This window comes from Herbaspirillum sp. Sphag64, assembly GCF_014192645.1.
In the GTDB taxonomy this organism is placed as follows: domain Bacteria; phylum Pseudomonadota; class Gammaproteobacteria; order Burkholderiales; family Burkholderiaceae_D; genus Herbaspirillum.
Genome location: NZ_JACHYE010000019.1, coordinates 1 through 44,363 on the forward strand (window position 1 = coordinate 1; position 44,363 = coordinate 44,363).

Genomic DNA, 44,363 nt, shown 5'->3' on the forward strand with positions numbered 1-44,363 from the left:
CTGTTCTTCTGAAAAACGCTTCTTCATGTCTAATCTCCTTACAGGATGGGATTAGACTCTAATTTCGAATGCTACTCAAATGTGGGGAGACGTCGGCTAAGCCGGGTGTGCGAATGGTGGTAGTGAGGCGTTTGCGGCACGCCAAGGGCAATGTAGGTTGTGCTGGTATCTACTGAAGACCGGAGGCTTAAATCTTAGGCGGTGTTCTTCTTAAACATGTCGCGGTCGGGCGGTTTGTTGCCCGATGTTTGCCGTAGGGGCCGGGTCGGTAGACTAACGCGTAGCGTTCCCCGTAGCCGGCAAGCAAGCATGTTTAAAGCGATGCATAGTAAAATTTGAATACTGTGAATTTATACAGTATTATTGTGATGTTCCCATTTTGGGAACATGTTGACATTTCTTTGCGTTCTGATATTCTGTTCCCAAATCGTGAACAGATATGGTTATGAAACTACTGGGACGTAATAAATTGCAACTTTTGCGCGGTCTTGACGCCACAACAGATGTTTGGTTGGTTAACTGGATTTCTGAAGTGGTGAATGCTTCTTGGAAACATCCTGGTGATGTCATTAAGCAGTTTCCAACAGTCACAGCGGCAAATGTTGATGTGTTTCTATTCCGTGTGGCCTCGCAACCGCATTCAATTCAGCTGTCGATTATGTTTCCGTTGAATATTGCGGTCGTTACCGATTTGAAAAATATGTCTTAATTGCAATGAAAACTAAGGTTGAACCTAAAGTAATACGCTCTGATGAGCAATATCATGAGTATCTTGGGGAAATCCAGCGTTTGATGGCTGGAATGCCTATCATCGGATCGCCAGCTGCGGACAGGTTAGAACTCTTGTCGGTGTTGGTCGATTCTTATGAGAATCAAAAGTACCCTGTTGAAACTCCTGATCCAATTGATGCAATTCTTTTCCGAATGGAAGAGCAGGGGCTAAAGCAAACCGATCTTGTCCCGTATTTTGGGACGAGAAGTCGAGTATCTGAAGTCTTGGCTAGGAAGAGGCCGCTCACTGTTCAGATGATTCGAGCCCTGTCTATTGGTTTGGGTATCTCTACAGAGACGCTAGTGGGACTGTCTGTGCCATCTCAAGCGCAGAAAGGCGATAACCTTGATTGGGGGAAGTTTCCCATTAAGGAAATGGTCGCCAGGGGATGGGTTCGAAAACTAACGGATAAGGCGTCGGATTCGATTGAAGAGCTTGTTCAGCGTTTCATTGCTGATATTGGAATTCAATTCGGCGATGCAGCTTTTAAGCGTACGTTGAGCGGTGATGCGTATTCGCCGAGTACCAAATATGCCTTGTTTGCATGGCTGGCGAAAGTGATACAGCTGAGTCGAGAGAAAAAATCGAACTTAGGAAGGTTTGATGCAGAGATTTTTTCTGTTTCCTTCTTGAAAGAGCTTGCTCAATTAAGTTGGTTTGAACAAGGACCTCTTTTGGCTGTGGAATTTTTAGAGAAGCATGGAATTGCAGTTGTCATTGAGCCTCATCTAAAAGGAACAATGCTGGATGGGGCAGCACTTAAAGATGCAGATGGAACTCCGATCGTAGCGTTAACTTTGCGTTTTGATCGACTAGATAATTTTTGGTTTACCTTGATGCATGAAGTGGCTCATCTATGGAAGCATATTGGCGCTGACGAAACGTTTTTAGATAATCTAGATGCCGCATCTGAAGACCGTCGCGAGGTCGAGGCAAATCGCATAGCCAGGGAATCCTTTATTCCACGAGTAGTTTGGAAACGAAGCGATGCATATTTGTCGCCTAGTCGGGAGTCGATAGATCGGCTTTCACGTGAGCTGAAAATTCATCCGTCAATTATTGCCGGTCGAGTTCATCGAGAAAAAAATAACTATCAACTGTTTCCTGAGTTGATAGGGCAGGGTGAAGTGCGAAAGCTCTTCAATTTAGAGGTTGTTTAAGTAATTTAGGAGCAACGCATGAATCCCCAATATGTCCCGATTTTAAAAGCTAAACCAGGTGAATTGAAGGCACTTGAGAAGCTGTCGACGCGGTCTGTTAGCAAGGTTTTGCCACTTTTTGATTTGCATCGTCAGAAAGACGGCGTCGCCGCGATGGATCACCTAGATAAGCTAGCCTTTCTGATCTCTTCGGCTTGGACTGGTGGGCAGGTGTTTGTTGATATCCCCAAATGGAAGCCTAACGCTCAAGCGGAAAACGGAGAGCATGTTCTTGCGTATGCATGCTCGCAACTCTCTATGCTTGGTGTTCCAGCTAGTGCTGTGGCGTCTTATGATCGTTGGGACGACCCCGAATATCAACGTGCGTTAGCCGGGCTAAGCGAAGAAGGGCAAAAGAGATTTTGTATTCGCTTGGAAAAGGATGCACTGGAGGATGTCGGTGATCCTGATTATTTCATGGATAAGCTTGACGAACTTATGGATCGTTTGGCCATAGTCCCGTCGGATTGCTTTGTTGTGGTAGATCTCGGTGATATTTTCCATTCTGCTGTAGTGGATTTAATGCCGCTTGTGACGGATGCACTTACGTTGCTTGAACCCATCGGATTCGGTGGAATTGTGGTTGCCGGTTGCTCTCTGCCTACAACGGTAAATCAAGCAGTGAAAAAAATTAATTCCGCGGGATTTGTTGAGCGCCGAGAAGCCGTGCTTTGGAAGTCAATCTGCGCGGAGCGCCGCAATACAGATATCATTTTCGGGGACTACGGTATACGTAATCCCAGTGGTGAAGAAGATGTGATTGCGCCAAACATGAACGGTAAGATTCGCTATACCCTGGCGAATCGTTATTTGGTTGTACGCGGCCACTCAATCCAGGTTCCCCCGAAAGGTGCGCAGACGCACGCCTTGGCTCAATATGTAATTGCTTCTGGTCACTACATGGGGCCGGCGTTTAGCTGGGGCGATCAGCGTATTCAAGATTGTGCAAATTTAGTGTTTAAGGGTAATGCTGGTGATTGGATTGCAATCGATACAAATCATCATTTGGAGGCGGTGCTTGCAGAAATATTTGAATTTCAGCGGCATGTCGCAACGCTTGCTCCGTAATGAGCCGTTCAGCTTTCGCTCCATTGACAGGTAGGTTGAATTGGGAACGTAGTGGGCAAAAATGATTCGCTACCATTAAGTGCGAACCATGAGCCATTGGATTTGTATCCTCTTAAGCACAACGCCAAAAAGTAGCGAAAGCCACAACGGGGTCTGAGATGGCTGCTAATACCGTGGCTAACTTGCGTCTTGATTCCCCGCCTGTCTGTTTGTAACTACCTGCACAATAGCATTTTCGATGGTGGGCGCCGTTGTGTGATCCGCCTGCTTGGCTTGGGCTGACGCAAACGCCGCACTCAATGATGTCGACGGCGCTTTTGCCGCTACTTGCGCCGGAGCTAATGCCTGAGCCGTAACTGCTTCATCCTTCGGAAGGAGGCTGCCAGCGTTAATCGCTTTGATTACTGCTTTTTGGATCTGGGTAACCAATTCAGAAGGCAATGTCAGCGACATTTTGGGATCCGGATGAAATGGATTGAGCCTATCTTTACTGACCTGTTGTATCTGTTCGCCTAGCGCCCAGCGGTCCGTATTTTCCTCAAAATAATCATGGCCCACAATCAATGACCCAGCGATAGGGACATGGTATTTGGTTGTGGTTGTGCTCTTGCCTTCTGTTTTAGACAGTGGAACTACTAAGCATCCTCCTGTCATTTTACCGTTCAGTACAACAACAAGACGTTTCTTAACCATCTCTGGAGGCATGCGCCCATTTGTTGTGAGGCCGGCTCGAACAGGTTCGCCTGTGGGGGCACGCTTATAATCATCACCGAAGTCACACTGAAGCACTTCTCCGACAGCAGGGTTGCGAGTAATAGACATCTTCTTCTTTCTTATTCATTGTTTATTTGTTCGGCCAATATTTCGCCTTCTGCCTTGCTTAGCTTGAGGGCAGCTAAGCCTCCCCGTTTGGCGACAGCTTTTCGCAACTCCTCTACAGATGAAAACTCTGGTTCCAGTTTCTTTAGTTGTGCTACCAATCCGGACAGATCGTAATAGTTGCTTTGCTGCCCTTTATGGTCGACAAAACGATCCACCCTTTTAATGTAGCCACGGTCTTCTAATTCAGTTAAGTACCGCTGAACTTGGCGCGGACTTAGATTGCATCTGCCGGCAATACTCGCTTTGCTCGGAAATGGCAGTTGCTCGGCGTACCACCAATGATCGATAATGTGAAGAAGAATCACCAACTGGACAGGACTGATGCCCAGTCGGGCTTGCCCGCGCAATAGCAGCGAAGGAATTACGCAAAACCCTAGGCCCAGCACCGCTTTGCCCCACTTTTTGGATGACGTTTGCTGTCCTTCTTTTTTCGGGCGATCTGCGATCTCGTCTTCACCATTCACATTTTCTACCATCGCCACCTCGAGTCATTAGAATGGAGTGAAGATACGCCCATGCGAAAGCAAAATCAATTCAAAACTATGTATTATGTGTCTCCGGGGTGAGGGACATGAGTGTCTAAGGGGCGGGAGTCAAAAATGACTCCCTAAGTATATGAAATTGGGAGCGTATGAAACAAAGCATATGTATAGTCTAAAATACCGGGAGATCTACATGTCTCCCGGTTGTGACTGTCGAATATTTTTGGCATACTCTCGTCATCGCCCATCGAGGTCAGTAGTAAATTTTTTTCCCCTAGAGGGATACGCAAACGCCCAGCTCGAAAGACTGGGCGTTTGTCATTTGTACTTACGTATACGCCGAGAGACATCTATGTCTATCGGTTGTCTCTAGCGGCTGTATATGGGATACTCCTTCTATCGCCCATCGAGGTCAGTAGTAAATTTTTCCCCTAGAGGGATACGCAAACGCCCAGTTCGAAAGACTGGGCGTTTGTCATTCTGGGACCATTTTATAGATGATCCCATGTTGGCCAGTTTTTAGAGTGAAAAATGGGAGGGGGTTTTGGGATGTGATTCTTCCCGATAATTAGCGATTATGCAAAACCGGAAAAAGACATTGAATCCCGCCTTTTTGATTGAAGCAGTTCAATGTGTTAGCTGTCTCTTCTGCAAAAAAGACGTAGATTATTACGGCGAGGATCGCTGCAATAATTAGGCCGCCAATGACGGGGTGTTGCTTAAACATCAAATCAAGCTTCTCGCGGAGTTGTCGTAAAAAAACCGCTGCAACTAATATCAAAAAAGCCAGTATTGCGATGTTCCCTGCGCTGAAATTCATATATCCCCTTTCGTTAAGATTTGCCATTGAGCAATTTTATCTTGTAATTATTGAACTTAGGGTTACTGGGCGCAAGTCGTAGCGTCAACATGGTAAAAAATATCTCGCTGAGTAGGCAATTTTTCGAGTCTTCCAAAAAATAGCACCATGTATATGGCTGGTTCAACAAAGGTTCAACGCGGTCGAATATTGGAAGTCACGTAAAGGTGGCTAATGGGGCTGGATGTCTTATTTAGTTGGATGTAGATCACTAATGTCACATGATGAATGGGACTCATAATCCGTTGGTGCCGTGTTCGACTCACGGGGGGGCCACCAGTACAGAAGCGGCTTAGCGCCTTATCGCGCTAGGCCGCTTTTTCTTTTGCTGGGGGATTTTTTGCCTGTTCAGATCATTTTTATGATCTGCCACCACCAGTATTGCGCAAGATCGGTCAAGATTGGCATACCCATCAGGTCCTATGATTGGTTCTGCAGCAGGTAAACCGAGCCAATGATGAAACAACAACATTACCAGAGCAGATTTGACCGCTTGTTTGACTATATTGACCAGAATCTGGAAGGGGATCTTTCGGTCGACAGGTTGAGCGAAGTCGCCTGCTTTTCAAAGTTTCATTTTCATCGTTTGTTCTCTGCCTATTGCGGTATCAGCGTTGGTAAGTACCTGCAACTCATTCGCTTGAAACGTGCTTCATTCAGGCTGGCGTTTTATCCGGACCATAAGATTATCGACATCGCGCTGGAGAGTGGTTTTGAAACACCTGAGTCGTTCTCTCGGGCCTTCAGAAAGATGTTCGGTCAATCACCATCAGCCTTCCGGAAACATCCGCAATGGCAGGAATGGCTCCAGCGCTATCGCTATCCAACATTACCAAGGACCAAAAAAATGAACGTCTCCATTGTCGATTTTCCAGCAGTGAGCATTGCCGTACGCGAGCATCGCGGCCCCATTGAGGGCGTCAATGACTCCGTCAAGATTTTTATAGATTGGCGTAAAACCAGCGGCTTTTCACCGCGAGATACGTCGCGCACCTTTGGCATCATGTACGACAATCCGGAAATCACCGAACCTTCGGCATTCCGTTTTGATATCTGTGGTGAGGTCGATGCACCAGTGCCAGAAAACCTGCAAGGCATCATCAACAAATGTATTCCTAGCGGGCGGTGTGCCGTGGTGCGCCATCACGGTTCCCATGACCAGATCGGGCAAACCGTGAGAGCCCTGTATCGGCAATGGGTCCCGCAAAGTAGTGAAGAATTGCGTGATTTCCCGCTGGTGTTCCATTATCTGAATTTTGTCGGCGAAACACCGGAGCACGAACTGCTGACAGATATTTATCTGCCATTGAAATAGATCCCATTCTGATCCATGCAAAACAGCTGGCTTTTAAATCTGGAAGATCAGCTGTTTTATGTTTCATCTGACCGCTATTCTCATACTGGTAATGCGGTTTCACTTTTCCTTGTCCACTGAACTAGTCACGAGCTCCAGCGCATGGTCAGGCGCTGACTTCACTCTGATGTCATGGCTGAGCTGCGTACACGAATTTGAGAAATTCAGCTACATCAAGCGGAGATTGTTCGCGCGCCTGTGTATCCCCGCCAAGCGTTACTCCATAGCTGAGACATCGTCTGGATTCCGTAGTAGCCTGCGCACCCGATACTAACTGTCCATCAGTCAGCATCGTGAAATTGTTGCTATCGAGATCATAGCTGCCGTGGCATTCACGCGCACTGGTTGCTGATTTGATGAAATGAAGTCGTGTCGGTCTATCAAATCCATGGTAGGCATTGGGGTAGGTCTTTAGCGTGATCTGTGCACCTTGCTTACGCAAATCGTTGGCGTAAGTGATACACGGTGCCGCCGGCGTGTAATCATCTTTGCCGCCGAGTAGCATCAGTATCGGCGCGTTGTCCAAATACGCTGAGGTGTAATGCATGCCGCATCCTGGATAGAAAGCGATATGGGCAGAAAAGCGCAGATCGTCGTCGATCACGGCACGCCGGAACGGCTCTAATGCCGAATAAAGAGCTGCAATCCCGCCTCGTGAAAAGCCCATCACGCTGATCTTTCTGTTGTCGATACGAGGGTCTGCTGCCAGCAGGCGCAGGGCAAAGTAGGCGTCTGCAATACCTGCGGTCATCGATAATTGGGTTTGATCTGCTTCGGTATTGCTGATGCCGCGGCCCGTAAAACTGTCGACGATAAAGCTGGCAAATCCCATCGCATTCAACCGCTGCGCCCACACTTTTTCGCCAGGGTTAACACCACTACTTCCATGCAGGATAATCACAGCCGGTACGGCAGAATGCAGTGTGTCAGGAAAAGCGAGGCGCCCTGTGATCGTGACTTTATTGTCGACGCTCCGTGCTACAAAATCCTTGACGTGTTTAGGGGTGACTGAGGTAAAGGAGATCGTACTACTAAGGGCGTCATCAGTGTGAGAGACTGGCGTAATGGACGCTGCGAATACCGTGCCAATGCTGGCAAAGCAGAAGGCGATGGCTGCAAATATCCTGTGCGCGTTTCTGGATTTCTCCCTGTGTGTCAGCAGCATTTTTTGCTCCTACTCTATTCGTTGCACTACTTTACAACTTGGGCTGATCTACGCGCTATTTAATGAGCAATGGCGTAACTTGCAACGGGTGTTTTACTATCACTATTTTAGCGTTGTTGGCGAAACATCCGAGTATGAATTGTTGACGGATATCTATCTTCCGCGTGAACGGGGCTGTGCTGGTCCAACAAAAACGGAGGACTCCCGATGACAGGAGATCAGTGTTTTTTATTGAACGCTTTTGGTCTTTAGTGCTTCAGGCTTGAATATCAAGATCCGGTGAAATCGCTGGAGCATCTGCGCTTATCGTTGAAGTAGAAATCGCTGCTATAGCGTTGATAAACTGCTCTGGCGACATCGGTCGACCCATTAGATAGCCTTGTAGCGTATTGCATCCCAAGGTCGTCAGGAAGTTGTGCTGACTTTCAGTTTCAACACCTTCGGCAACGATACGCAAGTTGAGTGATTGTCCTAAGCCGACGATCGCAGAAACAATGGCGGCGTCATCAGTGCCCTGTGCAAGTTGATGGATAAACCCGCGATCTATTTTTAACTCACTGGCCGGCATGCGCTTCAGATAGAGGAGACTGGAGTAACCGGTGCCGAAATCATCGATGGAAATATCCACGCCCAGGGCCACCAAACTGTCTAGTATCAGCAAACTGGCTTCCACGTCATGCATTGCGGTCGATTCAGTGACTTCGAGAATCAGGCAATGAGGAGGAAGGTGATGATGCAATAGTGTTGACTTGACCAAATCGAGCAAGCCCTCCTGGCGGAACTGGACGGCAGATAAATTGACTGCCATTTTCCAGTCTTGGTGGCCGGCCTCGTACCATTCGCGCATTTGCCGACACGCTTCATTGAGTACCCATTCTCCAATGGCAATGATAAGCCCGGTTTTCTCGGCAATTGGTATGAAATCATTCGGGGCAATGACTCCCCGCGTTGGATGCTGCCAGCGTATCAGCGCCTCGGCACCAGTTATTTTGCCGGTTGGTACCGAAAACTTGGGTTGGTAATTTAAATAAAATTCTCGATGTTCCAGCGCACTATGTATATCTTGAATCAATTGAAGCTGATGATGCACATTGACATTCATCGATGTCGCGAAGAAGTGATAGCCATTGCGACCTGTACCTTTTGTAAAATACATCGCTGCATCGGCATTCACCATCAGGTCGTGCGAGGTACTGCCGTCTTCAGGGAAAATGGCAACGCCAATGCTGGCGGAAATACGAAGATCATGCTTCCCAATTTGAAACGGCTGGTGGATGACGGTGACGAGTTGGCCTGCTATCGGTGCGACATCTTCAGGGTCGACGATTTCCGTCAAGATAACGAATTCATCCCCGCCGAGACGGGCTACGGTATCTTGCGCCCGCAGGCTGTTACAGATACGTGCAGCAACTGCTATCAGTAGCTGGTCGCCAACGTGGTGACCAAGGGAGTCGTTGATTGCCTTGAAACCATCCAGGTCAATAAACATGAACGCGAACCGACTTTTTTCCCGAGTCGCCTTGTTGAGCATCTGCTCCAGACGATCTTCAAGCAGGCTACGGTTGGCCAGATTGGTGAGACCGTCATGCAGCGCCTGCTTTTGCAATTCGGAATTGGCTTCGGCCAGCGAACGGGCCAGTTGAGCAGTTTGAGACTCCAATCTTGCGTCCAGCACAGAAGTCAACAATGCAATTGTCAGCACTGCCAAGGTGACAACAATGACCACAACCGCCAACCAGCCCGGACCAATGCCATCGTTGGCAGCAGTGCAGACACTATCGAGAGGAAAATTTGCCGCCGCCATGCCGGTGTAATGCATACCGACAATCGCAGCGCCCATCACTAGCGATGCAGCGCCTCTGAGTAGCCGGACACGACGGGTATTTTTTCGTAAATTGAAGGCGATCCAGAGCGCCGCTCCGGCAGCCACAATGGCAATGACGACGGAAACGATGAATAGCGGAATATCGTACTGAATCGCGGGATTCATGCGCATTGCCGCCATACCGGTATAGTGCATCGTCGCGATAGAAATGCCCATGATGATGGCACTAGTGGCGAGATGGGTACGAGAGAGCTGAGGTTGATTGATACGCCACAGCGCGAATCCAGACGCCAGAACAGCAATACTCAAAGAGAGTGCTGTAATTTTCCAATCATAGCCAAGCGGAATCGGAAGCCTGAATGCCAGCATCCCTATGAAATGCATTGACCATATGCCCATTCCCATGGCAATGGCACCACCGGCCTGCCACCATAAAATGCTATTTTTTTGTGCGGAATGAATACGACCGGACACATCCAGCGCTGTATAGGAAGCCAGCACCGCGACCGTGTACGAGAGAATGACTAATATCGAATCGTAATTTGCGGTGAACATTGCGTGTTATTCGACTGGACCTGCGAGAGATCGCTACGAAATGAGTAGTTGAGTATTTGCATACGAAGAGATATTCATATGAGAAAACTATACAGCAAACATTTCATTTCTTGTCGATACCTCAATTTTTGTTGAGTATCGCCGCATTGGTGCTATATCGCCTTTCCGCCAGCGTTATCACTGGATCGGGATGACATCTTGTGTTTCGTTCTAATCGGTAAAGTGGCTAACACTTTTACCGGTATCGTTGGCGTTATTCGGAGAGCAGGTTTGTCATATTGGCTGATACTTTTAACCTGAATACGCTGACCGTTTGCGATAAAGTGTTTGCTTGCTCCTGCAACGACTGCGTAGCGGTAGCGGATTCTTCGACCAGCGCGGTATTTTCCTTGGTAACTTTATCCATTCTTAAAATAGCGCGGTTGATTTCGTCGATCCCGATGCATTGCTCCTGATTGGCAACACTGATTTGGCCGACGATATCGGTCACGTGCTTGACACTGTTAACGACCTCTTCCATGGTTGCGCCAGCTTGTTCAACCAGCCTGCTTCCGATTTCGACCTTGACAACGGAGTCATCGATGAGAGCTTTGATTTCTTTTGCTGCGGCTGATGAGCGCTGCGCTAGGCTGCGTACTTCAGAGGCAACCACGGCGAAGCCGCGTCCCTGTTCGCCGGCTCTGGCTGCCTCAACTGCTGCGTTCAAAGCGAGGATGTTGGTTTGAAAAGCGATGCCGTCGATGACGCTGATGATGTCGACAATCCTTTTGGACGAATCGTTGATGGAGCTCATCGTATCAACTACCTGGCCTACTACATCGCCGCCTTTGATTGCTACGACGGAGGCGGATACCGCCAGTTCGTTGGCTTGTTGCGCATTGTCGGCGTTCTGCTTGACGGTCGAGGTGAGTTCTTCCATCGCCGACGCTGTATCTTGAAGAGAGCCGGCCTGATGTTCGGTGCGCGAGGAGAGATCTTTGTTGCCGCTGGCTATTTGAATGGATGCCGTCGCAATGGTATCGGTGCCTTCGCGCACGCGACTGACGATTTTCAGTAAATTGTCGTTCATCAGTTTGAGTGCGCCGAGCAATTGCCCTGTTTCGTCTGCGCTGGCTTGCTGGATATTCGCAGTCAGGTCTCCTTCGGCGACGCGACGAGCGACCTTGACGGCGTCGGTCAATGGTCGCGAGATAAGCCGCGACATTCCGATTGCGAGCACCAGGGCAGCCACGATACTGAGCCCTAGTATGCCGATGATCAGCATACGGGAGCTCGCGTAAATATCCCCTGCATGGTTGCTGGAATAATCTGCTCCGGCATTGGTGACGTCGATCAGCTTGTCGACGTTGGTAATCATTTGCCGATAAAACTCTGTCGATGCCCCCTGCAAAAGTGCTGTTGCCTCGACTTTTTTGTTTTCATGAGATAGTTCGATAATGTCAGCGTGTACCGCCATGAAGTTATTGATGGCCTTCGTGATATCCGCATAAATCGCTTGTCTTTGCGGATCGGTGGCAATCGCTTCGTATTCCTTGCGTTGTTTGGCAAGAATATCGAGGTCTCTGTTGAGCTTGCCGATGACGTCGTCAACTTCCTTGGGATCAGTCGCTAGAATATGTTGCAGCTCAAAACTGCGAATGCGCCCCATGAAAAATTTGACCTTGCCGAGAACGCGAATACCGGGAAGCCAGTTTGTGACGATGTCAGTGGATGCCGTGTTGACTTTGTCCAATTGGACGATGGAAAAAATTCCCAATGCTGCAATCAGTATCATGATTGAGAGAAAAGCTACGATCAGTTTCGTCCCAATTTTCAAGTTATAAAACCATTTCATTTTTTTCTCCTGCTTTACTGGATCCGTTCTGACCTGATCTGATGGAGATTTCACTACCGAAGTAAGGTACTGAAATGATGCCTAGCGCAACTTCAGTTTGATTGCGGCTACCAACAGGGCACAGATGCTGAGACTCGAGGCCGCAACCAGGTAGTAACTTGTCGCAACTGGCGTTCCCGTGATTCTGATTAGAAAAATCGAAATGGCAGGCGCAAATCCACCAAATACGCTGACACCGATGCTGTAACTGAGGGACATTCCAGTGACGCGGGTCTCCAGCGGGAAGATATCCGACATGATCGACGCCAGTGGAGCAAAATAAATGGCCTTGATCAATCCGATCATGCCGACCGCCAGCAACAACGAGGCCGTGGTTGGATACGCGTTCAGCCAGAGAAATAAAGGATAGGCTGACACGATATAAACAATGGCGGTGCCCAACATGATGTTGATGCGTCCCACTTTATCGGCCAACAGGCCAACAACGGGTGTTACCAAAGTCAGGATGACGCCGGCCAGCAAGGTTGCGAGAAAGCCGGTGGATTGGGGGAGTTTCAGATTCTCTGCCGCATAGGTTGGCATGTACTTGATCAGGAACGTTGATGCGGTGGAAACGATCAATACGCCTATTGACACCACTATCAATAATTTCTGTTTAGCCAATATTTCTGTAATCGGCTGATTGAGATCTTGTGGATGCTGGTGCGCTACCTTTTTTGCGAAATCTGGTGTTTCATCGACCTTGCTACGCAGGTATAAGCCGACCGGGGCAATCGACAAGCCGAAGAAAAATGGAACCCGCCATCCCCAATCCTGCATCGCCTCGGGTGTCAGATTTTTTGTGAGGAAGTAGCCGAAAAGCGATGCAATCACGGTACCAAAGCCCTGGCTTGCAAATTGCAGACTCGCGACGAAAACGCGTTTTCGCTTCGGTGCATGTTCCATCATGAACGCGGTGGAGCTGCCAAATTCGCCCCCGGCGGAAAAGCCTTGAAACAGACGCGCCACCATGATCCCGGCGGGAGCCAGCGCACCAATGGTGGCGTAGGAGGGCATCACCGCAATCATGATCATGCCTACCAACATGAGAGTGAGTGAGACGGTCAGAGATTTTTTTCTGCCAGCGCGATCCGCATAGGCTCCTAGGACTATTGCGCCGATCGGACGGATAAGAAATGAAACTCCGAACGTTGCGAAAGCCATCAGCAAGGACAAGGAAGAGTCGCTCGAAGGGAAAAATACCTTGCCGATGGTGACTGCAAAATATGCATAGACAGATAAGTCGAACCATTCTAATGTGTTGCCGATCAGAGCGGCTCCGACCGCTTTCGTCAATGAAACTTCTTTTCCTCCGGTCGCCGGTTCAGAGGAAAAATTACTCGCTGATGCAGCCATAGTGATGACTCCGCTTCTTTATAAGAATGATTGCGATAGTGAAACTGCGGGGTGTCTCAATCCCGCAACGAATGCATGAATGAACTCAGGATTGATGCATCTGCTCAGGGGTAAGCTCACCCAGATCCCAGAACAAGCTGGTCATGATCTGCATCCCTTCATCGGCGATCGATGCCAACATGTGTTCGTTAGCCGCATGTTGGGCGCAACCTGGGTAAGAATGAGGTATCCATAAGGTAGGCAAACCCAATACATTGGCAAATACGTCGTTCGGCAAGGTTCCGCCAAGATTGGGCAAGATTGCAATTTCTCGGTCCAATACTGACTTCATCGATTGCTCCGCCCATCGTACCCAGACATTGTCAGGATTGAGCCGGGTCGCGGCGGTACCTCGTTGTACCTTCACATCGACAGACTCGAAGCCATGTGCATCCAGATGTTTTCTCAGGATGGCTTTCAGTTCTTCCCAGCGGGTGTCGACGACAAAGCGAAGTTGGCAAAAGGCTTTGGCATTAGGGGGAATCGCATTGACCGGGTTGGCGGGGTTGCCGGAGGTGAACGCCAACACTTCGAGCGAATTCCAGCCTAATAGCTTTTCAGCCGATGACATGCCTGGTTCACCCCAGTGCTTGTCGATTTCGCGGCCCATCAAGGCGTCCGAAATAGACAATTTGCCAAGCGTTGTTTTGATCAGTGGTGATATCGGCGGAGGGAGGAGGTCTGGTATCAAAATCCGGCCTTTACCATCGACCATGCTCGCCAGAGCATTGGCCAGTATGGTCGCCGGGTTGCGCATCAGGCCACCCCAGTTTCCCGAGTGCAGACCACCACTTCTGAGATTGATGGACAGTTCAAACAAAACCGATCCGCGTGAGCCCAGAAAAATAGTCGGCTGGCTAGCGCTCAGTCGCGGACCATCCGAGGCAATGAAGACGTCAGATTTGAGTTGTCGCGTATTTAATTCGCAATATCTTTTCAAGCCCGGCGATCCAATTTCTTCTCCCGTTTCGAAAAGGCATTTCACGTTGTACCCAAGACGACCGTTACGGACCTTGATGACGGTTTCGAGTGCAGCCAGATTGATCGAATGCTGGCCCTTGTTGTCTGCAGTGCCACGGCCATACCATTTGTCGCCCTGGACGTTGAGTTTCCATGGATTGAGACCGTCGCTCCATTGATCGTCATAGCCACGCACGACATCGCCGTGGCCGTAGGTAAGTACGGTGAGCAAATCGTCACCTTCGTGACGTTCGGCGAAAAGGAGGGGTGGTTTTCCGGAGAGCGGATTGTCTACGATGAGGCAAGTGAAGCCCATGCGGCTGAGCACTGCTTCCAATTCTAGCTTCAGATAGACGTGCAACTGTGCTGCCTGTTCCGATGCCTGGCTTTCTGTTCTGTACGAAACCCGTCGTGCAATCTCGGCTTGCAACTGCCCATTGGCGTAGTGCTTTTTTGCACTCTCCATTGCTATTGCTTTATTCACAATTTCTCCATAATTACTGAGGTGACGTTGGTGCAAGCAAGTCTAGTACTAGTGGGTGTTCTTTAAAATTGCTATATTAAGAAGAACTTATTCTAAATATTAGAATGCTTTTCGGAGTCGGACATGCATAACACAGCACTACGTTATTTCCTTGAAGTCGCTCGCGCCGGTTCCTTGGGGCGAGCGTCCGAAAGACTGCACATTGCCCCCTCTGCGATCAGTCGGCAAATTGCCAATCTGGAACAAGAAGTGGGTGCGCAATTGTTCGAACGTTTGCCCACTGGCATGGTGCTGAGTCCGGCAGGAGAGGTGCTTGCGTCTCATGCCAGACGTGAACATCTCGAGCGGGAGCGCGTCCTGTCCGAGATTCAGGAGTCGTCAACTGATGGAGGACGTCCGATCTCGGTTGCCTCTACGGAAGGCGTGGCGCGTAATTTCTTGCCGCATGTCATGAGCGAATTCCGAGAGGCGTATCCCAAGGCTTGTTTTGTATTAAATGTCGCCGTTCCCAAGATCGTCATTGGCATGGTCAAGGATGGTGATGTGGATTTGGGGATCACGTTCAGTACGAAACCGAGTGAAGGTGTGCAAGTTGAATATTCCGCCAGGTCGCAAATTCATGCGCTTATGCATCGTCAACATCCACTGAGCAAACGTAAGTCTCTGATGCTGGCGGATTTGCAGCCCTATCCAATGGCGCTCAGGGAAGAAGGTAGTACGCAAAGACAACTGGTGGATCTTTGTTGCCAAATGGAGGGGCTGAGGTTGAATGCTGTGTTGACCAGCAATGACTCAGGATCATTGCAGCAATTTGTCATGCGTTCGAACGCTATCGCGCTGACAAGTAAAGTGTCGGAGCAGTATGAGCTACAGAAAAATGACTTGATCAGTATTGCGCTGTTGAATGCGGAATTACGGCAACGCGATGTACAGTTATTGACCATGGCTGGGCGAACGTTGCCCTTCAACATCCGGCGATTTGTCGATTTGCTTGCAATCAAGATGGCGGCAATGGATAAGTTGAGTGCTCCACCGGAACGATAAAGGTTCTGTTGATTCATCAAGAAATCAAAGGCAAGGTCGTTTTTCTGCTCTTTTCGGATAACGAAGAAGGAAGCTTCATCGCCGTCTGCGCAGGCCCTGATGCGCTCGGTGAACAATAAGGTATCGCCGGTGCTTTTCTTGCGCAGGGTTGGGCACCGGGTAAAGTCAATGCCGAAGATATCGGGTTCCGGAAGCCATAAGCCGAGTTCTTGATCACTGGAAGGCGTTACGCCATGAGCCCATTACCGTGGCCACCTTTCCGTTTTACGCAATGGCGTTTTCCATTTTTTCCATCTTATCGGCGCTGGGCCTACAAGCTACAGTTAGCTCGTCACACTAATGATCGATTGATAAATATGAATCCCAGGCCAGATTACGCCTGGGCTTGGGATGCTTTTAACTTTTTTTATCCATCCACGTTGTTCTATCTGCTTACTGTATAGGAGTAATTCCATGAAACAGTCTGTCCTGGCTCTCCTTGATGAGGCCGCAGCCTCAGTACAATCACGGTCAGATCAGGCCGCTCCCAGCACCTCCACGCAGCGATCAAACACCAGTCGTATGCGCGGTGGTACAGGACCGCGTTGTGGTCGATACACATATACATCCCACGGATCGGGCTGGAAACTCTGTAATACCGGTATCAGCCTCCCCGACGCAATATGTGCATCGGCCAGGAACGAAGGAATCTGACCAAAACCGAGGCCGGCCAGAATTGCTTCACATTCGGCATCGCTGTCGTTAGTAGAAAAGTGCGGCGCGTTGGGGGCGATTTGCACACCACCGGCGAAATACCAAGGCCATGCTTTGCCCGCTGTGGAATCGAGCAGCGCTGTCGTTGGTAATTCCTGTAATTGCTCGACTTGCGTCGGAATACCGCAGCGTGCAATGAGCGCAGGCGATCCAACGACGTGAAAGCCAATGGGAGTCACTCTGCGTGCTACAAAACGGCTATCGCGAAGTGAGCCTAAGCGCACGCCAATGTCGATGCGCTCGTCAACCACGTCAGCATGGGCATCGCTCAGATGCAATTCAACCCTCACCTGTGGCAACCGGGCAGAAAGTTCTTTAATCACCGGCATGAGCATTTGGCGGCCCAACATCACCGGTGCTGTCACCCGGACCACGCCCGTCGGCTCATGCGCATCGAGCCCACTTCCTGAATGAAACAGGGTATCCATTTGTTGCACGCTGAGCTTGGCACGCTCGGCCAGTGAGGCGCCGTAACTTGTGATGCGGATCCCGCGCGTATTGCGATGAAACATCATTTCGCCATGCAACTGTTCCAGTTCCTGGACTGCACGTGTCACCGCCTGCGGCGAAATTCCCAGGCGCGTAGCGGCTTCCTTGAAGCTGCGTGTTTCTGCTGCAGTAATAAATATGCGCAGCATTTCCAGTCGATTCAACATGACAATTCCAAAAATGGGAATTCTAAAATCATAACATTTCCATTTATTGGCGTAATTGATCTCCTTATACTCGCTGCTAACCCAGTTACCTGGCTTGGCACAAGCACCAGGGAATTTTGTTTGATGAACAGAACTTGCGAACACCGTGTCGTGTTCGCGGATGAGAGGAAAGAAAATGCAGGATTTTGAGTTACATAATCCAACCCGTATCGTGTTCGGCGCGAACAAGATCGCCGAGTTGGATAAACTTGTGCCACAAGACGCACGTGTGCTGGTGCTCTTTGGCGGTCAAAGCGCACATCGTTCGGGGACCTTGGCCGAAGTGCGCGAAGCCTTGGGTCAAAGGCTGGTCGTTGAGTTTGGCGGGATTGAAGCAAATCCGACCTTTGAAACCCTGATGAAAGCGGTCGCGCTGATCAAACAGGAGAAGCTGGATTTTCTGCTCGCCGTCGGTGGCGGTTCGGTCATCGATGGTACGAAGTTGGTCGCCGCTGCCGTGCCTTACCAAGGTGATCCTTGGGAGATACTGGAAACATTTGGCGCCAAGATAACCGAGGCAATTCCTTTCGGCAGTGTCTTGACGCTACCGGCGACAGGTTCCGAGATGAATGATGGCTCGGTCATCACAAGGGCTGCGACGCAGGACAAGCTTTTCTTTGTCAGCCCTCACGTATTTCCCCGCTTCTCGATACTTGACCCGACCAAAACCTACACCTTGCCTGAGCGGCAGTTGGCCAATGGTGTAGTGGACGCTTTCACACATGTCATGGAGCAGTATTTGACCTATCCGGTCAACGCGCATGTGCAGGATCGCTTCGCTGAAGGCTTGTTGCAGACCCTGATTGATATCGGCCCACAGGTTGTCAGTGGCACGCGGGACTACGATCTTCGTGCCAATTTGATGTGGACTGCAACACTGGCATTGAATGGTCTGATTGGCGCGGGCGTTCCTCAGGACTGGTCAACCCATATGATTGGTCACGAGCTGACTGCGCTTCACGGGATTGATCATGCGCGCACATTGGCAATAGTCTTGCCTGCGAATATGGAAGTCCGCACCGAGGAGAAGCGTGGGAAGTTGCTGCAATACGCAGACCGTGTCTGGGGCCTGAAGGATGGTGACGACAATCAGCGTATCAATGCTGCCATTGGACGCACGCGCAGCTTCTTTGAAAGTCTGGGTGTGCCGACTCGTCTGCGCGAATACGACATTGGTGCAGCGGACCTCGATAAAGTGATTCAGCAACTCGAGAAGCACAATATGGTTGCGCTTGGCGAACAGAAAAATGTCACGCCAGCAGTGAGCCGTCGCATCCTCGAAGCAGCGCTGTAAATCCAGCAGGACAGTGGCGATCCGATCCGACTTCAGCTTGGTGCAGAAGTCGATGGATCGCCCAATGTCCTGTGAAAATGTTGCGTTGGCAGATCCAAAAAGGCTTTGACTTTGGCAGAGCCTCGGCGACTCGCGGGATACATTGCATAGACTCCCACATCCATTGGTCCAGGATTGGCGCGATAGGTATCAAGTACCCTGACCAGGATGCCGGCCTCGATTGCATCCCGTATCAACCAGTCGGCAAGCAATGCAACGCCTAAGCCATCCTCTACAGCGCGGCGTAGCATTTCGGAGTTATTCATCGACAGATTGTCGCTGACGGCGATTTCCTCGATGGGGCCATTGCTACCGTCATCCAGGTGTCGGGCTGCGGATGAAAAACCACCGGTACTGGCAACGAGTGAAAACGCTTTCACTTCTGAAAATCGGTCCATGGCTAGCTCTTCGTTTTACGCAATGGCGTTTTTTACGGGATTTTGATCAATTTACTTTGATTATCTACAGCAAAGGCCTGTAAGGCCAGCGCGATGAAGCGCTGGCGGTTCGCCATCGTGATCACGTTGAATTTGACCTGTTCAACCAACCTGCTTTCTGATTCCAGCGTTCTGCCTGACCGTTGCATTATTGCTGCCGTGGCACCTGCATGCCAGGCCAATCAGAATAACCTCGGGCATCGCCGCCGTACCAATATTGCTTGGGGGCGTCGGCTAGCGGCGCGTTGTTGCGCAGCCGCTCGATCAGATCCGGATTGGCGATAAATGGCCGCCCGATGCTGAACAGGTCGGCATCGCCAGCAGCCAGAGTTTTCTCGGCCAGCGCCAACGTGTATTGATTGTTGGCGACGTAGGCACCCTTGAAGCGTTGGCGTAGGGCAGCGAAGCTGATGCCGTCGTCAGCGTCACGACTGAGCTGCGTTACGCCTTCAATTTCATGGAGATAAAGTAGTCCCAAGGTCGACAGTGCATCGATATACACGCTGAAGGTCTGCATGGTATTGCTATCAAGCGGGGTGTTGCCGGGAGTGGTAGTGGTTGGCGAAATACGGATACCGACACGTTGCGGTCCCCATACGTCAACGACGGCCTTGACTACTTCCAGTGGAAAGCGCAGGCGATTTTCCAGCGATCCACCATACTGGTCTGTACGGTGATTGGTGCTGTCACGTACGAATTGCTCCAGCAGATAATTATTTGCCGAGTGGACTTCAACACCGTCAAAACCCGCACGCTTGGCATTTTCTGCGGCACGCCGATAGTCTTCAACAATGGCCGGGATTTCGTCGGTACGTAGTGCTCGCGGGGTAACGAAATCCTTCATGCCATCATGTACGCGAATCTGGCCATGCGGCTTGATGGCTGAGGCAGCGACAGGTATCGCCCCGCCCAGCATATCGGGGTGCGACATCCGTCCGGTGTGCCATAGCTGCAGGAAAATTTTCCCCTGGCGCTGATGGACGGCGTCAGTGACACGCTGCCACGCTGCGATCTGCACTGCATTCCAGATACCAGGTGTGCGCGGATAGCCACGGGCTGCGGCCGAAATATTCGTGGCCTCGGTGATAATCAGACCAGCGCTTGCGCGTTGGGCATAGTAGTCGGCAGCATAGTCGGGAGGCACGCCAAAGTCGTCCGAGCGGCTGCGGGTCATGGGGGCCATGACAATACGGTTTTTCAGTTGCAGGCCGCCGATTGTGACTGGCTGGAGCACGGGGTTTGAAGAAAAATCTGACATGATGAATCTCCTGATTAGTAAAAATAAGTGATGTTGATAGCGAGTGAAGACGTGCAACACCTTACCCGACGGTCTTGGCCCAGACCGCCTGTGCATTGGTGAACTCGCGCAGACCGAAATGCGACAACTCTCGTCCATAGCCACTCTTCTTGACGCCGCCGACTGGAATACGTGCGTTCGATGCCGAAAAGCCGTTGATGAAAACACCACCTGTCTCAAGGCGACGGGCGATGCGTTGCGCGCGGCCGACATCGCTGGTCCACAGGCTGCCACCCAGGCCGTAGTCGCTGGTATTGGCCAGTTCGATAGCGTGCTCTGCGTCTTCAGCGACCGTGATGGCGGCCACCGGGCCGAAGGTTTCTTCGTCAAATACGGCCATGCCGGGGCGGACATTGACCAGCACCGTTGGTGCATAAAAATTTCCCGGGCCGTCGATCTTGTGTCCGCCAAGCAGCAAGGTCGCTCCGGCATCCAATGTGCGTTCGACCTGGCGATGCAGTTCGTCGCGCAAATCGTTGCGTGCCATTGGCCCCATCGTGGTCAAAGGATCGAGCGGGTCGCCTGTCTTCAGTCGGCTGGCGGCGGCGACAAATTTACGGGTGAATTCTTCAGCGATGGGTTGTTCAAGGATGAAGCGCTTGGCGGCGAGGCAGACCTGACCGGCATTCTGGAAGCGCGCTTCGATCGCTGCGGTGACCGCTAGATCGATGTTGGCATCGGATAACACGATAAATGCGTCGGCACCGCCAAGTTCCAGCAGGCTCTTCTTGAGCGTGCTGCCGGCCAGTGCTGCGACTGCGGCGCCGGCACGCATACTGCCTGTGAGCGTTATTGCGGCAACCCGCGGGTCTTTGATGACGTGGGCTACGGTCTCATTGTCAGCATTGAGGTTGGCGAACAGGCCTTCCGGGAAACCAGCGATTTCAAACATGTGTTGCAGGGCATAGGCCGATCCCATCACATTGGGTGCATGTTTGAGGATGAAGCCGTTACCGGACAACATGATCGGACCTGCGGCGCGCACGACTTGCCACAACGGGAAGTTCCAGGGCATCACGGCGAGGATGCTGCCAATCGGCAAGTAGGAGACGTGCACCTGATCATCATTTTTGACGGTGACAGGCTCGTCAGCGAGGATGGCTGGACCGTTTTCGGCAATCCAGTCGATGGTGGCGGCGCACTTTTCGACTTCGGCCAGGGCTGCGCCAATGGTCTTGCCCATTTCCGCAGTGATGGTAGCGGCCAGGATGTCGGAATGGTGGCGCAAGGCAGCAGCGAGTCGGCAATAGGTCGCTACGCGTTCGTTCATCGGGGTGGCGCGCCACATTCTATAGGCAGTGGCGTTAACCTCGAGCAGTTGTTCCACCTCGCCAGGCGTCTGGAATGCGTAGGTGGCGATTAGCTCGCCAGTGGCTGGATTGCGGGAGACTGCATTGGTAGCAGGATCGGTATTGAGTTGCGACATGGAATGCCTCCGTGAAGTGAAAGAGCAGTGTTCAAGAACTGCTCTGACGTCACTTTAGGCAATCACGACAATCTCAAGAAGGCGTCTTGTTATCCTATGACTCTGACTCCCTGCCAGGGGCCGTGGGAATATAGGTAACCAGCGACAGGTCTGGTCGCCCGGCCGGTGTCAAGGCGACAGATGGTCTGCTTGGTATGGAGCACTTGGCAAGTTAGTAATGGAGCGGCTCAAACAGCGGGTACTTTTACTACCAGCAGATTTTACATTCTGCTAAGTTAGGTCGGGATACTTTGGTGGAGTAAGGTCTCATTGCCATCAGCCTTCAAATAATCCCGGCATAGAATCGCGCTTCTTGATCATCATTGATCGTATAAGCATTACAAGTATTGGTATTTCACCTGAAGCCGTAAAATTTTTATAATTCTCTGTTACGTCTAACAGAGTGAGAGAAAAACTATGTCGTTTAGCCGTCTGCAGAAGCGTCGCCACGTATTGTCTACCCTGACGCGAAGCATTCTTGGCTTGGGCCTGCTCACCTCTGGAGTTGGTTACGCCGCCGAAGAGCAAACTTTACGGATTGGATACCAGAAATCCTCCACGTTGGTCATTCTGCTCAAGAGCAATGGCGTGCTGGAAAAAAGACTGGGAAAATTGGGCATCAAGATCAGCTGGCACGAATTCACCAGCGGTTTGCCGCTACTTGAAGCGCTCAATATCGGCAACATTGATATTAGCGCCGACGTCGCCGATACCGTACCGGTCTTTGCATTGGCCGCTGGTGCAAAGTTGATCTACCTGGCGCAGGAGGCACCATCGCCGTCTGCACAGGCGCTGCTGGTACGGGCTGATTCACCGATCAAGACTATCGCTGACCTGAAAGGCCGGCGCATTGGTGTGACAAAGGCTGCTGGTTCGCACTATTTGTTGATTGCACTATTGGAGAGCGTGGGCCTGAAGTTCAAGGATATCGAGCCAGCCTATCTGACGCCAGCCGATGGTCGTGCTGCTTTTGAAAAAGGAGCCATTGACGCGTGGGTGATCTGGGATCCCTTCCTCGCCACGGCGCAACGACAAGGTAAGGTACGCATTGTCGCCGATGGCAAGAATAATATTGCCAGCTACCAACGCTACTATCTGGCGTCGGCTTCCTATGCGCAGGGCCATCCCGATGTGCTCAATGCCGTTTTTGAAGAATTGCGTGGCGCCGGTCAGTGGGTCAGGGCCAATCCGCGTGTGGCGGCAGAGTTGCTGGCACCAATCTGGGGACTCGATGCCGATACGGTTGAACTGGCGAATAGCAGACGATCATACGAGGTGCGCAGCATTGGCGCAGCGTCACTCAGCGAGCAGCAAAGTATCGCCGATGCTTTCCTTGCGCAGGGTGTGCTGCCGCATAAAGTCAATATCGGGGATATCGGGATTTGGAAGCCTTAAGCCGAGTTCTTAATAACTGGAAGGCGCTACGCCATAAGCGTGTCGGAAAGCGCGATTGAAATGACTTTGATCGTAGAACCCGACGTTCTGCGCCACGTCGGTCAGTGTATGTACACCTTGTGCCAGCAGAGTGCAGGCTTGCTCCAGTCGAAGTCTCAGTAGCCAGGCATGGGGTGTCATGCCGACTGTGTGCTTGAACTGACGCAAGAAATGAAAGCGACCGAGCCCGCATAGGGCGGCGAGTGTATCGAGCGTGATTTTTTCAGACAAGTGGGCCAGGCAATAGTCCTTGATCATCTGCCACTGAGCAGGTGCCAATTTCGCATCGACCTTTCCGGGTTGAATCGCGCCGGATTGTGCAAACAGAAAATGTAACTGCGCTAACCATTCGGACTGAATCGCCAGTGCAGATATGCCCACAGGCGAGTGCATCGCTTCGTGCAGGCGCAACAGATGTTTTGCCAGACGTGCATCCTCCAGCAGTCCGGCAGCGAAGTCTGGCTGCCGCTGGCTGCCGGTGATTTCCTGCGCCAGATCCTGTAGCAAACTGGATGATAGTCGAAAGGTCTTGAGTGTGTAGGGACGATTACCTTCACCGATGCCATCGTGAATTTCTCCAGGTGGCATCAAGGCGATACTGCCTGGTGAGGCGACGATACTACCGCCCTGGAAATGTTGGCGTTGCGCACCAACCGTCACCAGACCGATATGGTAATCAAGATGATAGTGACGATCAAAATGAAACTCTGAGAAACGGCCTGTCCCCAGCACCAGGCCGGGGATATCAGCACTACGTTGGTAGTGGACAGCATCGTTCTTTTCAGAAGCCATTGCGTTCAGTTTGCAGACGAGTATTCAGGATTAATGTTCAGGGTCAACGAATCCAGTATAAATCGTGCTGCATTTTACTGATAGCAAGGCACTACGCGGGGTGTCAGGGCAACTCTTCGACCGTATAGTGAATCGATAGCAGTTCCTTTTTTTGCTTGATCTTCACTATCTTGATTTTCCCGATTTGTACCAGCGAAGCGACGTGTGTGCCACCACAGCAAGTCGCAGGTAAATCGCCAAAACTGATCATGCGTTGATGCTCATCCTGAATGATTTTTCTCGGCAGGTTTCTCAATAGCAGGGTATGTGCTTGTGCGGCGATAGTCTCGATATCGATTGCCTGTGCCGTGGCCGTCGCTTCGAAAACAACGCGTGCTTCACCCGGCCAGTGGTGGCCTTTGACAGCCTTCCAGCCATACTGCTCTCCACAGTATCCGAGTAGGTGGCCAGCTGAGTGCAAACGCGCATGCAGCTGTCTTGGGCCTGCAGAAACTTCGATGAAAATTTCTCCTGCTGCCACTGCTTGATCTGTCATGTGTACCACCATCTCGCCGTCTTGCTGCACATGCAGCACATTGGCTGGACCGATCATGCCGACATCAGCTGGTTGCCCGCCGCCTTGTGGATGAAACAGCGTTGCCTGCAGTACCACCGCAAACTGCCCGTTGTCACTTGGCGAACAGCTGATGACGCTGGTGGAGGTGTTTAATTGATCTGTATTGAAATAGAGACGCTCTGTCATTGTTGTCTTCCGACGCTGAACTGCTGCTCTGATGGCAGGGTAGCTACAAGGTTTTGCATACAGGAGAGTAAATGATCAATATCGTTAGTAGTCGTTGCAAAGGAAGTGACAAACCTCGCCACTCCCGGCTCCCATCGGTCATGATAAAAATGAAAACCAGCTTCCAGCAAACCAGCAGTGAGCGCCGCCGGCAAGCGGCAAAATACGATGTTCGATTGCCTTGGCCCCATCACATCGACACCGCGCATTTGCAGCAGCCCGTTAACCAGGCGTTGGGCCATGGCATTGGCTTGTCGTGCATTACGTAACCAGAGGTCGTTTTGTAGATAGGCATCGATCTGGGCGGTGAGAAAGCGCATTTTTGAGAACAGATGTCCTGCGCGTTTACGGCGATATGCCAGTTCGGTCGCGAGACGCTGATCGAAGAGTACGATCGCTTCTGCCCCGGGGACACCATTTTTGGTGGCGCCAAAAGACAGTGCCTTGACACCTGCTTTCCAGGTAATGTCGGCTGGGCTGCATTGCAGGTGGACGAGGGCATTGGCAAAACGTGAGCCGTCCATGTGCAGACCCAGTGAAGAGGAAGTGCAAATATCACCAATGGCACGGACTTCATCGACGCTATAAACGCTACCTAATTCGGTAGCCTGCGTGATACTGACGCAGGATGGCTGAGTTGAGTGGACATCGCCGACCTTCGTGCGGGCGGCTTTCGCCAAGGCTGCTGTATCAATCTTTGCGGCAACGCCATCGATCGTAACGAGTTTGGCACCCCCGGTATAAAACTCCGGGGCGCCACACTCATCGTTGTTGATATGACTTCCCGGGTGGCAGTAGATGTTGCCCCAGGAGGGGGACATCACACTGAGGCACAAGGCATTGGCTGCCGTGCCGGTTGGCACGAGAAAGACGCTAACATCGCACTCAAACAGTTCTGCAAGTCGTTGTTCAATCCGCGCGCTGGCCTGATCGGTTCCATATGAGCTGACTTGTCCCTGATTGCTGGCGACGATGGCTTCGATAATTTCCGGTGATGCACCAGCGATGTTGTCGCTGCTGAATCCCTTCGTTGGCATTCTGCCAAGCTCTTCCTTTACCCAATTCACGATACGCTCCTGACAACGGGACCGATTCCCGTTTTGAAAAGCATCTTAGTTGGGGTAATGTACTTTGTGCTTGTAAAAAATTGACTGGCTACCGCGAATGGCTGAATTTGCTCTCAGCGTATTGTGGCAACGAAGAGACAGCGATATACCGGCTTTCGTATATTAATTAAAAATTAATACGCTATAGTATGTTCACCCGATTCTGACGCTATAGCGTCCGTCGGCCAGACATTTACCTGCTGTGCGCTCAAATGCGAGGAGTCCAAGTTGAACTTGTTAAAGACGATGTCGATTCAAAAAAAGCTGATGATCAGCATGGCGTTTTGCCTCGTATTGTTCTTGCTGATTTCGTCTTTCATCAGCGTGATTCTGACCACGCGAGGTATTCGTGAGCGCGCGGTTAATCAGGAGTTGCCGGCTATTGTGGGCGAAATCCGTAACGATATCTTGCGCCGTATTGGCGAGCCACTCGCCACCACGCAAGCTATTGCCAATAACGCGTATCTGCTGGATTGGGAAAATGATGGGCTCAGCGATGCCGGGCTGGATTCGTGGAAGCGCTATGCAGCTTTGCTCAAGAGTAAAACCGGCGTAGCCTCGGTGATCTGGGCTTCTGGGTCGACCGGTAAATACATGACTGAGGCAGGACTGGATCGAACCTTGTCTCCCGCCAATCCCGCTGATCAGTGGTTTTATGGGTTCCTCAAAGGCGGCAAATCTTATGCGATCGATCTTGACAAGGATGTCAGGTCGGGCCTGTTCATGATGTTCATCAATGTGCGCTATGAGGCTGCCGGTGGCAAGGCCGGTGTGGCAGGTGTCGGTGTGGCGGTTGATGCGATGGCTAGTGCGATCAAGAGCTATACGGTTGGCAATACGGGGTCTGTCTTTCTGGTACGGCCTGATGGAAGCCTACTGATCCATCGTGATCCTCAACTGGCTGATGGCAAACATTTTCTCAAGGACCTGCCAGGATTCAATGGCGATCTCTCTAGCCAATTGCTGGCCGGTCAGAAGTTTGTCAGTTCAAGCTTTTCTGCGCCAGGCGGCACGCAGATCGCAGCCGCTTCCTTTGTACCGGAGCTCAATCTTTATGTCGTCGCCCAGGTGCCCGAGGCAGAAATATTGGGCAATGTATTGCAGTCGCAAATTATCTCTGCCCTCATCGCAGCCCTCATTGGTGGCGGCATTGGTTTGTGTGTGATTTTCGTTGTCAGTCGTGCGATTGCCGGACCGGTCGCTCGTGCCGCCGGTATGCTGGGTGAAATCGCCAGTGGCGATGGTGACCTGACACAGCGCATGGTGGTGGAATCCAAGGATGAAATTGGTGCACTTGCAGATGCGTTTAACCGTTTTGTTTCGTCTCTTAACAAGACGATCGGGGAGGTACGTAAAAGCACCGATGCGATTGCCATCGCCTCCCGGGAAATCGCAAGCGGTAATCTGGATCTATCGAGTCGAACCGAAAATCAGGCATCAAGCCTGGAAGAGACAGCATCGGCGATGGAGGAGCTGACCTCCACTGTGCAGCAAAATGCGGATAACGCCAAACAGGCCAATCAACTGGTGGTGTCGGCATCAGATTTTGCAGTCAAGGGAGGTGATGTGGTCGGGCAAGTGGTGCAGACCATGGGCTCGATCAAGGAAAGCTCGAGCAAGATTGTTGACATCATTTCGGTGATTGACGGGATTGCCTTCCAGACCAATATTCTTGCGCTCAATGCTGCAGTCGAAGCGGCGCGGGCGGGGGAGCAGGGGCGGGGGTTCGCTGTGGTTGCCTCTGAGGTGCGCAGCCTGGCCCAACGGTCTGCTGCGGCCGCCAAGGAAATCAAGGAACTCATCAGCGATTCGGTGGACAAGGTGCAAATGGGCGGTAGTCTGGTCGACCAGGCTGGTGCGGCGATGGAGCACATTGTGACTTCAGTGAAACAGGTAGCCGATATCATGTCCGAGATCGCTGCGGCTAGCGTCGAGCAAAGTTCGGGGATTGGTCAGGTGAATCTTGCCATTACCGAAATGGACAATGCCACCCAGCAAAATGCGGCTTTGGTAGAACAAGCCGCAGCTGCAGCGCAAGCGATGCAGGAGCAGGCTGCCAATTTGCATCGTGTGGTCGGCTCGTTCAAGCTGGATACCGAAAATGGCGCCTTGAGTGAGCGGTCAGAATCTCGAGACTTGGTCATTCACGATTGATTTTCAGCGCGTAGGGAGATCTGGGACGGCGGTGCACTGGCGTCGTGTCGCCACTCATCGAATTTGTTGTAAAAAAATCCCAATTCATTTTTGGGATTGAGGCGTCGGCGCATCCTCACCTATACTTATTGCGCGTGCACCATTTTTCGCGTTTATTTTTTTGGGAGGCCGCCATGGCAATCAATTCTGTCTCGTCAAGCACTGCAGCAGATACTTTTCGTACTCAACAATCCAATCTGAATACCAAACCGGCGACACCTGCTGGTCCTGCCTCGTCAGTGTCCAAGACAAACGACGAGACAGCAAATAGTGTCTCACCTGCGACGCAATCTACATCGCCCCCGACTGGTCCTACTGGTAATTTCATTAATACCACTGCTTGAATCGTCAATAAAACGGTTCAAATGCAAGCACATCGCTTGACCGCAATGTGATGGTTTGGCTCGTACGCGGGGTGTTGGTATTGGGGAAGTGGTGAAGTGAGCAGCGTTAAGCTGTTCACCACGCCAATGAGATATCAGACAATGATGGAGACAATCGCGCCCACTGTAACGGCAGCTGCCATCCATCGCCCGACGGTATAACCATCTGGTGGGATATTTTCGGCTTCTTTTTCGGGGCGCTCCAGGCCTAACGCGCCATAAACAAAACCCTTGGCGTTCGCTGACGTATCCTTTGGACCAGTGTCTTTTACGTTGCCGTCTTTGGAGTAACCATCTTTCGTACTTGCCGGCTTTTGACTGGAGGCAGTCTTGCTGGCAGCAGCTGGCGACTGAGGCTTTTGCTCATCGTGCGCCTGCGCATTGCGTGCCGCATCGCTGATGGTGACTTTATCCTGCTGGACTTGTGGCTTGGCGGAGTCGTCGGCAACGGGCTTTGCCACAACCTTGCTGTCCGAGCCGGCAGTGTTCAGATCAGTTGAACCTGCCCCCGGTGAAACAGTTGTACCGCTGATTTCCATGTTGCCCTCACTTGTGCCGCCTACTATGACGCCTTAAGTTGTATATCGGCAATAGATCCGAAAACTTTAGGCCTTGCTACCTAATATTACAAAATTTTTTCAGATCAGTCTGCACGCGCAGTAAATATTATGAGGCGGGCAATACGTCGTCTTCTGGTCCAGCAATACAACCATCAGCAATCGAGTCCCAGCCGCGGTGAATGACAATCCGGTTGTCCTTGAGGCACATTTCTACCCGGCTGACATTATCCACCCGGTTTTTGACAAATTCCTCGATTGCCGCTGGCATACTCACCTGAAAGATTTTGCGGTCAATATTCTCGGAAGGGTGATCCTTTGTGTGCAGCAAGGGGATCATATGGCCAACCCAGACTACATAACTGTATTTTGCATCAATATCAGTGGGTTTGTAAGCATTTGCTTTCAGCCATGCCTGCGCTTTGTTGCGAAAATCATCGTTGCTGGAAAGATTGCCCCAGGCAAAGGCCAGCATCTCGGCAACCCATTGATTGCAATTCTGATAAATAGTGGAGAAAGCATAAGCATTGGCGCTGTAGTCATTGCCGAGCAACTCTACTGAGAGCTTGTTATCGAGCGCAGTCTTTGCCATGGCATCAGTCTCTGGTTTTGGCAGGAGCAGCACGGACACATAGGATGGAATATTGTCATCATGCGTCATCAGGAAGCCGGATAGGCCCTGATCAAAAATACTTGGCTTTTGGTCTTCGCAACCATAGTAGAGCTGACGTACCGACCATGGTGTGTTCTCGTTTTTTTTGAGGGTAAAGCCGGAGTGGGAATAACGGATATGAAAGCGGGTTAAATCGGTTCCTGAACGCGAGATGATGGCGGCATCGCTTCCCGATTTTTCCAGCACATCCTTGACGACCGAGCTGAAATTGAGCACCTGGTTTTTTTCTGCTGCAGTGAGATTGGCCTCTCGATCACAAAATAAAAACGAGGCGGCATGCACCTGTCCGGCACACAACAGGCACACTAGCTGGGCAAAAAACAGGATTTTTTTCATGCTTGAACGCGGTGCAAAACAGCGGATAGGTAGGGCCGTTACAACTGGCTGCGAGGCGGCATATGGTGCACGACGTCAATGATGACGTCAGATGCCACCCCGGCAGGTATCATGAAACTGAAGCACTAACACACGGTAGCCTGAGACGTCCTGCGGCGGACATTTCAGACTGTGTTGTGCTCAGGAAACTGCTTTTGGCTTGATGTCGTTGAGCAGGTTATCGGCAACTGCGACCGCGAAAGGCTGTTGCGCATATTCCTGAAAAAACGCCACGCCATATGGCTTTGGTACCGCAGTGACGACCTGACCGACACTGATGGTGCTGTGCTGATAATCGGCAGCTGGCATATGCAGGTAAATATCACGGGTACGGTCGTCGCCATCTGCACGCAATGCAATTCTCATACGGTCGGAGCGAGTGTCATCGGCGGCAACATCAGTAATCTTGTAGCCACCTTCGAGCTTGGCAGCATTAACTGCAGCCTTGCTGCTGTTGCTGATGCTGTTGGAGATCGATGTGATAGAGCTGCTGATGCTATCCGATACCGAGATCGAAATTGAGGTCGCAAAGCTTGATGCGAACGGGAGCATGGCAACCAGGGCCAGAAGCACTCCGGCTTTTTTCTGCAAATTCTTTTTCATTTCAGTTACTCCAAAAGTGGTTTGACGAGCTGCCCAACTACCCTGAAAACGGGCCAAAACGGTAGGTTTGTGATAAACATCAGCATGCTGCTGACCGGCAATATACCTCCTCACCCAATCTTTTAATCCTTGGAGCAAAAGACTGTTCTGCTGTTTCACAAACCGACATTCATGGGATGACGCCGATCACGGGTTGAGCGATCTTTCTCCGGGGCAAGTATCGAATGGTGTTTTTCATCATCTCAACACTATATCGGCCGCGCATCAGATTTATTTAAGACTGCAAGCTAAAATTTTTTGTCAGGGCGTATTTGACAATAGTCGCACGCAAGATGCAAGAAATCTGGGATGACTGTTACCTTAAATTTTGGTGTAGACCGGGTACGTTGACATTGTTGTCAATGAAATAATAAATATTGCTCATCATGATCGAACAGCATAACTACTGGCTCAGCATCGGATAGGTGAATCCAATGAAATGGACGGTGTTCAAAAGAAGGTGCAGTCCGATCGAACTTTCGATTTTCTGCGTGCGCTGGAAGGCAATTGCATAGCCGACCCCTGCCAAAGTGGCCACCGCCGCATAGCGCCAGCCACCAGCCAGGTGCGCCAGGCCGAATAACAGCGCTGAAATGCCAACACACGCAGCCTGGCTACGCATAAAACGCTGTAGCTGTCCCTGGATGAAGCCACGAAAGAAGGCTTCTTCGGCGATCACGGTGAAAAAGAGATTGATCCAGAGAAACAGCCCGGTGACAGCGGGTAGCTTTAGTTCGGGGCGTATCAGATCTAGCAGGCACGCACCACCCATGGCAGCAGCAATTGTCCACATGGCTAGCCAGCGGATTTCGCCACGAGTGTGCGCCAGTTCACGCCACGACTGGCAGCGTTTGCAAAACAAAGCCAGCATAATCAATCCTGCACCCGCCTTATCGATATTGGCATACAGCGTTAACGGCACGGCGTCGGCTGACAGACGGGTGGCAGAAATCAGAATGGGATTATTGAAGCCTGGCCAGCGATGCAGCGCCAATGCCAGGGCCAGCATGATGGTCAGTACCATGCAGATGGATTTTTTCCATCCGGCCAGGAGCGAGCTGGTTGCTCGAGAGGCAATCAACCACAGCAGCCCCAAGCCGAGTAATCCCATTGGTGTCAGAAACTGGTAGTACAACGCACTTGCAGCGGCCACCAGTGCCAACGGTATCCAGACTAAGAACTGGCGCTGATTGTTCACGTTGATCGGTGCGAGCCAGACACTTGCGATAGTGAGCGTCAGTAAGCAGATGGATAAGATCATTCGTTGGGATACCTATTCAAAATATACGGTTTCAGTGAATATGTTGCGCATTTGACGTACGTCTGTGCAGCCTCCACTGAAGACAGGATGTGACCGTACTGGTAAATTAAGCTGGCGTCTATTGTGGGTGGTAATTTATACATGTTGCTACCGTTACCTTGACTCTGACCCCAGCCTTCACCTTCAATGCCGATGACACGAATTTTCTATGCCGCTGAGCGGCTCACACGTTTTCTTTTTCTCTATTGCCTGCTGGCCTGGCGCGCAGTGCCGATGGCACAGAGCGGATCTGCCATCGATGCCGCTGGCGTTTCGGCGATGCCTGTGGATGCATCGCTGGTCGGTGCGTTTGCCCCTGAGGGAACCTTGCGGGCAGCAATCAATCTGGGCAATCCTGTGTTGGCCAGTCTCGATACCCTCACCGGCAAGCCGGTCGGCGTATCGGTCGACCTGGCGCAGGAACTGGCACGCCGACTTGGCGTTGGGTTGGAACTGGTAGCGGTGCCGGCAGCCGGAGCATCCGTTGAGAAGGTGGTGCAGGGGCAGGCCGACATCGGATTTTTTGCGATTGATCCCTTGCGTGGGGAGCAAATCAGTTTTACCGCCCCCTATGTGTTGATTGAAGGCTATTACGCAGTGCGAACTGCGTCAACGATTACCAGTAATGCCGAGGTTGATCGGCCAGGGGTTACCGTCGCCGTCGGCAAAGGTAGTGCTTATGATCTGTTCCTGAGCCGCGAACTGCGGCAGGCAAGGATTGTGCGCATGCCGACGTCGCCGGCCGTCGTGCCAGAATTTCTGGAGCAGCATCTGACGGTTGCTGCTGGCGTGCGGCAACAGCTTGAACGGGATGCGGCACGTTTGGGTGGCTTACGGATTCTGGATCAACGCTTCATGGTGATTCGCCAGGCCATGGGTATTCCAAAGGCGCGCGGTGAGGCTGCCAGCCGCTATCTCTCAGCATTTGTCGAGCAGATGAAGGCGTCGGGCTTTGTTGCTGCCTCACTGGCGCGGCATCAGATTGATGGTGCCATCGTCGCCGGTCCCAACGATTGATGCTGCTAGGTCGAGGAAAATCATTGTCCGGCGTCTAGCGGATTCGAATTTTAAGTAGAACGTTCTCGGCGATGGCCAGTGATGAGGTCAATCCTGGCGATTCGATGCCAAACAGATTCACTAGCCCCGGCACGCCGTGCTCCGATGGCCCCTGAATCATGAAGTCGGCGGGAGGTTCGCCCGGACCTGAAAGCTTGGGACGAATACCTGCATAGCCAGGCTGTAGTGCACCGTCTGGAAGTGCTGGCCAGTATTGTCGGATAGCCGCATAGAAACTGTCCGCCCGACGTGGATCAACTTGATAGTCAATATGTTCGGTCCACTCAACATCTGGGCCGAAACGTGCCTGACCACCCAAATCAATAGTTAAATGTACTCCCAGTCCACCAGGTTCCGGGATGGGATAAATCAGGCGTGAAAAAGGTGAGCGGCCAGAAAGACTGTAGTAATTACACTTGGCTAGATGGAGCCTTGGTATTTTGTCTGAATCGAGTCCCGTTAAGGTATGGGCAATCTGTTGTGCCTGCAGGCCAGCGCAGTTGATGACAATATCCGCACATAGTGTCGTTGGTTGCTGTCCGGTAATTTACAATGTGATGCCGTTTGTAGAAGAACTTCCGGCAATTACTGGCGAGGCAAATGCAAGCACGCCACCGGCGGCTTCGCAGTCAGCCTGAAGCGATAGCATAAAGGCGTGACTATCGACGATTCCGGTACTACTGCTATGCAGTGCTGCTACACAAGAAAGTTGCGGTTCGCTCTTGCAGGCATGTGTACCTGATAGCATCTCGAGCCCGTCCACGCCGTTGTTTCGACCTGCCATGTGCAGATCTTCGAGCAAAGCAATTTGTTGTGTTGAAGTCGCGACAATGAATTTTCCACATCGTGCATGAGCTATTCCACGCGCTTCGCAGTAGTCATATAGTAGATCTCTTCCACGCACACATAGCTGTGCCTTGAGTGAATTGGGCGGGTAGTAAATGCCTGCATGCACCACCTCGCTGTTGCGCGAGCTTATACCTGTACCAATAGCGGGTTCGCTTTCAATGACAACCGTTTCCAGTCCGCGTTGTGCTAGTGCGCGCGCGATTGCAAGACCCACAACCCCAGCACCGATCACAATACAATCAACTTTTTCCATTCAAAACGATCCTCTGCACATGAATCTGCGTTTCGCTCTTCATATAATTTCGTTAAGTGCGCAATTCTAACTTCGTAAGTGATAGCCATCATGCCACTTGATTCGATTTTGGCTATGCAGTTGATTGCATCCGGACAGTAGACATTATTGCTGGCAACGTTGGTGAAAAAAACGCCTGCGCTACCAATAACGGGTTACGCAGGCATATTTTTTTACGACAGACGTTAAATCGGTGCCGCTGGAGCGGTTAGCTAAAACTCTTCCCAAGAGTTGTCGTCAGTAGCCGCTTCCTTCCTGCCTGCCTTGGGCACGCTCACGGCCTTGCTCTCGGGAGCAGGCTTGGGCTTAGCTGGGGCTGTCTTGGTCGAGGCTGCAGCAGGTTTGTTCTTAAGTGCGGCAACCGATGGCGTGATGTCGACCGTCCGTTTGACTTCCGGCTTTCTCACCGGCGCTGCTTGGGCGTGATCGTGTAGTTTGAAACCTGCAACAGCCTTGGCCAGATTGGCTGCCTGCTCCTGCAGGGATTGCGCCGCTGCCGCTGCCTGTTCGACCAGTGCAGCATTTTGTTGTGTTGCCTGATCCATCATGGTGATCGCCCGACCAATTTCACCGATACCGGCACTTTGCTCCTGGCTTGCGGCACTGATTTCTCCCACGATATCGGTTACCCGCCGCACGCTGGAAACCACTTCTGTCATCGTGCTACCTGCTTGTTCGACCAGCTGACTGCCAGCGTCGACCTCGCTGACCGAGGCATCAATGAGTACCTTGATTTCCTTGGCGGCAGTGGCGCTGCGTTGCGCCAGGCTGCGCACTTCAGAAGCGACAACGGCAAAACCACGGCCTTGTTCACCAGCCCGGGCCGCTTCGACCGCGGCATTGAGCGCCAGGATATTGGTCTGGAAGGCAATTCCGTCAATCACGCTGATGATATCGACGATCTTGCGTGCCGAGGTATTGATGGAACCCATGGTATCGACCACCTGCGCGACCACGGCACCGCCTTGCGTTGCGACTTCCGAGGCAGAGACAGCCAGCTGATTGGCCTGGCGCGCGTTATCGGCATTTTGTTTCACGGTGGATGTCAATTGCTCCATTGCCGAGGCTGTTTCTTCCAGTGAGCCCGCTTGCTGTTCAGTACGCCCTGACAAGTCGAGATTGCCGCTGGCGATTTCGCCGGATGAGGTTTTGACGGACTCGCTGGCATCACGGATTTGTCGCAAGGTGCCTGCGATTTTTTCGACAAAGCTGTTGAAGGAACTGGCAATCTGAGCCAACTCATCATTGCCGTGGGTGTCGATACGACGTGTCAGGTCACCTTCGCCAGAAGCAATATCCTCCAGCGCATCACGGACCACGCCGAGTCGTTTGAGCAATCCGGTGATGGTCAAGGTCAAGAGGAGTGCGGCTGCAGCAATGGCCAATATAGCTGCCACTGCCGAGGTAGTCATCAGCGCACGAATCGAGTGGGTTGCTTCACCGTAGTTTGTTGCTACCGCCAGTGACCAGTCGGTGCCGTCAATTGGATGCACATACAGCAGATACCGTACGCCGTTGAGTGTGATTTCACCCCCTTGGCTGAAGGAAGCAAGACTCTGTGCCGTCAGGGCCGGGTCGAGTGCCGAAATAGGTTTGAGTGCCAATTCTTTGTTGGGATGCGTGATGATAACGCCATTCTTGTCGACAATGAAGGCAAAACTGTTGGGGGTTGGTTTGATGCCAGCGACATTGCGCACGACGGTGTCAAGCACGACATCCGAGCCGAGCACCGCCTTGAGGTCGTTCTTGTCGCCCACGGGCTCGGCAAAGGTGACGACCAGTTTGCCGGTGGTGGCATCAACATAGGGAGCAGTCAATACCGGAGTGCCTGCATCCACGGCCTGTTTGTACCAAGGGCGAGCAGTCGGATCATAGCCTGCTGGCATGGGATGCGGCGACAGCATGCGTTTATCGGGATAGCCAATGTAGGCATCATCAAATGCCCCTGCTTCCTTGGCTTCCAGAACGGCTGGAAGTGGATCTGATTGTTTGAGTGCCTGCTTCATGGCGCTAGTGATGGTGCGCTTGCTGCGGACCCATTCAACGATATTGGCAGCGTGAGTCTCTGTCAGTTGAGCCATCTGGGTGTGTAGCGTCTCTAGCGTATCGCTTCTGACACTGATGATATTGGCCGCGCTGAGCGCGATCATGGCAAATGCCACAATCAACGCGCAGATCACGATGAGCTTGGTGCGCAATGAGGACAGCATGGATTCTCCCCTGAGTGAACGAAATAGTCGAACCCGCGCTGCCCGTGACGGCGGTAGCGCGACGTAGATAAAACGTGTCTGAGGCGGAGGCGTCGCGATTCATTTGTTCGCAATCTTTATCGCTCAGGTAAAGCAGTCAACCAACAAATCAGAATTTAGCGCGGGGGAGCAATAAAATTCTGGTAAGCAATCGAAATTAATCTGCTGTTAAACCCACTCTTGCTGAGAAGAGTGCCACAGGTTTATTGATTTATCCACAACCAGCGGGGATAAATCATTCCTTTTTACAACTGTTGTTATTCGATGAAATGCCATGTTCGAGGGCGTACCAGGAAGGAGCGGTGGCTTTTGCAGCGCGGGAGGCTAAGAGGCTGTTGCGAAATTACCGTGGCGTTGTTGCGGCCCCTTGTCGTACTAATCGTACTAATCGTACTGTCTGCGTCACCGCGCCTCGCCACGCTATTTTCGCAACAACCTCTCAGTAACCTGGCTGGAGGGCGCGTGCCCCGTGTCAGGGTTGACTACGGGGCGCGGTGCTACAGGTTTTTTATGGCTATTGCGTACTACCACCATCCCGGTTTTCTTCATGATCAATACCCATGGCCTGGAACAGGGTTGCGGTATCGGCAAGACGCGCAGCCGTGGCGCGAATCTCAGTCAGACGAGCATTATGGAACTGCTTCTCGCTAGCGCGTGCCGTGCCAGGTGCGATCGCGCCTAGTGCCAATCGCCGTTGCGCGTCATGCCAGCTTCGCTCGCTGTGTTGCCGGGCATTGCCGGCGGCCTGTACCGTATCGGCATCATGCGTCAGTGCGCTGAGGCTATCGGCAACATTCTGAAAAGCATTCAGAACGGTTTGCCGGTAATTATCCTGGGCTGCCTCAAAGGCATCATGAGCGGCGCGCTTCTTGGCTTGCAGTGCGCCACCATGAAACAGCGGATGGGTTAATGAGCTGCCAATGCCCCACACCGCGCCTGCACCGCCGATAGCAGATGGCCAGGTAAAACCGGCTTGACCAAAAGAGGCGCTGATCGACAGGCTTGGATAGAGCTGGGCGGTAGCAACAGCTTCCTCTGCGCCTGCCACCTTGAGTGCAGCATCGGCGGCAAGAATGTCAGGACGCTGGCGTAGCAGGTCTGACGGGATGGATATCGGGATGTTGGCTGGCAGTGTCACACTCGCCAGGTCCAGATCTGGCGGTGCAGCATCCGGTGTGCGTCCCATCAGTACTGCCAGCGCATGACGGGTAGCTTGCCACTGTGCCTGTAGCGAAGGCAGACTGGTGCGTAGTGACTCCGCATTGGTTTGTGCTGCCAGTACATCATCCTGAGAAGAAGCTCCTAATGCATGTCGTTGCTGTGCTTCAGCCGCATCGGCATCGGCCAGCGCGATCAGGCGTTGCGTGGCTTCTACCTGTGCCTTCAAGGCTGCACTATTGATGGCAGCAATGACCAGATTGGCGGCGACGGTACGGCGTGCCGCATCAAGCTGGTAAGACTGCGCATCAATTTGTGCTGCCAGGGCAGAATTGGCATAGCGAGCCACACCAAACAGGTCAAATGTATAACTGGCACTGATCTCGCCGGCAAAGGTGTTGTAGAGGTTGGTTGGAGTACCAAGATTGGGTAAGCCCAAAGCCCGCTGGCGATTGCTTTGCAAAGTGGCATCCACGCTGGGCAGTAATGTCTCGCCAATTTGTGCCCGCAGCTGTTCACGTGCACCTTGCAGATTGTGCTGTGCCTGCGTCAGTGTGTGATTGTTGCGCAAGGCTTCATCAATCCATGCGGATAACGGCGCGCATTGGAACGCTTGCCACCATTGCGGGATCAGGCGCTCACCCAGCGCAAAATGTTGTTGCGCACCTTCCGGGCCAACCACCTGCGGTGTGGTGTTTACGCCGTACTGTTGCGGTTGCGGCATGCTCGGTGCCTCAGCGTTAGGACCCATGGTGCAGGCGGCCAGCGCCAGACTGGTCAGTACTGGCAACAGTGCGATGGATACGGACTTTCTGGCGCGAGTGTGGGTACGCATCAGTGGCTCCCTTCAGGTGTTGCGCCGGTACCATTTTGGTCGGCATGGTGCGTTTCTGTCGGTTTGACGCGGTAGCACAAGGCATACAGCGCAGGCAGATAAAACAGGGTGAGGATGGTGGCAACGGTGATACCCCCCATCAGCGCAGTCGCCATTGGTCCAAAGAAGTTGCTGCGCAGGAGCGGAATCAGCGCCAGAACGGCGGCTGCCGCAGTCAAGGTAATCGGGCGGAAACGTCGCACAGTGGCACCGACAATAGCATCAAAGCGACCGCGTCCGGCACGGATATCCTGATCAATCTGGTCCACCAGGATCACCGAATTGCGCATGATGATGCCCAACATGGCGATGGTGCCGAGCATTGCAACAAAACCGAACGGTTTGTGGAATAACAGCAAGGCTGCGACCACGCCAATCATTCCCAATGGCGCAGTCAGCACCACCATGATGACCCGACCGAAGCTTTGCAATTGCACCATCAGCAGCACCAGCACCGCGATCAGCATCAATGGCATCTGCGCTGCAATGGATGACTGACCCTTGGCACTTTCTTCGACTGAGCCGCCGATTTGAATCCGATAGCCAACCGGCAGTTGGGTACGCAATGTGCTCAGTTTGGTATCAATCGCATTGGTCACGTCAATGCCTTGCACACCGCTGACTACATCCGCCTGCACCGTGATGGTGGATTGTCGGTCACGTTCCCAGATGACGCCATATTCCAGGTCATAGCGCACGTGTCCGAGTGTCGCCAGCGGCACAGCCCCATTGGCGGTTGGCATGGCCAGTGTTTCCAGGCGCGAGGGATCAACCCGTTCCATTTTGGGTGCGCGCAGATCAATGCTGATGAGTTTGTCGCGCTGACGGAACTGGGTCACCGTGTAACCAGAGAGTTGCATGGCCAGGAAGTTGGCAATCTGTTCAGAGCTGACTCCCAACTCTGCCGCACGTTGTTGATCGACCTCAAAGCTGGCGGAGCGTTGTGCCGGCTCATCCCAGTCCAGCTGTACGTTCTGTGTGCGGGGTTCCTGGCGGATTTGTGCTGCGACCTTCTCGGCGATGGCTCGTACCTCATCGATCTTGTCACCACTGACGCGGAACTGCACCGGGAAGCCGACAGGTGGCCCGTTTTCCAGGCGCGTCAGACGGGTGCGCAGGCCACCGAATTGCTCACGCAAAGGTGCGTCGAGCGACTTGGCCAGTTTTTCGCGGTCTTCTACGGACCTCGTGGTGACCACAAATTGCGCAAAGTTGGCACTCGGCAGTTGCTGATCCAGCGGCAGATAAAAACGTGGTGCACCGGTACCGACGAAGTTGATTACATGGTCCACTTCCGGACGGCCTTTAAGTAGCGCTTCCATCCGGATCGCTTCCCGCTGGGTTGCTTCGAACGATGCGCGTTCCGGCAGACGTAAATCAATCAGCAATTCAGGACGGTCCGAGCTGGGGAAGAACTGCTGTGGCACCAGGCCAAATGCGGCCATGGCACCGACGAACAATAGTGCTGTTGCCAGCACGACGCGACCACGATGGATCACGCACCATGACACCACACGCCGCAAGCGCTGGTAGACACGGGTCTGATAGATCGGATGGTCATGGTCCTCTTCATGCGGCCCATCCTCATGCACTTCCTGCTGGTCAGCACCCGGTTTCTCTTTGAGGATGTGATATCCCAGTAGTGGAATCAGGATCACTGCAGCGAGCCAGGAAACAATCAGCGCGATGGCCGACACTTCAAAAATCGAGCGCGTATATTCGCCGGTGCTGGATTTGGCCATGGCAATCGGCAGAAAACCAGCCACGGTGACCAAGGTGCCGGTCAGCATCGGAAAGGCGGTACTGATATAGGCGAAGGCAGCTGCTCGCGTGCGGTTCCAGCCTTGCTCCAGTTTGACCGCCATCATCTCGACTGCGATGATCGCATCATCCACCAGCAGGCCCAATGCCAGTACCAGTGTTCCCAGCGACACCTTGTGCAAGCCAATATCGAACAGGTACATGAACAGTGCGGTAACTGCCAGCACAATCGGGATCGAAATCACCACCACCATGCCAGTACGCAGACCCAGCGACAACAGACTGACGACCAGCACGATACCGACTGCCTCGGCAACGGCTTCCAGAAAATCATCGACCGAGCGCGCTACCGCATCCGGCATACTCGATACCGCGTTGAGCGTGAGTCCTGCTGGCAGGCGTTTGCGCAATGCCGTGGTCTGTTCATCCAGTGCACGACCAAGCCGGATCACGTCGCCGCCGGGTTGCATGGTCACGCCAATCCCCAGCACCGGTTTGCCATTGGAGCGCATCTCTTGTTGCTGCGGCTCGTCATAGCCAAAACGGATAGTGGCAATATCGCCCAATCTGAAACTGCGCCCATTGATGCGGATGAGCTTGTCGCTTATCGATTGCAGGTCAGTGAATTGACCGGTCGGGCGGACATATACCCGGTCATTGTCAGTCGTGATCAAGCCACCCGGTGCGACAACGTTCTGACTGCTGATCAGATCACCTAGCTGCTGGGGATTGATTCCCAGGCGCGTCATCTGACTGTTCGAAATGTCGATATAGATATGCTGCTCACGGTCGCCAAAGTAATCGATCTTGCCGACACCCGGAACCTTCAACAGTTCGCCGCGCAACTGGTCGGCATAGTCATGCAACTGTGCCGGAGAAAAACCATCACCCTCAAGTGAGTAGATATTGGTATAGACATCGCCGAATTCATCATTGAAATACGGGCCCTTGACACCGCCAGGTAGGGTCCCGGCCATATCACCAACCTTTTTGCGGACCTGATACCAGGTTCCGGCAACCTGGCTGGCGGGTGCGCTGTCCTTGATCGTAAAGAAGAGTTGAGACTCTCCCGGGCGGGAATAACTGCGCAGGAAATCGACATCCGGCGTTTCCTGCAATTTACGGGCAATGCGATCAGTAATCTGTTCCTGTACCTGGCGCGCAGTTGCTCCCGGCCAGTTGGTCTGGATCACCATGACCTTGAAGGTGAACGGGGGGTCTTCAGATTGCGAAAGATTATTGTAGGAACGAATGCCCAGCAAGGTCACCAGCGCGAGAATAAAGGTCACCAGCGCCTGATGTTGCAGGGTCCAGGAAGACAGGTTGAAACGTCCTGAGCCACTCATGATGCGAAGTCCTCAGCATGCAGTGGGGCAACCGGGTTGACCTTGTCACCGGCAGTGAGCGTGTGCACGCCTTGCACCACGATCTTTTCGCCAGCAGCAAGACCGCTGCTGATTGTCACACTGCGCTCACCGTAGGTACTGACGGTGACTGTGCGCAGTTCGAGCTTGCTGTCATCTGCACGGACGATCCAGACAGCCGGCCGATCACCTTGATGAAACAGGGCGGTTGAAGGTACACGAATGGCTTGTCCTGCAGCCGCATTGGTGCCGGTGTCGATCGCTACGACACCGGTCATCCCCAGTCGCAACGCAGGATCAACGTCGTCCAGCGTTACCTTGATGCGATAGGTCCGGCTTTGTGGATCGGCTGCCGGACTGATCTCACGGACATGACCAGTGAAACGACCCGCTGGCAATGCTGATAGTGTCAGCACAGAAGGTGCTCCGACCTGAATCTTCGTAACCTGATTTTCGGCGGCTTCTGTCGTGATGTCCGTTGCTCCCGACCAGGCCAATGAAAAGACCGCCTGTCCCGCTGTCAGCACTGCGCCGGTATCGGCCAGTTCGGCGGTGATGACCCCGTCATGCGGTGACACCAGATTGGTATAGCGATGCTGATTGTCGGCCACGGTAGCCCGCGCCTGTGCGGATTTGAACTGTGATTGTGCTGCTGCGTAGGCATCCTGGGTTTGTTCCAGTTGCTGACTGCTGATCAATTTCTCCTGCGCTTGTGCTGTATCGCGCTGCCACTGCTTTTCTGCCGCTTCCAGATGTTGTCGCGCTGCTGATAGATCGGCTGCAGCACTGGCAGCGTTTTGCTCGGCATCGACCGCATCCAGGCGCGCCAGAATATCGCCACGATGCACCTTGTCACCAAGGTGAACGCGTCGTTCAAGCAATTGACCAGCGACGCGAAATGACATTGGCGTAGTGAAGCGGGCTTGCAGCTCTGCCGGCAACTGCAATTGTGCCGAGCTGGAAATGGTCTGCGCTGGCAAAACTACCACTTCATGTGGCGCGACGACGGTTGGTGGCTGATCGTGACAGGCTACCAGCATCCCGATCAGCGTCAGCATCAGTAGATTCTTGCCAGTTGTGATGCGAAGTGGAATGTGGGTTTGTGGTGCGTCAGGTGGCAAGGCAATGCCTGTGCGGCGGCGGGGAAGGGCGGGCTTCACGAAATTCCTTTCTGGAATGAGGACAATTGACCGACTTCGCCAGCGCGTGTCCGCAGCGGAGGTCCTTTTTTATTCTAATTCATATATGAATTCGGATGCAATGATGTATTTGAATTCGACAGTGTTAAAATACAACCATGAATCGTCAACGCCTAAGTCGCGAGCAAAGTCGCGAACAGACCCGTGAACGCCTGTTGGCAGCAGCCCATGATGTCTTTGTGCAGAAGGGGTTTGCCCATGCCAGCGTCGAAGAAATCACTTCTGCTGCGGGATATTCTCGCGGCGCTTTTTATTCCAATTTTGAAGACAAGACCGAGTTGTTCTTTGAGTTGATGGACCGAGAAAGCGCGGTGATCGAATCACAATTTCGGGAGTTACTGGAAGCGCCGATGCTGGATCCGGCCCATTTGTACGCGCAACTGGTGGACTACTACAGCACGCTGGTATCGAAAGATACGTCTAGTTTGTTGTGTATGGACGCCAAGATTGTCGCTCTGCGTGACGAGAAGTTTCGGATCCGGCTCAATCAGTTTCAGGAAGAGCGGCACCAGCAGATCGCTGGCTTTATCGAGGCTTACGCCAGATTGACCGGGATGACGCCGTTGGCACCGGTTGATGACATTGCGATTGGCTTGCTGGCCTTGTGTGAAGGGGTGAGTTTTGCGCATCGCTGTGATCCCCAGCGCATTGATGCTGCTACCGGCTCGGCAGTATTGTCTTATTTTCTCAGAAGTGCGATTGCACTACCGCAGCCATTTGCGGTCCCCACAACGACCTCGAAGAAAAAATAATCACCTCCGATCGTCCGGGTCAGTTAGTGAAGAATATGAGCTTGTTGTGCTAATCCCTTGTTTTATCTGAAACCGACTTACCGTTTGGTAGGATCCGATGTTTTTTCCCCATTGAAAAATCTCCGATATTTTTTTCTTGTCAATTATTTTGTTTGTATTTTTGTGGAAAATTACAACACTCATGGTGTTTTAAAACCTTCGCAAAGTAGCAAAGTTACTTGTAATATTAGTACATGCATCAAGCAGTTTAGCGGTAAATAGGGTGCTGCAGCTGCGCATAGGTCGATAAAGTGACGTAGTTGCGATAAAAAACAATGGAAATAATTTTTTTAGTGTGTAGAATTAACTAAAATTTTTAGTAAAACTACATAAAATGTAGGCGGCGAAAAACGGAGAACCGATCACATGGTTCCCTGGAGACATTGCCAATAAGAAAAGAATTCGAGTGCAACGCTCGAAACATAGTGGACGTCCCACAAGCATATTTAGGAGATGAAATGAAAAAAGCATCAAAGGTCGCATTTATTGCGAAGCCGCTTGCTGTCGCGGCTGTGTTGTCTTGCGCCTGCGCAGCAGCTCAGGCCCAATCCAATGTGACCATCTACGGTCGTATCGACGCTGGTGTGAACTATCAGAGTGGAGTTCAGATTGGCTCTACCACAAAGACTGGCACCCA

General features: G+C 52.1%; 34 protein-coding genes and 1 pseudogene. 11 read left to right on the forward strand and 24 right to left on the reverse strand.

The window, feature by feature from the left end:
* Positions 1-445 precede the first annotated feature (445 nt).
* The 3 genes from FHW66_RS19370 to FHW66_RS19380 are packed head-to-tail and all read left to right on the forward strand — an operon-like array spanning position 446 to position 3,039.
* Positions 446-709, forward strand: a complete 264-nt coding sequence (locus tag FHW66_RS19370; protein ID WP_157739310.1) for a hypothetical protein — start codon at positions 446-448, stop codon at positions 707-709.
* Between the two features lie 5 nt (positions 710-714).
* Positions 715-1,932 carry an ImmA/IrrE family metallo-endopeptidase gene (locus FHW66_RS19375; RefSeq protein ID WP_183381479.1) on the forward strand — a complete coding sequence of 406 codons (1,218 nt, stop codon included), beginning with the start codon at positions 715-717 and terminating at the stop codon, positions 1,930-1,932.
* An 18-nt stretch (positions 1,933-1,950) separates the two neighbouring features.
* Entirely contained in the window at positions 1,951-3,039 is a 1,089-nt protein-coding gene (locus FHW66_RS19380; RefSeq protein ID WP_183381480.1) for a beta family protein, read from the forward strand.
* Positions 3,040-3,216: 177 nt separating this feature from the next.
* Here FHW66_RS19380 and FHW66_RS19385 read toward each other — a convergent pair whose 3' ends face one another.
* The 3 genes from FHW66_RS19385 to FHW66_RS19395 all read right to left on the reverse strand — a co-directional run bounded on the left by FHW66_RS19385 (position 3,217) and on the right by FHW66_RS19395 (position 5,250).
* Entirely contained in the window at positions 3,217-3,861 is a 645-nt protein-coding gene (locus tag FHW66_RS19385) for a type II toxin-antitoxin system PemK/MazF family toxin (RefSeq protein WP_183381481.1), read from the reverse strand.
* Positions 3,862-3,872: 11 nt separating this feature from the next.
* Positions 3,873-4,397 carry a helix-turn-helix domain-containing protein gene (locus FHW66_RS19390; RefSeq protein WP_183381507.1) on the reverse strand — a complete coding sequence of 175 codons (525 nt, stop codon included), beginning with the start codon at positions 4,395-4,397 and terminating at the stop codon, positions 3,873-3,875.
* A 574-nt stretch (positions 4,398-4,971) separates the two neighbouring features.
* Positions 4,972-5,250 carry a hypothetical protein gene (locus FHW66_RS19395; protein WP_183381482.1) on the reverse strand — a complete coding sequence of 93 codons (279 nt, stop codon included), beginning with the start codon at positions 5,248-5,250 and terminating at the stop codon, positions 4,972-4,974.
* A 466-nt stretch (positions 5,251-5,716) separates the two neighbouring features.
* Here FHW66_RS19395 and FHW66_RS19400 point away from each other — a divergent pair, with 466 nt between their 5' ends.
* Complete coding sequence (locus FHW66_RS19400) at positions 5,717-6,577, forward strand: GyrI-like domain-containing protein (protein WP_221197070.1); 861 nt, start codon at positions 5,717-5,719, stop codon at positions 6,575-6,577.
* A 169-nt stretch (positions 6,578-6,746) separates the two neighbouring features.
* Here FHW66_RS19400 and FHW66_RS19405 read toward each other — a convergent pair whose 3' ends face one another.
* The 5 genes from FHW66_RS19405 to FHW66_RS19425 form a co-directional block, all read right to left on the reverse strand.
* On the reverse strand, positions 6,747-7,781 hold the full coding sequence (locus FHW66_RS19405; RefSeq protein ID WP_183381483.1) for a dienelactone hydrolase family protein: 1,035 nt from the start codon (positions 7,779-7,781) through the stop codon (positions 6,747-6,749).
* 256 nt (positions 7,782-8,037) lie between these two features.
* Positions 8,038-10,161: a bifunctional diguanylate cyclase/phosphodiesterase gene (locus tag FHW66_RS19410; protein ID WP_183381484.1), complete on the reverse strand. Its 2,124-nt coding sequence runs from the start codon at positions 10,159-10,161 to the stop codon at positions 8,038-8,040.
* 253 nt (positions 10,162-10,414) lie between these two features.
* Positions 10,415-11,995 (reverse strand): methyl-accepting chemotaxis protein, encoded by a 1,581-nt coding sequence (locus FHW66_RS19415; RefSeq protein ID WP_183381485.1) that lies wholly within the window; start codon positions 11,993-11,995, stop codon positions 10,415-10,417.
* Positions 11,996-12,076: 81 nt separating this feature from the next.
* Complete coding sequence (locus tag FHW66_RS19420; protein ID WP_183381486.1) at positions 12,077-13,390, reverse strand: MFS transporter; 1,314 nt, start codon at positions 13,388-13,390, stop codon at positions 12,077-12,079.
* Positions 13,391-13,475: 85 nt separating this feature from the next.
* Positions 13,476-14,855, reverse strand: a complete 1,380-nt coding sequence (locus FHW66_RS19425; RefSeq protein WP_221197069.1) for a M20 family metallopeptidase — start codon at positions 14,853-14,855, stop codon at positions 13,476-13,478.
* Positions 14,856-14,996: 141 nt separating this feature from the next.
* On the opposite strand from FHW66_RS19425, the gene FHW66_RS19430 reads away from it, so the two are divergent.
* Entirely contained in the window at positions 14,997-15,917 is a 921-nt protein-coding gene (locus FHW66_RS19430; protein ID WP_183381488.1) for a LysR family transcriptional regulator, read from the forward strand.
* Positions 15,918-16,432: 515 nt separating this feature from the next.
* Here FHW66_RS19430 and FHW66_RS19435 read toward each other — a convergent pair.
* Positions 16,433-17,326, reverse strand: a complete 894-nt coding sequence (locus tag FHW66_RS19435) for a LysR family transcriptional regulator (RefSeq protein ID WP_183381489.1) — start codon at positions 17,324-17,326, stop codon at positions 16,433-16,435.
* Between the two features lie 175 nt (positions 17,327-17,501).
* Between FHW66_RS19435 and FHW66_RS19440 the strand changes: the two genes are divergently transcribed.
* Complete coding sequence (locus tag FHW66_RS19440) at positions 17,502-18,659, forward strand: iron-containing alcohol dehydrogenase (RefSeq protein ID WP_183381490.1); 1,158 nt, start codon at positions 17,502-17,504, stop codon at positions 18,657-18,659.
* 32 nt (positions 18,660-18,691) lie between these two features.
* Here the strand turns inward: FHW66_RS19440 and FHW66_RS19445 are convergent, their stop codons facing one another.
* The 3 genes from FHW66_RS19445 to FHW66_RS19455 all read right to left on the reverse strand — a co-directional run bounded on the left by FHW66_RS19445 (position 18,692) and on the right by FHW66_RS19455 (position 21,858).
* Positions 18,692-19,096, reverse strand: coding sequence for a LysR substrate-binding domain-containing protein (locus FHW66_RS19445; RefSeq protein ID WP_183381491.1), 405 nt, complete (start codon positions 19,094-19,096; stop codon positions 18,692-18,694).
* 187 nt (positions 19,097-19,283) lie between these two features.
* Positions 19,284-20,393, reverse strand: a complete 1,110-nt coding sequence (locus FHW66_RS19450; RefSeq protein WP_183381492.1) for an alkene reductase — start codon at positions 20,391-20,393, stop codon at positions 19,284-19,286.
* Between the two features lie 61 nt (positions 20,394-20,454).
* The gene (locus FHW66_RS19455; RefSeq protein WP_183381493.1) at positions 20,455-21,858 is read right to left on the reverse strand and encodes an NAD-dependent succinate-semialdehyde dehydrogenase; all 1,404 of its coding nucleotides are present in this window, start codon (positions 21,856-21,858) and stop codon (positions 20,455-20,457) included.
* A 456-nt stretch (positions 21,859-22,314) separates the two neighbouring features.
* Here FHW66_RS19455 and FHW66_RS19460 point away from each other — a divergent pair, with 456 nt between their 5' ends.
* Entirely contained in the window at positions 22,315-23,292 is a 978-nt protein-coding gene (locus FHW66_RS19460) for an aliphatic sulfonate ABC transporter substrate-binding protein (RefSeq protein ID WP_183381494.1), read from the forward strand.
* 9 nt (positions 23,293-23,301) lie between these two features.
* Here the strand turns inward: FHW66_RS19460 and FHW66_RS19465 are convergent, their stop codons facing one another.
* From FHW66_RS19465 to FHW66_RS19475, 3 genes are all read right to left on the reverse strand, one after another.
* Positions 23,302-24,123, reverse strand: coding sequence for an AraC family transcriptional regulator (locus FHW66_RS19465; RefSeq protein ID WP_183381495.1), 822 nt, complete (start codon positions 24,121-24,123; stop codon positions 23,302-23,304).
* A 103-nt stretch (positions 24,124-24,226) separates the two neighbouring features.
* The gene (locus tag FHW66_RS19470) at positions 24,227-24,865 is read right to left on the reverse strand and encodes an alanyl-tRNA editing protein (protein WP_183381496.1); all 639 of its coding nucleotides are present in this window, start codon (positions 24,863-24,865) and stop codon (positions 24,227-24,229) included.
* Positions 24,862-25,941: a low specificity L-threonine aldolase gene (locus FHW66_RS19475; RefSeq protein WP_183381497.1), complete on the reverse strand. Its 1,080-nt coding sequence runs from the start codon at positions 25,939-25,941 to the stop codon at positions 24,862-24,864. Before FHW66_RS19475 ends, FHW66_RS19470 begins: the two co-directional genes overlap by 4 nt.
* 297 nt (positions 25,942-26,238) lie before the next feature.
* Between FHW66_RS19475 and FHW66_RS19480 the strand changes: the two genes are divergently transcribed.
* The gene (locus tag FHW66_RS19480) at positions 26,239-28,164 is read left to right on the forward strand and encodes a methyl-accepting chemotaxis protein (protein ID WP_255459078.1); all 1,926 of its coding nucleotides are present in this window, start codon (positions 26,239-26,241) and stop codon (positions 28,162-28,164) included.
* Positions 28,165-28,681: 517 nt separating this feature from the next.
* Here FHW66_RS19480 and FHW66_RS19485 read toward each other — a convergent pair.
* The 4 genes from FHW66_RS19485 to FHW66_RS19500 all read right to left on the reverse strand — a co-directional run bounded on the left by FHW66_RS19485 (position 28,682) and on the right by FHW66_RS19500 (position 32,094).
* The gene (locus FHW66_RS19485; protein ID WP_183381498.1) at positions 28,682-29,125 is read right to left on the reverse strand and encodes a hypothetical protein; all 444 of its coding nucleotides are present in this window, start codon (positions 29,123-29,125) and stop codon (positions 28,682-28,684) included.
* Positions 29,126-29,252: 127 nt separating this feature from the next.
* On the reverse strand, positions 29,253-30,002 hold the full coding sequence (locus FHW66_RS19490) for a DUF2145 domain-containing protein (protein WP_370543504.1): 750 nt from the start codon (positions 30,000-30,002) through the stop codon (positions 29,253-29,255).
* A gap of 330 nt (positions 30,003-30,332) precedes the next feature.
* Positions 30,333-30,953 (reverse strand): hypothetical protein, encoded by a 621-nt coding sequence (locus FHW66_RS19495; RefSeq protein ID WP_183381500.1) that lies wholly within the window; start codon positions 30,951-30,953, stop codon positions 30,333-30,335.
* Positions 30,954-31,236: 283 nt separating this feature from the next.
* Positions 31,237-32,094 (reverse strand): CPBP family intramembrane glutamic endopeptidase, encoded by an 858-nt coding sequence (locus FHW66_RS19500; protein WP_183381501.1) that lies wholly within the window; start codon positions 32,092-32,094, stop codon positions 31,237-31,239.
* 318 nt (positions 32,095-32,412) lie between these two features.
* On the opposite strand from FHW66_RS19500, the gene FHW66_RS19505 reads away from it, so the two are divergent.
* On the forward strand, positions 32,413-33,150 hold the full coding sequence (locus FHW66_RS19505) for an ABC transporter substrate-binding protein (RefSeq protein ID WP_183381510.1): 738 nt from the start codon (positions 32,413-32,415) through the stop codon (positions 33,148-33,150).
* 34 nt (positions 33,151-33,184) lie between these two features.
* Here the strand turns inward: FHW66_RS19505 and FHW66_RS19510 are convergent.
* The 5 genes and pseudogenes from FHW66_RS19510 to FHW66_RS19530 form a co-directional block, all read right to left on the reverse strand.
* Positions 33,185-34,291, reverse strand: a pseudogene (locus FHW66_RS19510) (NAD(P)/FAD-dependent oxidoreductase).
* Between the two features lie 251 nt (positions 34,292-34,542).
* Positions 34,543-36,540, reverse strand: a complete 1,998-nt coding sequence (locus tag FHW66_RS19515; protein ID WP_183381502.1) for a methyl-accepting chemotaxis protein — start codon at positions 36,538-36,540, stop codon at positions 34,543-34,545.
* Between the two features lie 553 nt (positions 36,541-37,093).
* Positions 37,094-38,572 carry an efflux transporter outer membrane subunit gene (locus tag FHW66_RS19520; protein WP_183381503.1) on the reverse strand — a complete coding sequence of 493 codons (1,479 nt, stop codon included), beginning with the start codon at positions 38,570-38,572 and terminating at the stop codon, positions 37,094-37,096.
* Complete coding sequence (locus FHW66_RS19525) at positions 38,572-41,718, reverse strand: efflux RND transporter permease subunit (RefSeq protein WP_183381504.1); 3,147 nt, start codon at positions 41,716-41,718, stop codon at positions 38,572-38,574. The genes FHW66_RS19520 and FHW66_RS19525 overlap by 1 nt, the downstream gene beginning before the upstream one ends.
* A complete protein-coding gene (locus FHW66_RS19530) occupies positions 41,715-42,794 on the reverse strand; it encodes an efflux RND transporter periplasmic adaptor subunit (protein ID WP_183381511.1) in 1,080 nt (359 codons plus the stop codon). The genes FHW66_RS19525 and FHW66_RS19530 overlap by 4 nt, the downstream gene beginning before the upstream one ends.
* Before the next feature lie 239 nt (positions 42,795-43,033).
* On the opposite strand from FHW66_RS19530, the gene FHW66_RS19535 reads away from it, so the two are divergent.
* Positions 43,034-43,687 (forward strand): TetR/AcrR family transcriptional regulator, encoded by a 654-nt coding sequence (locus tag FHW66_RS19535; RefSeq protein WP_183381505.1) that lies wholly within the window; start codon positions 43,034-43,036, stop codon positions 43,685-43,687.
* A 497-nt stretch (positions 43,688-44,184) separates the two neighbouring features.
* On the forward strand, positions 44,185-44,363 hold a 179-nt coding region (locus FHW66_RS19540), incomplete at its 3' end, for a porin (protein WP_183381506.1).

What these genes read in the sequence shown, in the direction of transcription:
- FHW66_RS19475 (WP_183381497.1), bottom strand. Translation starts at nt 25,941, where the DNA reads ATGCCAACGAAGGGATTCAGCAGCGACAACATCGCTGGTGCATCACCG.
- FHW66_RS19385 (WP_183381481.1), bottom strand. Translation starts at nt 3,861, where the DNA reads ATGTCTATTACTCGCAACCCTGCTGTCGGAGAAGTGCTTCAGTGTGAC.
- FHW66_RS19435 (WP_183381489.1), bottom strand. Translation starts at nt 17,326, where the DNA reads ATGTTGAATCGACTGGAAATGCTGCGCATATTTATTACTGCAGCAGAA.
- FHW66_RS19430 (WP_183381488.1), top strand. Translation starts at nt 14,997, where the DNA reads ATGCATAACACAGCACTACGTTATTTCCTTGAAGTCGCTCGCGCCGGT.
- FHW66_RS19455 (WP_183381493.1), bottom strand. Translation starts at nt 21,858, where the DNA reads ATGTCGCAACTCAATACCGATCCTGCTACCAATGCAGTCTCCCGCAAT.
- FHW66_RS19520 (WP_183381503.1), bottom strand. Translation starts at nt 38,572, where the DNA reads ATGCGTACCCACACTCGCGCCAGAAAGTCCGTATCCATCGCACTGTTG.
- FHW66_RS19425 (WP_221197069.1), bottom strand. Translation starts at nt 14,855, where the DNA reads ATGGAGAGTGCAAAAAAGCACTACGCCAATGGGCAGTTGCAAGCCGAG.
- FHW66_RS19535 (WP_183381505.1), top strand. Translation starts at nt 43,034, where the DNA reads ATGAATCGTCAACGCCTAAGTCGCGAGCAAAGTCGCGAACAGACCCGT.
- FHW66_RS19505 (WP_183381510.1), top strand. Translation starts at nt 32,413, where the DNA reads ATGCCTGTGGATGCATCGCTGGTCGGTGCGTTTGCCCCTGAGGGAACC.
- FHW66_RS19460 (WP_183381494.1), top strand. Translation starts at nt 22,315, where the DNA reads ATGTCGTTTAGCCGTCTGCAGAAGCGTCGCCACGTATTGTCTACCCTG.
- FHW66_RS19470 (WP_183381496.1), bottom strand. Translation starts at nt 24,865, where the DNA reads ATGACAGAGCGTCTCTATTTCAATACAGATCAATTAAACACCTCCACC.
- FHW66_RS19380 (WP_183381480.1), top strand. Translation starts at nt 1,951, where the DNA reads ATGAATCCCCAATATGTCCCGATTTTAAAAGCTAAACCAGGTGAATTG.
- FHW66_RS19500 (WP_183381501.1), bottom strand. Translation starts at nt 32,094, where the DNA reads ATGATCTTATCCATCTGCTTACTGACGCTCACTATCGCAAGTGTCTGG.
- FHW66_RS19395 (WP_183381482.1), bottom strand. Translation starts at nt 5,250, where the DNA reads ATGGCAAATCTTAACGAAAGGGGATATATGAATTTCAGCGCAGGGAAC.
- FHW66_RS19375 (WP_183381479.1), top strand. Translation starts at nt 715, where the DNA reads ATGAAAACTAAGGTTGAACCTAAAGTAATACGCTCTGATGAGCAATAT.
- FHW66_RS19440 (WP_183381490.1), top strand. Translation starts at nt 17,502, where the DNA reads ATGCAGGATTTTGAGTTACATAATCCAACCCGTATCGTGTTCGGCGCG.
- FHW66_RS19415 (WP_183381485.1), bottom strand. Translation starts at nt 11,995, where the DNA reads ATGAAATGGTTTTATAACTTGAAAATTGGGACGAAACTGATCGTAGCT.
- FHW66_RS19445 (WP_183381491.1), bottom strand. Translation starts at nt 19,096, where the DNA reads ATGGACCGATTTTCAGAAGTGAAAGCGTTTTCACTCGTTGCCAGTACC.
- FHW66_RS19390 (WP_183381507.1), bottom strand. Translation starts at nt 4,397, where the DNA reads ATGGTAGAAAATGTGAATGGTGAAGACGAGATCGCAGATCGCCCGAAA.
- FHW66_RS19410 (WP_183381484.1), bottom strand. Translation starts at nt 10,161, where the DNA reads ATGTTCACCGCAAATTACGATTCGATATTAGTCATTCTCTCGTACACG.
- FHW66_RS19450 (WP_183381492.1), bottom strand. Translation starts at nt 20,393, where the DNA reads ATGTCAGATTTTTCTTCAAACCCCGTGCTCCAGCCAGTCACAATCGGC.
- FHW66_RS19525 (WP_183381504.1), bottom strand. Translation starts at nt 41,718, where the DNA reads ATGAGTGGCTCAGGACGTTTCAACCTGTCTTCCTGGACCCTGCAACAT.
- FHW66_RS19405 (WP_183381483.1), bottom strand. Translation starts at nt 7,781, where the DNA reads ATGCTGCTGACACACAGGGAGAAATCCAGAAACGCGCACAGGATATTT.
- FHW66_RS19400 (WP_221197070.1), top strand. Translation starts at nt 5,717, where the DNA reads ATGATGAAACAACAACATTACCAGAGCAGATTTGACCGCTTGTTTGAC.
- FHW66_RS19515 (WP_183381502.1), bottom strand. Translation starts at nt 36,540, where the DNA reads ATGCTGTCCTCATTGCGCACCAAGCTCATCGTGATCTGCGCGTTGATT.
- FHW66_RS19420 (WP_183381486.1), bottom strand. Translation starts at nt 13,390, where the DNA reads ATGGCTGCATCAGCGAGTAATTTTTCCTCTGAACCGGCGACCGGAGGA.
- FHW66_RS19485 (WP_183381498.1), bottom strand. Translation starts at nt 29,125, where the DNA reads ATGGAAATCAGCGGTACAACTGTTTCACCGGGGGCAGGTTCAACTGAT.
- FHW66_RS19370 (WP_157739310.1), top strand. Translation starts at nt 446, where the DNA reads ATGAAACTACTGGGACGTAATAAATTGCAACTTTTGCGCGGTCTTGAC.
- FHW66_RS19530 (WP_183381511.1), bottom strand. Translation starts at nt 42,794, where the DNA reads ATGCTGACGCTGATCGGGATGCTGGTAGCCTGTCACGATCAGCCACCA.
- FHW66_RS19465 (WP_183381495.1), bottom strand. Translation starts at nt 24,123, where the DNA reads ATGGCTTCTGAAAAGAACGATGCTGTCCACTACCAACGTAGTGCTGAT.